The organism is Hydrogenophaga sp. FW305-3-2-15-A-LB1 (genome assembly GCF_058787875.1).
In genome coordinates this window covers 1-51887 of sequence record NZ_JBYTAE010000038.1, presented here as the reverse complement: position 1 = coordinate 51887, position 51887 = coordinate 1, and the positions used below count along the sequence as shown (strand labels likewise).

The 51887-nt window shown below is 68.5% G+C and carries 49 protein-coding genes; 35 read left to right on the top strand and 14 right to left on the bottom strand.

Annotated elements, in window-relative coordinates:
• Both AC3WPZ_RS13500 and AC3WPZ_RS13495 read left to right on the top strand, forming a co-directional pair.
• Positions 1–1089: alkene reductase (locus AC3WPZ_RS13500; protein WP_492440041.1), on the top strand; the 1089-nt coding region annotated here is incomplete at its 5' end.
• Between the two features lie 41 nt (positions 1090–1130).
• Entirely contained in the window at positions 1131–2150 is a 1020-nt protein-coding gene (locus AC3WPZ_RS13495; protein WP_492440039.1) for a zinc-binding alcohol dehydrogenase family protein, read from the top strand.
• Between the two features lie 13 nt (positions 2151–2163).
• Here the strand turns inward: AC3WPZ_RS13495 and AC3WPZ_RS13490 are convergent, their stop codons facing one another.
• A complete protein-coding gene (locus AC3WPZ_RS13490; RefSeq protein ID WP_382322616.1) occupies positions 2164–3543 on the bottom strand; it encodes a sigma-54 interaction domain-containing protein in 1380 nt (459 codons plus the stop codon).
• Positions 3544–3756: 213 nt separating this feature from the next.
• On the opposite strand from AC3WPZ_RS13490, the gene AC3WPZ_RS13485 reads away from it, so the two are divergent.
• Positions 3757–4539 carry an alpha/beta fold hydrolase gene (locus AC3WPZ_RS13485; RefSeq protein WP_492434507.1) on the top strand — a complete coding sequence of 261 codons (783 nt, stop codon included), beginning with the start codon at positions 3757–3759 and terminating at the stop codon, positions 4537–4539.
• A 22-nt stretch (positions 4540–4561) separates the two neighbouring features.
• On the top strand, positions 4562–6229 hold the full coding sequence (locus AC3WPZ_RS13480; protein WP_444687764.1) for an MFS transporter: 1668 nt from the start codon (positions 4562–4564) through the stop codon (positions 6227–6229).
• Positions 6230–6245: 16 nt separating this feature from the next.
• On the opposite strand, the gene AC3WPZ_RS13475 is transcribed toward AC3WPZ_RS13480, so the two are convergent.
• Positions 6246–7151 (bottom strand): LysR substrate-binding domain-containing protein, encoded by a 906-nt coding sequence (locus tag AC3WPZ_RS13475; protein WP_382322614.1) that lies wholly within the window; start codon positions 7149–7151, stop codon positions 6246–6248.
• A gap of 230 nt (positions 7152–7381) precedes the next feature.
• On the opposite strand from AC3WPZ_RS13475, the gene phnD reads away from it, so the two are divergent.
• The 6 genes from phnD to phnY are packed head-to-tail and all read left to right on the top strand — an operon-like array spanning position 7382 to position 13695.
• Positions 7382–8245, top strand: a complete 864-nt coding sequence (gene phnD, locus AC3WPZ_RS13470) for a phosphonate ABC transporter substrate-binding protein (RefSeq protein WP_382325808.1) — start codon at positions 7382–7384, stop codon at positions 8243–8245.
• Complete coding sequence (gene phnC / locus AC3WPZ_RS13465) at positions 8242–9072, top strand: phosphonate ABC transporter ATP-binding protein (RefSeq protein ID WP_444687763.1); 831 nt, start codon at positions 8242–8244, stop codon at positions 9070–9072. The genes phnD and phnC overlap by 4 nt, the downstream gene beginning before the upstream one ends.
• Positions 9069–9887, top strand: a complete 819-nt coding sequence (phnE, locus tag AC3WPZ_RS13460; RefSeq protein ID WP_382322612.1) for a phosphonate ABC transporter, permease protein PhnE — start codon at positions 9069–9071, stop codon at positions 9885–9887. Before phnC ends, phnE begins: the two co-directional genes overlap by 4 nt.
• Entirely contained in the window at positions 9887–11134 is a 1248-nt protein-coding gene (gene phnA / locus AC3WPZ_RS13455) for a phosphonoacetate hydrolase (RefSeq protein ID WP_492440036.1), read from the top strand. The genes phnE and phnA overlap by 1 nt, the downstream gene beginning before the upstream one ends.
• 9 nt (positions 11135–11143) lie before the next feature.
• On the top strand, positions 11144–12244 hold the full coding sequence (psrA, locus tag AC3WPZ_RS13450) for an iron-containing alcohol dehydrogenase PsrA (RefSeq protein ID WP_492434504.1): 1101 nt from the start codon (positions 11144–11146) through the stop codon (positions 12242–12244).
• Complete coding sequence (gene phnY / locus AC3WPZ_RS13445; RefSeq protein ID WP_444687760.1) at positions 12241–13695, top strand: phosphonoacetaldehyde dehydrogenase; 1455 nt, start codon at positions 12241–12243, stop codon at positions 13693–13695. The genes psrA and phnY overlap by 4 nt, the downstream gene beginning before the upstream one ends.
• A gap of 7 nt (positions 13696–13702) precedes the next feature.
• Here phnY and AC3WPZ_RS13440 read toward each other — a convergent pair whose 3' ends face one another.
• Positions 13703–14635, bottom strand: a complete 933-nt coding sequence (locus AC3WPZ_RS13440) for a LysR family transcriptional regulator (RefSeq protein ID WP_382322609.1) — start codon at positions 14633–14635, stop codon at positions 13703–13705.
• 141 nt (positions 14636–14776) lie between these two features.
• Between AC3WPZ_RS13440 and AC3WPZ_RS13435 the strand changes: the two genes are divergently transcribed.
• Genes AC3WPZ_RS13435 through AC3WPZ_RS13410 form a run of 6 tightly spaced genes read left to right on the top strand, consistent with a single transcriptional unit; the run spans position 14777 to position 21903 of the window.
• Positions 14777–15622: a fumarylacetoacetate hydrolase family protein gene (locus AC3WPZ_RS13435; protein ID WP_382327809.1), complete on the top strand. Its 846-nt coding sequence runs from the start codon at positions 14777–14779 to the stop codon at positions 15620–15622.
• Between the two features lie 28 nt (positions 15623–15650).
• Positions 15651–17747, top strand: coding sequence for a hydantoinase/oxoprolinase family protein (locus AC3WPZ_RS13430; protein WP_492440034.1), 2097 nt, complete (start codon positions 15651–15653; stop codon positions 17745–17747).
• Positions 17744–19498 (top strand): hydantoinase B/oxoprolinase family protein, encoded by a 1755-nt coding sequence (locus tag AC3WPZ_RS13425; protein ID WP_382322608.1) that lies wholly within the window; start codon positions 17744–17746, stop codon positions 19496–19498. Before AC3WPZ_RS13430 ends, AC3WPZ_RS13425 begins: the two co-directional genes overlap by 4 nt.
• A gap of 1 nt (position 19499) precedes the next feature.
• Positions 19500–19883, top strand: a complete 384-nt coding sequence (locus AC3WPZ_RS13420; RefSeq protein ID WP_382322607.1) for a hypothetical protein — start codon at positions 19500–19502, stop codon at positions 19881–19883.
• Positions 19880–20908: a CobW family GTP-binding protein gene (locus tag AC3WPZ_RS13415; protein WP_382327811.1), complete on the top strand. Its 1029-nt coding sequence runs from the start codon at positions 19880–19882 to the stop codon at positions 20906–20908. Before AC3WPZ_RS13420 ends, AC3WPZ_RS13415 begins: the two co-directional genes overlap by 4 nt.
• A 32-nt stretch (positions 20909–20940) precedes the next feature.
• On the top strand, positions 20941–21903 hold the full coding sequence (locus tag AC3WPZ_RS13410; protein ID WP_492434737.1) for a Bug family tripartite tricarboxylate transporter substrate binding protein: 963 nt from the start codon (positions 20941–20943) through the stop codon (positions 21901–21903).
• 7 nt (positions 21904–21910) lie between these two features.
• On the opposite strand, the gene AC3WPZ_RS13405 is transcribed toward AC3WPZ_RS13410, so the two are convergent.
• From AC3WPZ_RS13405 to AC3WPZ_RS13390, 4 genes are all read right to left on the bottom strand, one after another.
• A complete protein-coding gene (locus AC3WPZ_RS13405; RefSeq protein WP_492434501.1) occupies positions 21911–23527 on the bottom strand; it encodes a gamma-glutamyltransferase family protein in 1617 nt (538 codons plus the stop codon).
• Positions 23524–24714 carry a metal-dependent hydrolase family protein gene (locus AC3WPZ_RS13400; protein ID WP_492440031.1) on the bottom strand — a complete coding sequence of 397 codons (1191 nt, stop codon included), beginning with the start codon at positions 24712–24714 and terminating at the stop codon, positions 23524–23526. The genes AC3WPZ_RS13405 and AC3WPZ_RS13400 overlap by 4 nt, the downstream gene beginning before the upstream one ends.
• Before the next feature lie 3 nt (positions 24715–24717).
• Positions 24718–25692, bottom strand: coding sequence for a Bug family tripartite tricarboxylate transporter substrate binding protein (locus AC3WPZ_RS13395; RefSeq protein ID WP_492440029.1), 975 nt, complete (start codon positions 25690–25692; stop codon positions 24718–24720).
• A 138-nt stretch (positions 25693–25830) separates the two neighbouring features.
• The gene (locus AC3WPZ_RS13390) at positions 25831–26763 is read right to left on the bottom strand and encodes an MBL fold metallo-hydrolase (RefSeq protein ID WP_492440027.1); all 933 of its coding nucleotides are present in this window, start codon (positions 26761–26763) and stop codon (positions 25831–25833) included.
• 98 nt (positions 26764–26861) lie between these two features.
• Between AC3WPZ_RS13390 and AC3WPZ_RS13385 the strand changes: the two genes are divergently transcribed.
• The gene (locus tag AC3WPZ_RS13385) at positions 26862–27761 is read left to right on the top strand and encodes a LysR substrate-binding domain-containing protein (protein ID WP_492434498.1); all 900 of its coding nucleotides are present in this window, start codon (positions 26862–26864) and stop codon (positions 27759–27761) included.
• 14 nt (positions 27762–27775) lie between these two features.
• Here the strand turns inward: AC3WPZ_RS13385 and AC3WPZ_RS13380 are convergent, their stop codons facing one another.
• Positions 27776–28687, bottom strand: a complete 912-nt coding sequence (locus AC3WPZ_RS13380; protein ID WP_382322600.1) for a glutaminase — start codon at positions 28685–28687, stop codon at positions 27776–27778.
• Between the two features lie 14 nt (positions 28688–28701).
• Positions 28702–31305, bottom strand: coding sequence for an excinuclease ABC subunit UvrA (locus tag AC3WPZ_RS13375; RefSeq protein ID WP_492434497.1), 2604 nt, complete (start codon positions 31303–31305; stop codon positions 28702–28704).
• Between the two features lie 251 nt (positions 31306–31556).
• On the opposite strand from AC3WPZ_RS13375, the gene AC3WPZ_RS13370 reads away from it, so the two are divergent.
• The 4 genes from AC3WPZ_RS13370 to AC3WPZ_RS13355 all read left to right on the top strand — a co-directional run bounded on the left by AC3WPZ_RS13370 (position 31557) and on the right by AC3WPZ_RS13355 (position 34962).
• Positions 31557–32117, top strand: a complete 561-nt coding sequence (locus tag AC3WPZ_RS13370; RefSeq protein WP_382322599.1) for a DUF6622 family protein — start codon at positions 31557–31559, stop codon at positions 32115–32117.
• Positions 32118–32193: 76 nt separating this feature from the next.
• Positions 32194–32838, top strand: coding sequence for a TetR/AcrR family transcriptional regulator (locus tag AC3WPZ_RS13365; protein WP_382152382.1), 645 nt, complete (start codon positions 32194–32196; stop codon positions 32836–32838).
• A gap of 106 nt (positions 32839–32944) precedes the next feature.
• Entirely contained in the window at positions 32945–33961 is a 1017-nt protein-coding gene (locus AC3WPZ_RS13360; protein ID WP_382322598.1) for an amidohydrolase family protein, read from the top strand.
• Between the two features lie 32 nt (positions 33962–33993).
• Positions 33994–34962, top strand: coding sequence for a Bug family tripartite tricarboxylate transporter substrate binding protein (locus AC3WPZ_RS13355; protein WP_382322597.1), 969 nt, complete (start codon positions 33994–33996; stop codon positions 34960–34962).
• A 21-nt stretch (positions 34963–34983) separates the two neighbouring features.
• On the opposite strand, the gene AC3WPZ_RS13350 is transcribed toward AC3WPZ_RS13355, so the two are convergent.
• Positions 34984–36597, bottom strand: coding sequence for a hypothetical protein (locus AC3WPZ_RS13350; protein ID WP_492440025.1), 1614 nt, complete (start codon positions 36595–36597; stop codon positions 34984–34986).
• 150 nt (positions 36598–36747) lie between these two features.
• On the opposite strand from AC3WPZ_RS13350, the gene AC3WPZ_RS13345 reads away from it, so the two are divergent.
• From AC3WPZ_RS13345 to AC3WPZ_RS13335, 3 genes are all read left to right on the top strand, one after another.
• Positions 36748–36990, top strand: coding sequence for a glutaredoxin domain-containing protein (locus tag AC3WPZ_RS13345; RefSeq protein ID WP_382322595.1), 243 nt, complete (start codon positions 36748–36750; stop codon positions 36988–36990).
• An 81-nt stretch (positions 36991–37071) separates the two neighbouring features.
• Positions 37072–37563, top strand: coding sequence for a GFA family protein (locus AC3WPZ_RS13340; RefSeq protein ID WP_382322594.1), 492 nt, complete (start codon positions 37072–37074; stop codon positions 37561–37563).
• 11 nt (positions 37564–37574) lie between these two features.
• The gene (locus tag AC3WPZ_RS13335) at positions 37575–38435 is read left to right on the top strand and encodes an alpha/beta fold hydrolase (protein WP_492440023.1); all 861 of its coding nucleotides are present in this window, start codon (positions 37575–37577) and stop codon (positions 38433–38435) included.
• Between the two features lie 21 nt (positions 38436–38456).
• Here AC3WPZ_RS13335 and AC3WPZ_RS13330 read toward each other — a convergent pair whose 3' ends face one another.
• Positions 38457–38654 carry a hypothetical protein gene (locus AC3WPZ_RS13330; RefSeq protein WP_382152400.1) on the bottom strand — a complete coding sequence of 66 codons (198 nt, stop codon included), beginning with the start codon at positions 38652–38654 and terminating at the stop codon, positions 38457–38459.
• Between the two features lie 157 nt (positions 38655–38811).
• Positions 38812–39045, bottom strand: coding sequence for a hypothetical protein (locus tag AC3WPZ_RS13325; protein ID WP_382152402.1), 234 nt, complete (start codon positions 39043–39045; stop codon positions 38812–38814).
• A gap of 251 nt (positions 39046–39296) precedes the next feature.
• Here AC3WPZ_RS13325 and AC3WPZ_RS13320 point away from each other — a divergent pair, with 251 nt between their 5' ends.
• Positions 39297–40415, top strand: coding sequence for a DUF2325 domain-containing protein (locus tag AC3WPZ_RS13320; RefSeq protein ID WP_492440021.1), 1119 nt, complete (start codon positions 39297–39299; stop codon positions 40413–40415).
• 28 nt (positions 40416–40443) lie between these two features.
• Here the strand turns inward: AC3WPZ_RS13320 and AC3WPZ_RS13315 are convergent, their stop codons facing one another.
• A complete protein-coding gene (locus AC3WPZ_RS13315; RefSeq protein ID WP_382152407.1) occupies positions 40444–40893 on the bottom strand; it encodes a MarR family winged helix-turn-helix transcriptional regulator in 450 nt (149 codons plus the stop codon).
• 115 nt (positions 40894–41008) lie between these two features.
• Between AC3WPZ_RS13315 and AC3WPZ_RS13310 the strand changes: the two genes are divergently transcribed.
• The 6 genes from AC3WPZ_RS13310 to AC3WPZ_RS13285 all read left to right on the top strand — a co-directional run bounded on the left by AC3WPZ_RS13310 (position 41009) and on the right by AC3WPZ_RS13285 (position 46999).
• Positions 41009–42508, top strand: a complete 1500-nt coding sequence (locus tag AC3WPZ_RS13310) for a carotenoid oxygenase family protein (RefSeq protein ID WP_492440019.1) — start codon at positions 41009–41011, stop codon at positions 42506–42508.
• 5 nt (positions 42509–42513) lie between these two features.
• Positions 42514–43221: an alpha/beta fold hydrolase gene (locus AC3WPZ_RS13305; RefSeq protein ID WP_492440017.1), complete on the top strand. Its 708-nt coding sequence runs from the start codon at positions 42514–42516 to the stop codon at positions 43219–43221.
• 15 nt (positions 43222–43236) lie between these two features.
• Positions 43237–44031, top strand: a complete 795-nt coding sequence (locus AC3WPZ_RS13300) for an alpha/beta fold hydrolase (protein WP_382322586.1) — start codon at positions 43237–43239, stop codon at positions 44029–44031.
• 43 nt (positions 44032–44074) lie between these two features.
• Positions 44075–45052, top strand: a complete 978-nt coding sequence (locus AC3WPZ_RS13295; RefSeq protein ID WP_492440014.1) for a Bug family tripartite tricarboxylate transporter substrate binding protein — start codon at positions 44075–44077, stop codon at positions 45050–45052.
• Positions 45053–45110: 58 nt separating this feature from the next.
• A complete protein-coding gene (locus tag AC3WPZ_RS13290; RefSeq protein WP_492440012.1) occupies positions 45111–46178 on the top strand; it encodes a porin in 1068 nt (355 codons plus the stop codon).
• Between the two features lie 173 nt (positions 46179–46351).
• Positions 46352–46999 carry a hypothetical protein gene (locus AC3WPZ_RS13285; RefSeq protein ID WP_492440010.1) on the top strand — a complete coding sequence of 216 codons (648 nt, stop codon included), beginning with the start codon at positions 46352–46354 and terminating at the stop codon, positions 46997–46999.
• A gap of 25 nt (positions 47000–47024) precedes the next feature.
• On the opposite strand, the gene AC3WPZ_RS13280 is transcribed toward AC3WPZ_RS13285, so the two are convergent.
• Positions 47025–47960, bottom strand: a complete 936-nt coding sequence (locus tag AC3WPZ_RS13280) for a LysR family transcriptional regulator (RefSeq protein WP_492440008.1) — start codon at positions 47958–47960, stop codon at positions 47025–47027.
• A gap of 105 nt (positions 47961–48065) precedes the next feature.
• Here AC3WPZ_RS13280 and AC3WPZ_RS13275 point away from each other — a divergent pair, with 105 nt between their 5' ends.
• The 4 genes from AC3WPZ_RS13275 (at position 48066) to AC3WPZ_RS13260 (ending at position 51844) form a co-directional block, all read left to right on the top strand.
• Positions 48066–49535 carry a form I ribulose bisphosphate carboxylase large subunit gene (locus AC3WPZ_RS13275; protein ID WP_444687748.1) on the top strand — a complete coding sequence of 490 codons (1470 nt, stop codon included), beginning with the start codon at positions 48066–48068 and terminating at the stop codon, positions 49533–49535.
• A gap of 27 nt (positions 49536–49562) precedes the next feature.
• Positions 49563–50000, top strand: a complete 438-nt coding sequence (locus AC3WPZ_RS13270; RefSeq protein ID WP_444687747.1) for a ribulose bisphosphate carboxylase small subunit — start codon at positions 49563–49565, stop codon at positions 49998–50000.
• A 100-nt stretch (positions 50001–50100) separates the two neighbouring features.
• The gene (gene cbbX / locus AC3WPZ_RS13265) at positions 50101–51081 is read left to right on the top strand and encodes a CbbX protein (protein ID WP_444687746.1); all 981 of its coding nucleotides are present in this window, start codon (positions 50101–50103) and stop codon (positions 51079–51081) included.
• The gene (locus AC3WPZ_RS13260; protein WP_492440006.1) at positions 51074–51844 is read left to right on the top strand and encodes an HAD-IA family hydrolase; all 771 of its coding nucleotides are present in this window, start codon (positions 51074–51076) and stop codon (positions 51842–51844) included. The genes cbbX and AC3WPZ_RS13260 overlap by 8 nt, the downstream gene beginning before the upstream one ends.
• Positions 51845–51887: the final 43 nt, after the last annotated feature.

Genomic DNA, 51887 nt, shown 5'->3' with positions numbered 1-51887 from the left:
CCCCTGTTCCGCCCCCTCGAACTCGGCCCGCTGCACCTGCCCAACCGCCTGGTGATGGCGCCGCTCACGCGCAGCCGCAGCAGCCAGCCCGGCAACGTGCCCAACGAACTCATGGCCCGCTACTACGCGCAGCGCGCCAGCGCCGGCCTGATCGTGTCCGAAGCCACCCAGATCTCGCCGCAGGGCCAGGGCTACAGCTTCACGCCCGGCATCCACAGCGAGGCCCAGGTGGACGGCTGGCGCCGCGTGACCGACGCGGTGCACGCGGCCGGCGGGCGCATGGTGCTGCAGCTGTGGCACGTGGGCCGCATGTCGCACGCCAGCTTCCACGCCGACGGCCTGCCGGTGGCGCCCTCGGCCCTCTCGCCCGACGCCAAGGTCTGGGTGATGGGCGAGGACGGCGTGGGCCGCATGCTGGATGCCCCGGTCCCGCGCGAGATGACCGCGCAGGACATCCAGACCGTGATCGGCGACTACCGCCGCGCCGCCGCCAACGCCATGCGCGCCGGTTTCGACGGCGTGGAGATCCACGGCGCCAACGGCTACCTGATCGACCAGTTCCTGCGCACCACCTCGAACCACCGCACCGACGCCTACGGCGGCGGCATGGCGCAGCGCACGCGCTTCGCCGCCGAGGTGGCCGCCGCCGTGGCCAGCGAAGCCGGCGCGGAGCGCACCGGCATGCGGCTGGCGCCCTTCATCACCCAGCGCAACATGGACTGCCCCGAGATCGTGCCCACCATCCTGCACCTGGCCAAACAGCTCGACGAGATCGGCCTGGCCTACATCCACCTGGCCGAGGCCGACTGGGACGACGCGCGCCAGGTGCCCGAGGCGTTCCGCCGCGAGCTGCGCCGCGCCTACCAGGGCCGCGTGATCGTCGCGGGCAAGTACGACGCCCAGCGCGCCGATGCCATCCTGAAGGAAGGCCTGGCCGACCTGGTGGCCTTCGGCCGGCCCTTCATCGCCAACCCCGACCTGCCGGCGCGACTCGCCGCCAAGCTGCCGCTGGCCGAGCTCGATCCGACGACGCTGTTCGGCGGCGGCGCGCGCGGCTACACGGACTACGCCGCCCTGGCCGCCGCGTGATGCCCTCCTTTCCCCTTTTCTCCATCTTTGAAAGCAAGACCATGAAAGCCGTTGGATACCAGAAGCCCCAGGCCATCAGCGAACCCGACTCGTTGATCGACATCACCCTGCCCGAACCCGTGGCCACGGGCCGCGACCTGCTGGTCGAGGTGAAAGCCGTGTCGGTCAACCCGGTGGACACCAAGGTGCGCAAGAGCGGCGCGCCGGCCGAGGGCGAGGCGTACAAGGTGCTGGGCTGGGACGCCAGCGGCATCGTCAAGGCCGTGGGCCCGGAGGTCACGCTGTTCCAGCCGGGCGACCGCGTCTGGTACGCCGGCTCCATCGCCCGCCCGGGCACCAACAGCGAACTGCACCGGGTGGACGAGCGCATCGTCGGCCACATGCCGACGTCGCTCGACTTCGCGCAGGCCGCCGCGCTGCCGCTGACCGCCATCACCGCCTGGGAGATGCTGTTCGACCGCCTGGGCATCGCCCCGGGCAAGGCGCCCAGTTCGAAGACGCTGCTCATCATCGGCGCCTCGGGCGGCGTGGGCTCCATCCTCACGCAGCTGGCCACGCGCCTGACCAGCCTCACCGTCATCGGCACCGCCTCGCGGCCCGAGACCCAGGCCTGGGTCAAGGAGCTGGGCGCGCACCACGTGATCGACCACGGCCAGCCCATTGCGCAAGAGCTCAAGCGCATCGGCTTTCCCCAGGTGGACCACATCGTGAGCCTCACGCAGACCGACGCGCACTTCGACCAGATCGTCGAGGCCATCGCGCCGCAGGGCCAATTCGGCCTGATCGACGACCCGGCCTCGCTGGACGTGACCAAGTTCAAGCGCAAGTCGGTCTCGGTGCACTGGGAGCTGATGTTCACGCGCGCGCTGTTCGGCACGGCCGACATGGTCGGCCAGCACCGCCTGCTCAACGAGGTGGCCGCGCTGGTCGATGCCGGCCTGATCCGCACCACGCTGGCCGAGCACTTCGGCCCCATCAACGCCGCCAACCTGAAGCGCGCCCACGCCCTGATCGAATCGGGCAAGGCGCGCGGCAAGGTGGTGCTCGAAGGCTGGGCCTGAGCGGCGCCGCGGTTCAGCCCGCGCCCAGGCGGCGCAGCTCGCGGTAGAGCGAGGCCCGGCTGATGCCCAGCAGCCGCGCGGCCTCGTCTTTCCGGCCCTCGGCCGCGCGCAGGGCCTGGCGGATGCGCGCGTCCCGCTCGCGGTCCAGCCCGGCCTGCAGCGAGTAGCCGCCGTCCGCCGCATTCGCTGCATCCGCCACGGGGCGTCCGGTGTCGGCGCCCAGGCCGGCGTCCTCGTCCAGCGCCACCTCGCCCGAGAGCAGGAAGCGCAGCAGCGCGTTCTCCAGCTGGCGCGCATTGCCCGGCCAGGGGCACTGCACGAAGCGCGCGAGCACCGCCGCCGGCATGCGGCGCGGCTCCAGGCCCTCGCGCTGCGCCACGCGCTGCAGCAGCAGGCCGATGAAGTCCGCCAGGTCGTCGCGCTCGCGCAGCGCCGGCATGCGCAGGCCGGCCACGTTCAGGCGGTAGTACAGGTCGAGCCGGAAGGCGCCGCGCCGCACCAGGGCGGGCAGGTCGCGGTGGGTCGCGCAGACGATGCGCGTGTCGATCGCGATCGGCGCGGTGCCGCCCAGGCGCACGATCTCCTGGTTCTGCACCGCGCGCAGCAGGCTGGCCTGCAGGTGCAGCGGCATGTCGCCGATCTCGTCGAGGAACAGCGTACCGCCGTTGGCGATCTCGAACTTGCCGGGCTTGCCCCGGGCGCGCGCGCCGGTGAAGGCGCCACTCTCGTAGCCGAACAGCTCCGCGTCGATCAGGCCCTCGGGGATGGAGGCGCAGTTCACCCACACGAAGGGGCGCCGCGCCCGCGCCGAGTGCGCGTGGATGGCGTGCGCGGCCAGTTCCTTGCCGCTGCCGCTCTCGCCCTGGATCAGCACCGGCAGCGCGTGCTGCGCGGCCTGCACGATGCGCGCGCGCAGGGCGTCCATGCGCGCGCCCGTGCCGATCAGGTCCTGCACGCCGTGGCGCGCCACCCAGCCGCTGCCCGCGCTGCGGATCGACAGGTCCTGCTGCGCCGCCAGCGCCACCGCCTTCTTCAGCGCGTTCAGGTTGGAGAACAGCGCCAGCCCGACCGCGCCGATGATGCGGTCGTCCTGGTACACCGGCACCTGGCGCGCGAACAGCTGCTGCCCTCGCACCTCCAGCGGCACGCCCGTCACCACCGCCTCGCCCTGCGCCACGAGGTGCAGGCGCGTCTTCTCCGACACCACCTCGGTGATGTGGCGGCCGATGAAATCCTCCTGCCGGCCGCCGAGCAGGCGGCAGTAGGGCTCGTTGATCAGGACCACGCGCCCTTCGGTGTCGACGGCGACCAGGCAGTCCGACACGTGGTCCAGCAGGCGGCGCAGAAAGACCGCCTCGTTCTGGCCGGAGCCGAACCAGTCGGGAAAGGGCATGGTGGGTTCCTCTCGATTCTCAGATTTGAGACGCGAATTTGAGACTAGCCGCCGGCCGCGAAACCGTCAATCGGGCCCAACGCGCGGTTTTTCCCTTGAGAAACAACGGTCTTGCCTCGCGGGGCGGCCGAGGCGCGCACTGGCACATGTCGTGCGAAGACGGGCAGGCCGCCTGGCGGCGGCTTTTCTCAGCCCAACCCTGGAGACCCCAAGATGAGTTCCACATTGATCGGCGACACGCGCGTCACGGTGCACGGCAGCGGCCCCACCCTGTTCCTGTGCCACGGCTTCACGACCACCGGCGCGTTCTGGCGCGAACAGATCGAGGCCTTCTCGACCACCCACCGGCTGGTCATCATCGACCTGCCCGGGCACGGCAGCTCGCCGCGCCCGGCCCACCGCGACTACACCATGGAGGCCTTCGTGAGCGACCTCGAACGGGTCTTCGACACGCTGCGCATCACCGAGGCCGTGCTCATCGGCCTCTCGATGGGGGGCACGATCGCCCAGGCCTTCGCGCTCAAGAACCCCCACCTTCTGCGCGCGCTGGTGCTCGTGGGCGCCACGCCCCACGGCCTGGGGCCGGACGTGCGCGTGGACAACGTGCTCAAGGCGATCGACGAACTGGGCGTGGAGCCGGCCAGCCAGGCGGTCATCGAGCGCTCGTTCGGCTCGGTGGCGCCGCGCGCGCTGATCGACTTCGCGCGCCAGGAGGTGACGCAGACGCCCGCCTTCGTCGCCCGCCAGGCGATCGCCTCGCTCAACGCGGCCGACTCGCGCGCGCAGCTGGCCCGGCTGCAGCTGCCGGCGCTGGTGGTCTGCGGCGAAGAGGACCGCATCACGCCGCCCGCCGAATCGCGCGCGCTGGCCCAGGGCCTGCCGCACGCCGAGCTGCTGCTGATCCCGCAGGCCGCGCACTTCCCCATGCTGGAGCAGCCGGCCGCGTTCAACGACGGCCTGCGCCACTTCATCGGCCGGCTTCCTGCGGTTCAATAAACACCATCACGGAGACAAGATCATGAGCACAACAACACCTTCCCCCGCCGAGACGCGCCGCGTCGTCTTCGCCGCCGCCCTCGGCACCGTGTTCGAGTGGTACGACTTCTTCATCTACGGCAGCCTGGCCGTGTTCTTCGGCGCCCTGTTCTTTCCGCAGGGCAACGAATCCGCCGCCATCCTCGCCTCGCTCGCCACCTTCGGCGCGGGCTTCGTGCTGCGGCCTTTCGGCGCCGTGTTCTTCGGCCGCCTGGGCGACACGGTGGGGCGCAAGAAAACCTTCCTCATCACCATGATGATCATGGGCGTGGCCACCGCGGCCATCGGTTTCCTGCCGACCTTCGAGACCATCGGCTGGGCCGCGCCGGCCATCCTGGTCTCGCTGCGCCTGCTGCAGGGCCTGGCCATCGGGGGCGAGTTCGGCGGTGCCGTGACCTACATCGCCGAACACTCGCCGGTGCGCCGACGTGGCTTCATGACCAGCTGGCTGCAGATCACCGGCACCATCGGGCTGCTGCTGTCGCTGGCGGTGATCCTCGCGCTGCGCTCGGTGCTCAGCCCCGAGCAGTTCCTCGCCTGGGGCTGGCGCGTGCCCTTCATGCTCTCCATCCTGCTGCTGGCGTACTCCATGTACGTGCGCGCGCGCCTCGAAGAGTCGCCCGTGTTCCAGCAGATGAAGGCCGAAGGCCGGGGCTCGCGCAACCCGATCAAGGACACCTTCGCGCACGGCCCCACGCTGCGCATCGTGCTCGTCACCATCTTCGGCGCGGTCGCCGGCCAGGCCGTGATCTGGTACACCGCCCACTTCTACAGCCTGCAGTTCCTCACCGCCACGCTCAAGCTGCCGCCCCAGTCGGCCTACGCCTACCTCACCATCGCGCTCATCCTCGCCACGCCCTTCTTCGTGTTCTTCGGCTGGCTCTCCGACCTCATCGGGCGCAAGTGGATCATGCTCACGGGCTGCCTGCTCTCCGCGCTGCTCTTCATTCCCATCTTCGAAGGCATGGCGAAGTACGGCAATCCGGGCCTGCAGGAATTCCGCGAGCGCACGGTGGTGGTCATCGAAGGCGGCGACTGCCGCGAAGACCAGACCTTCATCGGCCAGCTGTTCCAGCCCAAGGCCACCAAGCCCTGCACGCGCGCGCGCTCCTTCCTCGCGGCCAACAGCGTGCCCTACACCATCCAGCCCGCCAGCGGCGAGCTGCGCGTGGTGCTGGGCGAGCAGCGCTGGGACGGCTTCGACCAGGCCGCGCTGCGCGAGGCGCTGATCGAGCGCGGCATGCCGGTGAGCGCCGACCCGGCGCGCATCAACGCGCCCATGGTGGTGCTGATGCTGTTCTGCCTGGTGTTCCTGGCCACCATGGTCTACGGCCCCATGGGCGCCTTCCTGGTCGAGCAGTTCCCCACGCGCGTGCGCTACAGCGGCGTCTCGGTGGCCCTGCAGTTCGGCAACGGCTGGATCGGCGGCTTCGCCCCCTTCATCGCCACGGCCATGGTGGTCGCCTCGGGCAACATCTTCCAGGGGCTGGTCTACACCGTGGCGGTGTCGGCCCTCGCGGTGCTCATCGGCGCGCTCTTCGTGCGCGACCGACACCGCACGGGCATGGACGACGCCACGGGGATCGTCGAGGCGCCGGCCGTGGTCTCGCCGCCGGGCGCGCTGCAGGTGAAGAGCCCGCCCCTTCGGTAAAACCGTCCCTTCGCGCCTACCGTCCGTTGCCTTTCTTGCGGGCCGGCCGGTGGACGCCTTCGGTGGGCGGCGACACGGTCTCGAAGAACGCGTGCACCATGCGCGCGCTGCGCCGCTCGGCCAGGCACAGCACGTGCGCGTAGGTGTAGATGTCCGCGTCGCTGATGCTCACCAGGTGCAGGCCCGGGCCGGGCACGAACTCCACCGTGGACACCGCGGCGATGCCGATGTCCTGCGACACGGCCTCGCGGATCACCTCGCGGCTGCTGATCTCCATCACCACCTCGGGCTCCACACCGGCCTTGTGCAAGGCCAGCTCCAGCGCCTTGCGCGTGGTCGAGCCCTGCTCGCGCAGGATCATGCGCTCGCCCTGCAGCTCGGCCAGCCGGATGCTGCGGCGCCGCGCGAAGCGGTGCTCGCTGGAGGTGAAGATGCCCACCGGGTGGCGGCTGAACGGCACCGAGAGGAAACGGTCGTCCTTCACCAGCTGCGCGAGCACGCCCACGTCGGCGCGGTAGTCCAGCAGGCGGTCCAGCACGTCCTGCGAGTTGCCGGTGCTCACGCTGACCTTGATGGCCGGGTAGTGCTGGCTGAAGTCCGCCAGCATCCGGGTCACGTGGTACGGCCCCACGGCCGCCACGCGCAGCTGGCCGGTGCGCAGCTCGCCCGCGTCGCGCAGCAGGCTCACCGCGTCGCCCTCCAGGCTGAAGATGTTCTGCGCCAGCTGCATCAGCTGTTCGCCCAGCTGCGTGAGCTGCACGCGGCGGCCGCTGCGGTGGAACAGCTCCACCTTGTAGCTCTCCTCGAGAAAGCGCACCTGCGTGGTGATGGTGGGCTGGCTCACGTGCAGGTGCTCCGCGGCCTTGGTGAAACTGCCCATGCGGGCCACGGCGTAGAAGGATCGGAGCTGGGTCAGTCGCATAGAAAAATTGTATAGAACTCCGCCAATCTTTGAATTGGTCTCGGCTGAACGGCGGTGGTTTACTGCGTCCAGAGCGGTGCAGGAGTCGACAGAACCACCGGACGCTCGTGATTTTTCATCGTTGTCACAGGCGCGTCACACCCGGCTGAAAAACTCCAAGCCGGGCAAGTCCGCTCAGTCGAAGATGGAGAATTTTCATGCCCCTACAAACCCCCGGAGACAAGCTCATGATGAATCGCAGAAAGGTGCTGATCGGCACCGCCGCCACCGTGGCCGGCACGATCGCCTTCCCCGCCCGCTCGCAACAGGTGCTCACCGTCGGCCTGATCCCGTCGGAAGACTCCCGCGCCATGATCGCCAACAGCCAGAAGATGATGGACATGCTGTCCGCCGCGCTGGGCATGCCGGTCAAGCCCTTCGTGGCGGCCGACTACAACGGCGTGATCGAGGCGCTGCGCTCCAAGCGCCTGGACGTGGCCTACCTCGGCCCGTTCTCGTACGTGCTCGGCGCCACCATCGCGCCCATCGAGGCCTTCGCCGTGGCCGAAACCAAGAAGGCCGGGCGCACGTTCTATTACAGCCAGGTGATCGCGCACAAGGACAGCGGCATCAGGACCGTGGCCGACTTGAAGGGCAAGACCTTCGCCTTCGTCGATCCCAGCTCCACCTCGGGCCACCTGTTCCCCAAGGCCGGTCTCATGAAGGCCGGCTTCGACACCGACAAGGACTTCGGCCGCGTGATCTTCTCGGGCTCGCACGACTCCAGCGCGATCGCCGTGCAGAACAAGAAGGTGGACGCCGCCGCCATCGCCGACCGCATCCTGGACGCGGCCATCGCCAAGGGCCTGGCCAAGCGCGAGGACCTGGTCGAGGTGTGGAAGTCCGACCCCATCCCCGAGTCGCCCACCGTGTGGCGCACCGACCTGCCGGCCGATCTCAAGAAGCGCGTGCAGGCCGCCTTCCTGCAGGTCAAGGACATCCCCTGGTCCGACCAGGGCCAGCTCAACGGCTTCCACCCCACCAACGACGCGGCCTACAACGTGATCCGCGACACCGCCAAGCTGCTCAACCTCGATCTGAGGAAGATGAAATGATCGAGATCCGCAACCTCACCAAGCGCTACGGCGACTTCGTGGCCTTGCACGATGTCAGCCTGAGCGTGGCCAAGGGCGAGTTCGTGGTGATCCTGGGCGCCTCGGGTGCGGGCAAGTCCACGCTGCTGCGCTGCATCAACCACCTCGCCGAGCCCTCGGGCGGCGAGATCCGGGTGGACGGCGAGCTCTCGCGCGGCGACCGCGCCGGCCTGCGCAAGGTGCGCCGCGACGTGGCCATGATCTTCCAGCACTACAACGTGGTGCCGCGCCTCTCGGTGCTGAAGAACGTGCTCACCGGCCGCCTGGGCTCCATGCCCGCGCTGATGTCGTGGTTCCAGCTGTTCCCGCGCGAGGACATCGACGCCGCGCGCGAATGCCTGCGCCGCGTCGAGCTCGAGCACAAGGCCGACGTGCGCACCGACACCCTCTCGGGCGGGCAGAAGCAGCGCGTGGGCATCGCCCGCGCCCTGGCGCAGCACCCCAAGGTGATCCTGGCCGACGAACCCGTGGCCAGCCTGGACCCCAAGACCTCGCGCAAGGTGCTGCGTTACCTGCAGCAGGCCAGCCGCGACTCCGGCATCACCGTGATCTGCAACCTGCACCAGGTGGACTACGCGCGCGAGTTCGGCCAGCGCGTGATCGGTGTGGCCGGCGGCCGCATCGTGTTCGAGGGCCGGCCCGACGAACTCACCGACGAGGTGCTGCAGCGCATCTACCCCGGCGGCCTCGAAGGCCCCACCCCACCCGACGCACCGGCGGCCTCGGTGGCCGCGCCGTCCCCTGTCGCGGCGCACGCCGCTCCCCAACTGGCTTTGGAGCAACCATGATCGGCATCGGACGCTACAACCTGCTCGTCGCCAAGAGCGGCGGCAACGACGGCTGGTGGAAATACGCCGTCACCGGCCTGGCCCTGCTCGCCGTCATCTGGTGGGCCGCCATCGGCAGCCAGGTCAGCTTCAGCGAACTGGTCAAGGGCGCGCCCTGGATCGGCGACTTCCTCTCGCGCATGTTCCCGCCCAACTGGGAATTCGCGTCCAAGCTGGTCACGCCCGCCATCGAGACCGTGCAGATCGCGATCTGGGGCACGCTGCTGGCTTTCGTGCTCGCGGTGCCGGTGTGTTTCCTGGCCGCGCGCAACCTCTCGCCGCACCCCGTGGTGTTCCACTTCATGCGCCAGGTGCTCAACATCATGCGCGGCATCAACGAGATCATCCTCGCGCTGATCTTCGTCGCCGCCGTCGGCCTGGGCCCGTTCCCCGGTGTGCTGGCCCTCGCCTTGCACGGCGCCGGCATGCTGGGCAAGTTCTTCGCCGAGTCCATCGAAGACATCGACCAGGGCCCGATCGAAGCCCTGCGCTCCACCGGCGCGGGCCCGATCCAGATCATCATCTTCGGCGTGCTGCCGCAGGTGGTCACGACCTGGATCGCCGTCATCCTCTACCGCTTCGAGACCAACCTGCGCCAGGCCACCGTGCTGGGCATGGTGGGCGCGGGCGGCATCGGCTTCGAACTGGTGGGCAGCATGAAGCTGTTCCAGTACCAGGACACGGCCACCTGCATTCTCGTGATCGTGGCCATGGTCATGACCGCCGATTACGTTTCCAGCAAGCTTCGCGCTTGGATCCAACAAGGAGCACGTTGATGGCCCCGGACCAATTCAAACTCAAGGTCAATGACCGCGAGTACAACAAGCCGGCGCAGCCGGTGGTGGTGGTGTGTGTCGATGGCTGCGAGCCCGACTACATCACGCAGGCCATCCAGGCCGGCGTGGCACCCTTCCTGAAAAAGATGCTGGCCAAGGGCACCTCGCTGGTCGGCGACTGCGTGGTCCCCAGCTTCACCAACCCGAACAACCTGTCCATCGTCACCGGCGCGCCACCCTCGGTGCACGGCATCTGCGGCAACTACTTCCTCGACACCGCGCTGGGCGAGGAAGTGATGATGAACGACCCGGCCTACCTGCGCGCCGAGACGCTGCTGGCCGCGTTCTCCCGGGCCGGTGCGAGCGTGGCCGTGGTCACCGCCAAGGACAAGCTGCGCACCCTGCTGGGCCACCAGCTCCAGGGCGGCATCTGCTTCTCGGCCGAGAAGGCCGACAAGGCCACCGTGGCCGACAGCGGCATCGACCGCGTGCTCGAGCTCGTGGGCAAGCCCGTGCCCTCGGTCTACAGCGCCGACCTGAGCGAGTTCGTGTTCGCCGCCGGCGTGAAGCTGCTGGAGGCGCGCCGCCCCGACCTGATGTACCTCTCCACCACCGACTACGTGCAGCACAAGTGCGCGCCGGGCACGCAGGGCGCGAACGACTTCTACGCCATGATGGACGGTTACCTCGCCCAGCTCGACGCGCTCGGTGCCGTGATCGCGCTCACCGCCGACCATGGCATGAGCCCCAAGACCGACGCCGCCGGCCAGCCGCGCATCGTCTTCCTGCAGGAGGTGCTGGACGAAACCGCCGGGGCCGATGGCAGCCGCGTGATCCTGCCCATCACCGACCCCTACGTGGTGCACCACGGCGCGCTCGGCTCCTTCGCCACCGTCTACCTGCCGCGCGGCGCGAACGCCCGCACCATCGCCAGCGCCCTCATGAGCCACGACGGCATCGAAGCCGTGCTCACGCGCGACGAGGCCGCCGAACGCTTCGAGCTGCCGCCCGACCGCATCGGCGACCTGGTGGTGATCTCCGACCACCTCACCGTGCTGGGCACGCGCGCCGCCGAACACGACCTCAGCGGCCTGACCGTGCCGCTGCGCTCGCACGGCGGCCTGTCCGAACAGAAGGTGCCGCTGCTGTTCAACCGGAAGCTGCAAGGCCTGCTCCCCGGGCGCCGGCTGCGCAACTTCGACATCTTCGACCTGGCGCTCAACCACGCCGTGCTCACGACCGCCTGAAGGCTTTCCATGACCGCGAACTACTTCAATCCCGTGCACAGCGTGTACGGGCCAGGGGCCCTGTTGTCTCTGCCGAAGCTGCTGGGGGGCCGCAGGGCCGCCCTGGTGACCTTCCCCGAGGCGCGCCAGCTCGGCCTGCTGGCCCGGCTGGAGGGCGTGCTCGGCGCGCAGCTGGCCTGCGTGATCGACCAGGTGCTGCCCAACCCCGACGTGGCCGAGCTCGCCGCGACGCACGAGGCCTTCTGGCGCGAACACGCCGACGTGGAGGTCATCGTGGCCGTCGGTGGCGGCAGCGCCATCGACACCGCCAAGGCGCTCATGGTCGGCACCGCCAGCGGCCGCTTCCAGGAGCTGGTGGACCTGCTGGCCACCGGCGCGGCCTTCACGCCGCACGCGGTCAAGACCCTGATCGCCGTGCCCACCACCGCCGGCACCGGCAGCGAGGTCACGCCCTGGGCCACCATCTGGGACCGGGAAAGCCAGAAGAAGTACTCGCTGCACCTGCCGCAGACCTGGCCCACGGCGGCCCTCATCGACCCCGAGTTGATGCTCTCGCTGCCGCCCGCGGTGACGCTGCAGAGCGGGCTCGATGCCTTGTCGCACGCGCTCGAATCGATCTGGAACGTCAACGCCAACCCGGTCTCGGACGCGTTCGCGATCTCGGCGGTGAAGGACATCCTGGACGTGCTGCCGCGCCTGATGCGCGAGCTCGGCAACCTGGAGCTGCGCGGGCGCATGGCGCTGGCCGCGCTCAAGGCCGGCATGGCGTTCTCCAACACCAAGACGGCGCTGGCGCACTCCATCTCGTACGAGATGACGCTGCGCTACGGCCTGCCGCACGGCATCGCCTGCTCCTTCCCGCTGCCCATGGTGCTGGCGCGCGCCATCGGCCGCCGGGACGACCGCGACGCGGTGCTCGAGCAGGCGCTGGGCGGGCCGCTGTCCAGCGCCCCCGTGCGCCTGGCGCGCTTCATCGAACAGTTCGGCGTCGGCACGCGCTTCTGCGACTACGGCGTGAGCGACGAAGAAGCCGAACAGATGGTGCTGCACGCCCAGGGTGGCGCGCGCGGCAAGAATTTCATTGGCAGCGCCGAGGAGACCCTGGCATGAACGCACGCAACCCCTTGCGCGACAGCGAACACTTCCGCGCCGAGGCGCTGCGCATCGGCGGCGAGCGCATCGCGCGCGAACGCACGCTCGACGTGATCAACCCCTACAACCGCGAGCGCGTGGGCACGGTGCCCCTGGCCACGCTGGACGATGTGCGCCGCGCGTACCACATCGCCCACGCCTACCGGGCCCAGCTCACGCGCTACGAGCGCTCCAGCATCCTGCAGAAGGCCTCGGCCCTGCTGCGCGCGCGCGCCGACGAGGCCTCCACGCTGATCACGCTGGAGTCGGGCCTGTGCAAGAAGGACTCGATGTACGAAATCGGCCGCGTGGCCGACGTGCTGGTGTTCGGCGCCAACGAGGCGCTGCGCGACGACGGCCAGGTGTTCTCGTGCGACCTCACGCCGCACGGCAAGAAGCGCAAGGTCATCACCATGCGCGAGCCGCTGCAGGGCGTGATCACCGCCATCACCCCGTTCAACCACCCCATGAACCAGGTGGCGCACAAGGTGGTGCCCAGCATCGCGACCAACAACCGCATGGTGCTCAAGCCCTCCGAGAAGGTGCCGCTCTCGGCCTACTTCCTGGCCGACATCCTGTACGAGGCCGGCCTGCCGCCCGAGATGTTCCAGGTCATCACCGGCGACCCGCGCGAGATCGCCGACGAGATGCTGGTCAACGAGCACGTGGACCTGATCACCTTCACCGGCGGGGTGCCCATCGGCAAGTACATCGCGCAGAAGGCCGGTTACCGCCGCATCGTGCTCGAACTCGGCGGCAACGACCCGCTGATCGTGATGGAGGACGCCGACCTCGACAAGGCCTCCGACCTCGCGGTGCAGGGCTCGTACAAGAACTCGGGCCAGCGCTGCACCGCGGTCAAGCGCATGCTGGTGCAGGCCTCGGTGGCGGCCGAGTTCACCGAGCTCGTGGTCGAGAAGACCCGCCGCTGGCAACACGGGGACCCCATGGACGGCGCGATGGACATGGGCACGGTGATCGACGCCCAGGCCGCCGAGCGCTTCCAGGCCCTGGTGAACGAAGCCGTGTCGCAAGGCGCGCGCCTGCTCACCGGCAACCAGCGCGAGGGTGCGCTCTACGCGCCCACGGTGCTGGACAACGTGCGGCCCGAGATGACCGTGGTGCGCGAGGAAACCTTCGGCCCAGTCTCGCCCATCATCACCTTCCGCGACATCGACGAAGCCATCCGCATCTCCAACGGCACGGCCTACGGTCTCTCGTCCGGCATTTGCACCAACCGCATGGACCACGCGACGCGCTTCGCGAAAGAGCTGGTGGTGGGCACGGTGAATGTGTGGGAAGTGCCGGGCTACCGCATCGAACTCACGCCCTTCGGTGGCATCAAGGACTCGGGCCTGGGCTACAAGGAAGGCGTGCAGGAGGCCATGAAGTCCTTCTGCAACGGCAAGACCTTCACCCTGCCCTGGTGAGCCGGGGCTAGAGGGCCGGTGAACCGCCGGGCTCGCTGAGCCGGTTGCCCCAGCCCTCCACCGTCTCGCGCAGCATGCGCGCGACGATCTTGCTCGCCGGCGTGAGCTGGCCCTGTTTCGGCAGGGCCAGGGTCACGTGGCGCCGCAGGTCGGGGTTGACCACGCGCGAGGCGCGCAGCCGGCCCGCGCGCAGCTCGGCGTCGATGGAGAACGGCCCGAGCAGCGAGTACAGCCCGCGCGTGTGCGCCACCAGCTCGCGCTGCACGCGCAGCGAATCGGCCTCCACCTCGGCCTGCAGCACGAAGCCCTTGCTGCGCGCCGTCTCGTCCAGCACCGCGCGCCAGTGCGCGGGCCGCCGCGGCAGCACCAGGCGCAGCCCGGCCAGGCGCGCGAATTCGAAGGTGTCGTTCTGCGTCAATGGGTCGTCCGGCCGCGACACCAGGTAGGTGCCCGCCACGGCCAGCAGCTGCTCGTCCGCGCTGGTGGGCTTCTGGTAGCGGAACAGGATGGCCATGTCCACGCTGCCCATGTCCAGCAGCGTGTCCAGCTCGCCGCCCTGGCCCTCGCGCACGTTGAGCTTGATCTTCGGAAACTCCGCCTGCAGGCGCAGGAACACGTGGGTGATGAGCGGGTGCGCCGCCGAGGGCAGGATGCCCAGCCGCACCTCGCCCATGGGCTCGCCGGCGTCGATGCGGATGTCGGCCAGCAGCTGGTCCGTGTCGCGCACCCAGCCGCGCACGCGCGCCTCCACGTGGCGGCCCAGGTCGGTCAGCGTCACGCCGCGCCCGGTGCGCCGGAACAGCGCGCCGCCGCACTGTTTCTCCAGCTCGCCGATCTGCCGGCTGATGTGCGACTGCACCGTCTGGCGCAGCGCCGCTGCCTTGGTGAAGCTGCCGAGTTCGGCCACCTCGAGGAACAGCCGGAAGTCGTTGGGGTTCATGGGGTCTCCGGTTCTGATATGCCAATCAAGGCATGTCTGAAATCTCCGTTTGCATTCTAGGCAGATGGCGGGCGCTTTCCTAGACTGCGTCCCCATCACCCCCGCGCTGCCCGCAGCGCCCCACCCGGAGACAAGCCCACCATGCGTTTCGCCAGCTTTGAGACCGACGGCCGCGCCACCTACGGGGTGGTCGGCAGCGACGGCCGCCACACCCCGGTGCCCGCCGCCTTCCAGGCGCGCCACGCCGACCTGAAAGCCGCCATCGCCGCCAACGCGCTCGGTGAACTGAACGGCCTGGCCGGCCCCTCGCTCGCGCCCGAGCAGGTGCGCCTGCTGCCCGTGATCCCCAACCCCGGCAAGCTGATCTGCGTGGGCCTGAACTACAAGAGCCACGTGGCCGAGACCAAGCGCGCCGACAGCGAACACCCCTCGCTGTTCCTGCGCTTCAACGACAGCCTGGCCGCGCACGGCGACACCGTGCTGCGCCCCGCGTTTTCCGACCGCTTCGACTGGGAGGGCGAACTCGCCTTCGTGATCGGCCAGGGCGGCCGCCACATCGCGAAGGAAGACGCCTTCGAGCACATCGCCGGTTATGCCTGCTTCAACGACGTGAGCGTGCGCGACTGGCAGAAACACACCCACCAGTTCACGCCCGGCAAGAACTTCCCCGGCACCGGCCCCTTCGGCCCCTGGCTGGCCACGCGCGACGAGGTGCCCGACGTGACGAAGCTGCAGCTCGAAACCCGCGTCAACGGCCAGGTGATGCAGCACGCCAGCGTGGGCGACCTGATCTTCGACATCCCGACCATCGTGGCCTACATCTCGCGCTTCACGCCGCTCTCGCCCGGCGACGTGATCGCCACCGGCACGCCCGGCGGCGTGGGCGACCGCCGCGAGCCGCCGCTCTACATGAAAGAAGGCGACGTGGTCGAGGTCGAGATCACCGGCCTCGGAATTCTCCGCAACCCGATCGGCGTCACGGCATGACTGGCCGCACGCACCCGAGGAACACACCATGAGCAACACCAACCTCACCCCCCATGACGCGCGGCTGCGCGTCGCCGTCGACATCGGCGGCACCTTCACCGACATGGCCGCCTTCGACGAAGTCACCGGCCAGCTGCTGTTCGGCAAGGCCCTGTCCACCCATGGCCAGCTGGTCAACGGCATCCAGGCCACGCTGGACAGCGCGGACATCGACCTGCGCGACGGCCACCTGTTCCTGCACGGCTCCACCATCGCCATCAACACCCTGCTGGAGCGCAACGGCGCCAAGACCGCGCTGCTGATCACCGAGGGCTTTCGCGACATCTACGAGATCGGCCGCGTCAACCGGCCCGACGCCTACAACCTGTTCTTCAACAAGCACGAGCCGCTGGTCAAGCGCTCGCTGCGCTACGAAGTGGCCGAGCGCCTGCGCGCCGACGGCAGCACGCACAAGGCGCTGGACGAGGCCGCCGTGCGCGAGCTGGCGCGCGAACTCGGCGGAAAAAACATCGAGGCCGTGGCCGTGCTGCTGCTGCACTCCTACCGCAACCCGGCGCACGAACAGCGCGTGAAACAGATCCTGCAGGAGGAACTGCCCGGCGCCTTCGTCTGCGCCTCGCACGAGCTGAGCCAGGAATACCGCGAGTTCGAGCGCGTCTCCACCGCCGTGGCCAACGCCTACGTGGGCCCGCGCGTCTCGGCCTACCTCGGCCAGCTCGAAGAGCATTTGAGCAACAAGGGCTTCGAGGGCGACTTCTACGTGGTGCAGTCCACCGGCGGCCTGTTCCCCAGCGAGCACGCGCGGCGCGACTGCGTGCGCATGCTGGAGTCCGGCCCGGCGGCCGGCGTGATCGGCGCCCAGGCCATCTGCGCCCAGCTCGGCATGGGCGACGCCATCGCCTTCGACATGGGCGGCACCACCGCCAAGGCCGGCGTGATCAGCGAAGGCCGGCCGCTGACCACCGGCAGCGCGCTCATCGGCGGCTACGAGCGCGCCCTGCCGATCCAGATCCCGATGATGGACATCCATGAGGTCGGCACCGGCGGCGGCTCCATCGCCCGCGTGGAAACCGGCAACGCGCTGCGCGTGGGCCCGCAGAGCGCGGGCTCCATCCCCGGCCCCGTGGCCTACGGCCGCGGCGGCACCGAACCCACCGTGACCGACGCCAACCTGGTGCTCGGCCGCCTCGACGCCGACCACTTCCTCGGCGGCGAACTCAAGCTCGACCTGGCCGGCACGCAGCGCCAGATGGAAGAGCGCGTGGCCAAGCCCCTGGGGCTGGACACCACCGCCGCCGCCGACGGCATCCTGCGCATCGCCGTCACCCAGATGTCGCACGCGGTCAAGGCCGTGACCACCGAGCGCGGTCTGGACGCCGGCAGCTTCACCATGGTGGTCTACGGCGGCGCCGGCCCGCTGCACGCCTCGGCCATCGCGCGCGAGATCGGCATCCGCAAGGTGCTCATCCCGTACGCGCCGGGTTATTTCTCGGCCTACGGCATGCTGTTCTCCGACCTGCGCTACGACTACGTGCGCTCGGTGTTCCGCAAGCTCAACGACGTGTCCTTCGACGAGATCGAAGCGCTCTACAAGGGCATGGAAGACGAAGGCCGCGCCGCGCTCGCCGCCTCCGGCATCACGCCCGACGGCATCGTGATCGAGCGCGCCGCCGACATGCGCTACGTGGGCCAGGAGCATGCCGTCACGGTGGACCTGCCCGGCGCTTTCTTCGTGGACAAGGACCGCTCGGCCATCAAGAACCACTTCGACCAGGTGCACAAGGTGCGCTACGGCACCTCCGCGCCTCAGGAAGCGGCCGACCTCGTGAGCCTGCGCGTGACCGTGCTCGGCACCATGAAGAAACCGCCGCGCCACCATGTGGACGAAGGCGCGGCACAGCCCGAAGCCGCCGCCCTGCGCGGCACCAAGCCGGTGTACTTCCGCGCCGGCGGCTGGGCCGACACGCCCATCTACAAACGCGACCTGCTGCGCGCCGGCAACCTCATCAGCGGCCCGGCCCTCATCGAAGAACACGCCTCCACCACCGTGGTCCAGCCCGGCGACGAACTGCGCGTCGACGGCCTGGGCAACCTGCAAATCGCCATCGGGAGTGACCGCTCATGAACACACGAGACCTGCCCAGCACGACGGTTGACCCCGTCACCGTCGAGATCATCCGCAACGGCCTGTTCGCCGTGACGGAGGAGATGAAGACCAACCTCACGCGCACCGCCTACAACCTCATCATCTACGAAGCGCTGGACTTCACGGTGGGCCTGTTCACCAAGGAAGGCGACACCGTCTCCATCGGCCTGGGCCTGCCCATGTTCATCCGCGGCATGGCCGAGACGGTGAAGGCGAAGATCAAGCACTTCGGCGTCGAGAACATCAAGCCCGGCGACATCCTCGTCACCAACGACGCCTACACCACCGGCAGCCACCTGAACCACTTCACCTTCACCATGCCGGTGTTCCACGAAGGGCAGCTCGAAGGCTTCACCTGCTGCATGGCGCACTGGCTCGACGTGGGCGGCACCCTGGGCAACGTGACCACCGACATCTTCAGCGAAGGCATCCAGATCCCGATCGTGAAGTACCAGCGCGAAGGCGTGGTCAACCAGGACCTGATCGACATCATCGCCATGAACGTGCGCATGCCCGAGCGCGCGCTGGGCGACCTGCGCGCGCAGATCACCGCCATCACCACCGGCGAGCGCCGCTACGTGGAGCTGCTGCAGCGCTACGGTGCCGACGCGGTCAACGGCTCGATCCGCCAGATCATGGACTCCAGCGAGGCCGTGGCGCGCAAGAACACGCTGTCGATCCCCGACGGCGTGTACGAAGCCGAGTCCTACATGGACGACGACGGCCTGGAGATCGGCAAGCGCATCCCCATCCGCGTCAAGGTCACCGTGAAGGGCGACGAGATGACGGTGGACCTCTCCGACGTGAGCAAGCAGGTGCGCGGTTTCTACAACTCGGGCTTCACCACCGGCATCGCCTGCGCGCAGGTGGCCTACAAGTGCCTCACCACGCCCACCGACTACCCGGTCAACGACGGCAGCTTCCGCTCGCTCAAGGTCATCATGCCTATGGGCACCGTCATCAGCGCCGAGCGCCCCTACCCGATGCGCGTGTGGATGACCTTCCCCATGACGGTGATCGACACCATCTTCAAGGCGCTCGCGCCCGCGATTCCCGACCGCGCCATCGCCGGCCACCACGCCGACCTGGTGTTCCCCAACATCCACGGCATCTCGCCCGAAGACGGCCGTTTGTTCATCGTGGGCATCGGCCCGCTGGGCGGCGGCTGGGGCGCCAAGAGCACCGAAGACGGCGTGTCCGTCACCGTCTGCATCAACGACGGCGACACCCACAACAGCCCGACCGAACAGCTCGAAGCCAAGTACCCGGTGCTGGTCGAGAAGTACGAGATCCGCCAGGACAGCGCGGGCGCCGGCAAGTACCGCGGCGGCCTGGGTGCCGAGATGGTGGTGCAGGCGCTCTCGCCCTTCACCGTCACCACCCGCATCGACCGCGTGCACTGCAAGCCCTGGGGCCTGGAAGGCGGCGGCGACGCCATGGGCAACGGCCTGGCCGTGCGCCACAAGGGCGAGTGGAAGAGCGACCACCTCAACGCCAAGATCTTCAACGTGCGCCTGGAGCGCGGCGACGCCTACAAGATGCTCTCGGGCGGCGGCGGTGGCTTCGGCAGCCCGCTGGAGCGCGAGGCCGAGAAGGTGGCCGAGGACGTGCGCGAAGGCTATGTGAGCGCCGAGGTGGCGCGCGAGGTCTACCGCGTGGCGCTCGACGGGCAACAGCAGCTCGACGCCGCCGCCACGGCCCGGCTGCGCGCCGCCGCCGCGCAGGCCTGAGATGGACGCCGCCACCGTGGCCGCCGCCGACCCCCGCGCCGCCCGCCTGCTGGGCCTGTGGAGCCGCCTGAGCGCCCAGCACGTCACGCTGGGCTCGGGTTGCGGCTGCGGCGTGGGCGGGGTCAGCGTCTCGCTGCAGGACTTCGAGCTCGACATCGCCGACTACCTCTGGGCCGAGAGCGAGCGCCTGGGCGTGCCCAGCGTGGAGGCCTTCCTGCTGCAGCCCGGGCCGATCGCCGAACAGCGCCAGCCGGTGATGCAGCTGCTCACCCGCCTGGAAGCGGGCGAGGCCGACGAAGCCGATGCCGACTGGCTGCTCACGCGGCTGGCGCGCACGCTCGAATCGTTTGCCAAGCTGCATGGCCCCATGGGCGAGATGTCATGACGAAGGCTGTGCCTGTCACCGTGCTCACCGGCTTCCTCGGCAGCGGCAAGACCACGCTGCTCAACCGCCTGCTGCGCGAGCCCGGCATGCAGGGCACGGCCGTGGTCATCAACGAGTTCGGGTCCGTCGGGCTCGACCACGACCTGGTCGACCACACCGAAGAGAACATGGTGCTGCTGGCCAACGGCTGCATCTGCTGCACCATCCGGGGCGACCTGGTGGAAGCTTTCGAGCGGCTGGCCGCCACGCCGGCCGCGCAGCGTGGCGAGCTGCGCCACGTGGTGCTGGAGACCACCGGCTTGGCCGACCCCGCGCCCATCCTGCACACGCTCATGGGCGACCCGCGCCTGCAGGGTGCGTGGCGCCTGGCGGGCGTGGCCTGCACCGTGGACGCCTGCCACGCCATGGCCACGCTGGACCAGCACCCCGAGGCCGTGAAACAGGCCGCGGTGGCCGACCGCCTGCTGCTCACCAAGACCGATCTCGCGGCGGCGCCCGAGCTCGAACCGCTGGTGCAGCGGCTGCGCGACATCAACCCGCTGGCCGAGATCCGCACCGACGCCGACGGTGCCCTGAACGCCCTGCAGGCCTTGCTGGCGCGCCCGGCCGCCGCCTTCACCGCCGTGCCCGACACCGGCCGATCGAGTTTCTTTCCCGCGTCCGGCGGGCACGGTGCCAGCCGGCACGACGACCGCATCCGCTCGCACGTCATCGTGCGCGATCGGCCGCTTTCGCGCGAAGGCTTCTTCGCCTGGCTGGACATGATCGCGAAGATGCGCGGCGACGACCTGCTGCGCGTCAAGGGCATCGTGCACCTGGACGACGACCCGGAGCACCCGCTCGTCATCCACGGCGTGCAGCACCTGTTCCACCCGCCCGAGACGCTGCCGCGCTGGCCCAGCGACGACCGGCGCACGCGCATCGTCTTCATCACGCGCGGCATCGATGCCGAAGACATCGACGCCACGCTGAGCGTTTTCGAACGGCGCCGCGCGCGCCGCACCCCCGCCCCTCAACCCGATTGACCACAAACCCGAAGGAGACAGACATGAAGTGGATGAAGCATTGGATGACCGGCCTCGCCCTCGCCGCCGTGGGCGTGGCACCCGCCCTGGCCCAGGGGAAATTCCCCGACAACATGATCAAGCTCATCGTGCCCTTCGCGGCCGGTGGCGGCGTGGACGGCGCGGCGCGCCTGCTCGCCAAACAGCTGCAGACCGACCTGGGCGTGACCGTGGTGGTGGACAACCGCGCCGGCGGCAGCGGCACCATCGGTGGCAAGGCGGTGCAGACCGCGCACCCCGATGGCTACACCCTGCTGTTCTCGGCCGCCACGCACGTGCTCGCCAGCCACGTGCTGGCCACGCCGCCCTACGACCCCGTGACCGACTTCGCGCCCGTGGCCCGCACCGGCGAGGCGCCGCTGCTCATCGTGATCCCGCCCACCGCGCCGCAGAAGAACCTGCGCGAGGTGATCGACGCGGCCGGCAAATCCGGCAACCACTGGAACGCCGCCATCCCCGCGCTCGGCGCGCCCAGCCACCTCGCCACGCTGCTGCTGGCCAAGCAGGGCAAGGTCAACTTCACCATGACGCCCTACCGCGGCACGGCGCCCGCCGCCACCGACGTGGCCGGCGGCCACGTGCAGGTGCTGGTGGATTCCATCATCTCGCTGCAGCCCATGGCCAAGGGCGGCCGCGTCAAACCCATCGCCCAGACCGGCGCCAAGCGCAGCAGCATCGCCCCTGATGTGCCCACGGCCGCCGAGAGCGGCTACCCCGGCCTGGTGTACGTGTCCTGGTACGGCGTGTGGGCGCCCAAGGGCACGCCGGACGACCGCGTGCAGTTCCTCAACAAGGCCATCAACAAAGCCACGGAAGAACTGGCCAAGGCCGGCTCGCTCGCCTCGCTGGGCGTGGAGCCGGTGGTGGAATCGGTGGACACCTTCCGCAAGTACATCGCCAGCGATGTGGCGCAGAGCGCGGGCCTGTTGAAGGAGGCCGGGTTCAAGCCGGAGTGAGCACCCGTCAACAGCCCACGGCCTGCCCGTCGCGCCGGGGGTCGCTGGCGGCCACGTAGCCCGCCCCTTCGCCGTCCAGGCGCCAGATGAACTGCCCGGCGCCGAAGTCCTGGTAGGCGTCGTCGATGGTCTTCACGCGGTGGCCGCGCCGCTCCAGCTCGGCGACGGTCTGGCGGTTCATCGCGCTTTCGACGTTGATGTCCAGGCCCTGGTCGAAGCGCCAGCGCGGCGCGTCGCAGGCGGCCTGCGGGCTCTGGCCGTAGTCCAGCATGCGCGCCAGCGTCTGCATGTGGCCCTGCGGCTGCATGTTGCCGCCCATCACGCCGAAGCTCATCACCGGCTGGCCGCTATGGGTGAGGAAGGCCGGGATGATGGTGTGGAACGGCCGCTTGCCCGGCTGCACGGCGTTGGGGCTGTTGGGGTCCAGGCTGAAACCATGGCCCCGGTTCTGCAGGCTGACGCCGAAGCCCGGCTCCACGCAGCCCGAGCCGAAGCCCATGTAGTTGCTCTGGATGAAGCTCACCATCATGCCGTTCTCGTCGGCCGCCGTGAGGTACACCGTGCCGCCGCGCACCAGGTTGCCGGCGCCGAAGGTCTGGGCGCGGCCCATGTCGATCAGCCGCGCGCGGGACGCGAGGTAGCCGTTGTCCAGCATCTGCTCGGGCGTGACCTGCAGGTGGCGGCTGTCCGCGACGTGTCGGTACACGTCGGCGAAGGCCAGCTTCATGGCCTCGATCTGCAGGTGCTGCGAGTCGGCCGAATCCACCGGCAACGACGCCAGGTCGAACTGCGCCAGGATGCCCAGCGCCATGAGCGCGGCGATGCCCTGGCCGTTGGGCGGTATCTCGTGCAGCGTGTAGCCCCGGTAGTCGCGCGAGATCGGGGTGACCCATTCGGGCTGGAAGCTGGCCAGGTCCTGTTCGCTCAGCACGCCGCCGGCGTCCCTCACGAAACGCACGAGGGCCGCCGCCACCTCGCCGCGGTAGAAGGCTTCGCCCCGGGTCTCGGCGATGGCGCGCAGGGCGCGGGCCGCCGCGGGAAAGCGGAAGCGCTCGCCGATGTCCGGCGCGCGGCCGAAGGGCAGGAAGCTTTGCGCGAAGCCGGGCTGCGCCGCCAGCTCGGGCGCGCCGGCCTTCCATTTCTGGTGCACCACGGGGGACACGCCGTAGCCGCCCTCGGCCGCCTCGATGGCGGGCTCCATCAGGTCGGCGAACGGCAGCTTGCCGAAGCGCGCATGCAGCGTGGTCCACGCGGCCACGGCGCCGGGCACGGTCACCGCGTCGACGCCGCGCTTGGGCGGTGTCTTCGGGTCTTCGCCGTACTTGCGGCGGAAATAGTCCGTTGACCAGCCGGCCGGCGCCGGCCCCGAGGCATTGAGGCCATGCAGCCCCTGGCCGTCCCACAGGATGCAGAAAGCATCGCTGCCCAGCCCGTTGCTCACGGGCTCCGTGATGGTCAGCGCGGCGGCGGCGGCGATGGCCGCGTCCACCGCGTTGCCGCCCTTGAGCAGCATGCGAAGACCGGCCTGCGCCCCCAGCGGGGTGGAGGTCGACACCACGTTCCTGAAAAAGCCCGGCAGACGGACGCTCGCATAGGGGTTCTGAAAATCGAAAGGCAGGTTCATGTCAGTCCCGATTCGGGGCCGGCGACCACTTGCCCGGCCTTGATGACCAGGCGGTGGTGGCGCCGATCCGCCACTTGTTCGATCTGGGTGAAGGGATCGCCGCGCACGATCAGCATGTCGGCGATGTGGCCGGCCACCAGCGCGCCCCGGTCGGGCAGGTTCAACAGGTCGGCCGCCAGCGAGGTAGCGCCGACCAGCGCGGCCAGCGGCGACATGCCGCAGGCCACCATGTAGCGCAGCTCCTGCGCGTTGTTGCCGTGCGGGTTGCACAGCGTGCCGGTGTCGGCCCCCATCACGATGCGGCCGCCGGCGCGGTAATACAGGCCCACCGATTCGCGGTGCCGTGCGGCCACGCGCTGCGCCTTGGCCAGCGACGCGGCGGACACGGCCTGCGGGTTCAGCAGCACCTGCTCCACCGCGGCCAGCGTGGGCACCAGGAAGATCTGCCGCTCCAGCATCAGGCGCACGGTCTCGTCGGTCATGAACATGCCGTGCTCCACCGAGGTCACGCCCGCGCGCGCGGCGTTCAGGATGCCCTGGGTGCCGATCGCATGGGCGGCGGTGGGCTTGCGAAACCGGCGGGCCTCGGCCACGCCCGCGGCCAGCTCTTCCTCGGTGTACTGCGCGTCCTCGATGTCGGTGCCGGCGTGCAGCACGGCGCCGGTGGCCATCAGCTTGACGCAGTCGCAGCCCGCCAGCAGCTGCTCGCGCACCGCCTTGACCACCTCCTGCGGGCCGTCGGCCACGCGCGCGATCTTCCACTTGGTGCCGCCCGTCATGCAGATCACCTTGCCCGACACCCGGATGTACGGCCCGAGGAAACGCCCGGCGTTGCAGGCGTCGCGCACGGCGAACTCCACGTGGTCGACGCCGCCGCAGTCCCGCAGGGCCGTGATGCCGCCGCGCAGGGAGGCCTGCGCGTTCTCCAGCGCCTGCAGCGTCAGCGCCGCGTGGTCGTTGCCCTGCCCGGTGACGGTCTTGCCGTCGCCCGACATCGTGAGGTGCACATGGCAGTCGATCAGCCCGGGCAGCAGGGTGTCGCCGCCGAGGTCGAAGCGCGGCCCCTGGTAACCGGTGAAGCGGTCGGCCGGCCCCACCGCGTGGATGCGGCCGGCTTCCACCAGCACCGCGTGGCCCGTGGGCAGGACATCGCGCCCGTCGAAGACGGTTCCGTTTTCATACAGCATGCGTCAGTCGGCCTTGATGTTGGCGGCCTTGACCACCTTGGCCCACTTGGCGTACTCGCTCATGACGTAGGCCTGGGCTTCCTGCGGCGTGCCGCGCATCACTTCCACGCCCAGGCTCTGCCACTTCTCCTGGGCCTCCGGCGTGTTGACGGCGTCGTCGATGAGCTTGTTGAGCTTGAGCACGACATCGGGCGGCGTGGCGGCGGGCGCCATGATGGCGTACCAGGCCTCGAAGTCAAAGCCCGGCACGCCCGCCTCGGCGATGGTCGGCAGATCCCAGCCCTTGCTGCGCTGGGCGCCGGTCACCCCCAGGCCGATGAGCTGGCCCGATGCGATGGACGGCTTGATCACCAGCGGGCTCACGAAAGCCACCGGCACGCGCCCGGCCAGCAGGTCGGGCATGAAGGCGCCCGTGCCCTTGTACGGGATGTGCTGCATGTTGACGCCGGCGGCCAGCTTGAACAGCTCGGCCGCCAGGTGCGGCGAGGTGCCCGGACCGCCCGAGGCGTAGTCCACGCCGGTCGGCTTGCTCTTGAGGTAGGCGATGAGCTCCTTGACGCTCTTCACGCCCAGGGACGGGTGCGCCACCAATACCAGCGGGCCTTTGGCCACGATGGAGACGGCGGTGTAGTCGCCGACCTTGTAGGACGACGCGGCGCCGAAGATCGACGGGTTGACCGCGTAGGTCATGCCGTGCAGCACCAGGTTGTGGCCGTCGTGCGGCTGTCGCAGCACCGAAGCGGTGGCCAGGTTGCCCCCGGCGCCCGGGATGTTTTCGATCACCACCTGCTGCCCGAGGCCGGCGCCCAGCTTGGGGGCCAGCGTGCGCGCGAAGGTGTCGTTCGGACCACCCGGCGCCACCGGGACCACGAGGCGCACCTGGCGCACCGGGAAGTCCGTGGCCGCCGCGCTGGACACCAACCCGGCAAGGACCGCACCGAGGGTCGCCTGGACCCATGTCTTGACCATCTGATTCATGAAAGTACTCCATTTGCCCGCAGAGAACCCGCGCGCCCGGGGGCAAACCAGGGCGCAGCACATCGCGCTTTTTCTTGTCTTCCTCTACCGACCGCCGAGACGTTTCCAGGGTGGAGCGACTTGAGCCTCAAGCACAAGTCAGGCCTGCCCGTGGTCCACCTTCCAGGCATGGCCGCTGGCGTCCACATGCACCGTGTCGAAGTGCAGCGGCACGATCACCTGCGAGTCGGGCGAGGTGGTGTTCACCTCCTGCACAAAGGTCTCCGCCTGGGCCAGCGCCTCGGCCTGCGAGGCGCCATACGGCGCGGTCTGCACATCCCAGTGCGTGGCGATCACCAGCTTGGGCATGCCCACGCGGCGCAGCAGGCGGTCGGTGTAGTCGCGCACATGCAGCCGGGGGCGCGCGGCGGGCACCAGCGCGATCGTGGCGTCGATGTCCAGCAGGTCGCGCTCGATGTAGTTCATGGAGCCGAACACGACGATGCGGTGCCCGCCCCAGCGGATGTAATAACCCATCGTGCCGCCTTCGCAGTAGTCGATCATGCGCAGCGGCCGATCCACATCGCGCGGCACCTCGCCCCATTCGAAGTAGCGCTTGGCCGCCAGCGGCGAGTGCAGGCTGTTCACCACGCGGATGGCAATGTCGTCGAACTGGTAGTCCTCGCCGCCCTTCACCGTGATGAGCTGCTGCTCGTCCACGCCGTTGGCGCGCGCGATGTTGGTGGTGCTGTACGTCCCGATCACCAGCGCGCCGGTCTTGCGCGCGATGTGCGGCATGTCCATGCAATGGTTGAAATGCGAGTGCGAGATGACGATGTAGTCGGCGCTGTCAATGTGCCGGTCGACCAGCCCGGTGTCGGACGACAACACGTCCTGCGGACGAAAGATCGGCCGCGTGTCGCCGGGGGAGATCGGGGCGTCGGGGTCGCCGAAGGTCTTGCCCGCGTAACGCACGCGGGAGAAGTAGGGATCGACCAGGAGCACCGTTTTTCCGTCGGTGATCCGCCAGCCCGCGGCGCCGAAATGGGTGAGCTGCAAGGCGCACGCTTCAACGGATTTTTTGTCGCTCATGACCGCTTCTTTTTGATGGACGAGCGCCCATTCTGCGGACGGTTCAGTGATACTTCTAATACCGTTTTGCTATTTATTGATAGCTCAAAGATATCAACATGATCGAGTTGCGCCAGCTGCACCAGTTCGTCGCCGTCGCTGAAGAGTTGAACTTCCGCCGGGCGGCCCTGCGCCTTCACATGTCGCAGCCGCCGCTGTCCCATGCCATCAAGCGCATTGAAGAAGCGGTCGGCAAGCCCCTGTTCGACCGGGGCCGGCGCCACGTGCGGCTCACCCCGGTCGGCGAGATCTTCCTGCGCGAAGCGCGCCGCACCTTGGCGCAGGCGGCCCACGGCATGAGCCTGGCGCAGCGGGCCTCCGACGGCACCGCTGGCAGCATCCGGCTTTCTTTTGTGGCCAGCGCCGCGCTCGGGCCGCTGCCCGATCTCGTGCTGCTCTTTCGCAAGGAGTACCCGGGCGTCGAAGTCCTGCTGGACAGCGATACCACCGGCGGGCAGCTGGAGGCGCTGCGGCGAGGGGCCACGGACATCGCCCTGATCGTCGCGCCGCTGCAGGACTCCAAGGGCCTGGTCGTGGACCACTTCAAGGAAGAGAAGATCGTCATCGCCCTGCCGTCCTGGCACCCGCTGGCGTCGCGCAAGTCGATCCAGCTGAGCCAGGTGGCCACCGAGTCGTTCATCTCGTTCCCGTTCTCGGCGGGGCCCGGCTTCGAGAGCATCTTTCTCGCCGCCTGCCAGCGGGCCGGCTTCTTTCCGAAGGTGGTGCAGGAGGTCTCCCAGATGGTGACCAAGATCATGCTCGTGGCCAGCGGTGTCGGCGTCGCGCTGGTGCCGAGCTCCTTCGCCGCGATGCAGATGCCCCACGTGACCTACGTGCCGGTGCTGGAAGGCCGGCGTCCGCTGCGCTACAGCCTGGCGTTCGCGACGCAGGCGCGGCGCGACAACCCCCTGGTCGAATCGTTCCTGGCGCTGGCTTGCGGCAGCCAGCCTCGCGGGTGACGCCGCGCGCTCCGTCAGAACACGGACAGCCCGGTGCGCGAGGCGAAGAGTTCCAGCGCCTGCATGCCCAGCAGGGAGTTGCCCGTGGCATCCAGCGCGGGTGACCACACGCACAGGCTCAGGCGGTCGGGCACCACCGCCACGATGCCCCCGCCCACGCCGCTCTTGCAGGGCAGGCCGATCCGGAAGGCGAACTCACCTGCCGCGTCGTAGGTGCCGCAGGTCAACATCAGCGCGTTGATCCGGCGCGTCTGGCGCTCGCTCAGCAGGGGCTCGCCGCTGAAAGGGTGGCGGCCGTCGCGGCACAGGAAGCCGGTGGCGCGCGCCAGCTGTTGGCAGCTCATGCGCACCGCGCAGTGGTGGAAATAGGCGTCCAGCACGGCCGCGACGTCGTTGTCGATCTTGCCGAAGCTCTTCATGAAGTTGCCCAGCGCGATGTTGCGAAAGCCCGTCGCGGCCTCCGATGCCGCCACCTCCTCGTCGAAGTGCACCGGCTCGTTGCACAGGCTGGACACCAGCTCCAGCATGGCCGCCTTGGGATCGCCCTGGCTGACCAGCCGGTCCGTGACGGCGATCGCGCCGGCGTTGATGAAGGGGTTGCGCGGCGTGCCCTGTTCGGCCTCCAGCTGCACCAAGGAGTTGAAGGGGTTGCCGGAGGGTTCCCGTCCGATGCGTTCCCACAGGCGCTCGCCCATGGCTCGCATGCCCAGGGTCAGGGCGAAGAGTTTGGAAATGCTCTGGATCGAGAAGGGGGTGGCGCTGTCGCCGGCCTGTGCCTCCTCGCCGTCGCAGGTGCGCAAGGCGATGCCGAACTGCGCCGCGGGCACGCGCGCCAGCGCGGGAATGTAGTCGGCCACCCGGCCCTGCGCCCCCAGGGTCGGGCGCAGGGTGGCGACGATGTCCTCGAGGATGGGCTGGAATTGCATGGGGCGATTGTCGGTCAGCGTGCACCGAGCGCCGCCGCCAGATGGGGTGCCGTCGGGCCGCCGGGGCAGGCCGCCACCGCGTCGGGCGTGCCCGCCACGACGATGCGGCCGCCTTCATGGCCGGCGCCCGGCCCCACGTCGATCACCCAGTCGCTGGCGGCCACGACACGCATGTCGTGCTCCACCATCACCACCGTGTTGCCGGCGTCCACCAGTGCATTCAGCTGCGCCATCAGGCGATCCACATCGGCGGGATGCAGGCCGGTGGTGGGCTCGTCGAGCACGTAGAGCGTGTCCCCGCGGTTGGGCCGCTGCAGCTCCGTGGCCAGCTTGATGCGCTGTGCCTCGCCGCCGGAGAGTTCGGTGGCGGGCTGCCCCAGCCGCAGGTAGCCCAGGCCAATGTCCTGCAGCAGCTTCAAGGGCCGGTGGATCGCCGGGTCTTCCTGGAAGAAGGCCACGCCTTCCTCCACCGTCATGGCCAGCACCTCGGCGATGTTCTTGCCGGCATGGGTGATCTGCAAGGTTTTCTCGTTGTAGCGCTGCCCGCCGCAGGTGGCGCAGGGTGCGTACACGCTGGGCATGAAAAGCAGTTCCACGTGGACGAAACCTTCGCCTTCGCAGGTGTCGCAACGACCGCCCGGCACGTTGAACGAAAAGCGCCCTGCGCCCCATCGCCGCGACCGCGCCGCAGGCTCGGCGGCGAAGCGTTTTCGCACCGCATCGAACAGGCCCGTGTAAGTGGCGAGGTTGGAGCGCGGCGTGCGGCCGATCGGTTTCTGATCGACCCGCACCAGGCGGCGAAAGGCATCGGCACCGGCCTCGATCCGGCCGCCGCTCACCACCGCGCCGCCGACCTCGGCGTCCTCCGCCGTGTCGCCCGTGTCGCGCTGGGGCGGTTCATGGCCGAGGTGGTCCGCCATGAGGTCCACCAGGGCATGGCCCACCAGGCTCGACTTGCCCGAGCCGGAGACACCGGTCACCGCGGTCAACACGCCGATGGGGAAAGCCGCGTCGAGGCGGTGCAGGTTGTTGCAGCTGACGCCGGTCAGCTTCAGCCAGCCCCGCGGTGGGCGAACGGCCCGCCTGCGCGGTGGCGGCGCGGCGAAGAGGTGCCGCGCGGTGTGGGAGTCCGGCACGCGGCGCAGGCCCGCCGGCGGGCCGCTGTACAGCACGCGCCCGCCGTTCTCGCCCGCTTCAGGGCCCACGTCCACGATCCAGTCGGCGTGTTTCATCACCGCGAGATCGTGTTCGACCACGAAGAGCGAATTGCCGGCGCGCTTGAGGCGGTCCAGTGCCGCCAGCAGCGCCACGCCGTCGGCGGGGTGAAGGCCTGCCGAGGGTTCGTCCAGCACGTAGAGCACGCCAAAGAGGTTCGCGTGGATCTGCGTGGCCAGCCGCACGCGCTGCAGTTCGCCCGACGACAGGGTGGGTGTCTGCCGGTCGAGCGACAGATAGCCCAGACCGATGTCCTCCAAGGTCTTGACGCGCTCCAGCACGTTCTGGGCGATCCGTTGTGCGGCGATGCGTTTCTCTTCCGAGAGGTGGGGCGTTCGCCGCACGTCGGGAGCGCCTTCATGACCCGGGCGCGGGGCCATGGCCCGGCGGGCGCGGCCCCTGGGCGTGGCCGCTGGCGCCGAAGTGGATGCGAGCCGGCCGGCGGCCGCCGGTTCAAGCACCTGCGCGAGCCGGGTCAATGGCAAGCGGGAGAGCTCGCCGATGTCCAGGCCGGCGAAGGTCACCGAGAGTGCCTCGGCCTTCAGGCGTTTGCCCTGGCACGAAGGACACACCGTGCCGGACATGAAGCGCGCCACGCGGCGCTTCATCAGTTCGCTGGAGGTCGTGGCGAAGGTCTGCAACACGTACTTGCGCGCGCCCGTGAAGGTGCCCTGGTAGCTCGGCTCCATCTTGCGGCGCAACGCGGCCCGCGTCTCGGCCGGGGTGAAGCCGGCGTACACCGGCACGGTGGGCTGCTCTTCGGTGAACAGGATCCAGTCCCGGTCCTTCCTGGGCAGATCGCGCCACGGCGTGTCGACGTCGTAACCCAGCGTGACCAGGATGTCGCGCAGGTTCTGCCCATGCCAGGCCGGCGGCCACGCGGCGATGGCGCGCTCGCGGATGCTCAGCGTGTCGTCGGGCACCATGGCCTTCTCGGTCACGTCGTAGACAAACCCCAGTCCCTGGCAGACCGGGCAGGCGCCCTGGGGCGTGTGGGGCGAAAAGTCCTCGGCGAACAGCATGGGCTGATCGCGCGGGTACCAACCGGCGCGCGAGTACAGCATGCGCAGCATGTTGGAGATCATCGAGACCGAACCGAGCGTGGAGCGCGAGCCCGCCGAGCCCCTGGGCTGCTGCAGCGCCACGGCGGGCGGCAGCCCTTCGATGCTGTCCACATCGGGCGTGCCGACCTGGTCGATCAGCCGGCGGGCGTAGGGCGACACCGAGTCGAAGTAGCGCCGCTGTGCCTCGGCATAGATGGTGCCAAACGCCAGCGAGGATTTGCCGGAGCCGGAGATGCCGGTGAAGACGACCAGTGCATTGCGGGGCGCGTCGACATCGACGTTCTTCAGGTTGTGTTCGCGTGCGCCGCGCACGCTGACGAACTCGAAGGTTTTGTTCACAGGCGCACTCTTGAAGTTGCCGGATCAAGCGAAGATCCGATGCCCTACAGCTTGGCACAGTGGGAGGCGCGGCAACAGGGGGTGCTTGGCGGGGTCGTGTGTCGGAGGCGTCCGACGCGGCCGCCGCCGTTCGCCCTCGTCAGACGGCTCTTCGCGCCGCACCCACGCAGTTTCGTCGCAACGGGATCGCCAGGCGCCCTCGCCCCCGGCACAGTGCGTCCTCCCTCAACCCCTTCCTCGCGGAGCCCACCATGCTGCTGCAACTGCTCGCCAACCACCCCGAAGCCGTCGTCCCCGTCCTGCGCCAGACACCGTTGTGGGTGTGGGGCCTGCTCGTGGCGCTGCTCGCGCTGGGCGCCAGCCAGCTGCGCGAGCGCAGCGCCAGCCTGGCCCGCGTGTCGCTGATGCCCCTGGCGATGACGCTCTTCTCGGTCTCGGGCACGTATTCGGCCTTCGGTGCGACGCCCCACCGGGGCCTTGCCGTTTCGGCCTGGCTCATCGCCGCGGTGCTGGCCTTCGCCCTGGTCGCGCGCGGCCGCGCCGATGGCGCCCAGTACGACCCGGCGCGGCGCCTGTACCGCCTGCCGGGCAGCACCGTCCCGCTGGGCTTGATCGTGGGCATCTTTCTGGTGAAGTACGTGGTCGGGGTCGATCTCACCATGGCGCCGCAGCTGGTCCGGGACACGCAGTACGTGCTGTGCGTCGCGGCCCTGTACGGCGCGTTCACGGGTTTCTTCATCGGCCGCGCCGCGCGCCTGTGGCGCCTGGCGGTGCGCCCTGGCAAAGCCCTTTATTCACTTAATGGTGAATAAAGGGCTGCGCGGGGGAGTTCGGGTACGCTGTGGCGGCATTGCCCGCCCCACTTTCCCCCGCACAAGGACCTCCGCCGTGACCGCCAGAAAGGCCCCTTCCGAGCCCAAGATCCGCGACGCCGAGCGCTCCAAGGCCGCCATCCTGGTCGCCGCGCGCGAAGAATTCGCCCGCACCGGTCTGGGTGGCGCGCGCGTGGAGCGCATCGCCGAGAAGGCGGCGGTGGACAAGAAGCTCGTCTACTACTACTTCAAGGACAAGGACGGCCTGTTCGCCGCCGCGCTGGAGAGCGTCTACGCCGAGATCCGCAACGCCCAGCTCTACCTGGACCTGCAGGGCATGCCGCCGCTGATCGCGCTGCGCCGGCTGGTGGAATTCACCTGGGACTACTACATCGCCCACCCCGAGTTCATCACCCTGCTCAACAGCGAGAACCTGCACCTGGCGCGCCACCTGCACGGCTCGCAGCGCATCCGCGAGCTGAACTCGCCGCTGGTGCAGTCGCTGGGCGACATCCTGGAGCGCGGCCAGAAGGCGGGCCTGTTCCGCGCCGGCATCGACCCGGTGCAGCTCTACATCACCATCGCCGGCTGCTCGTACTTCTACCTCTCCAACATCCACACCCTCTCGGCCGGCTTCAACCGCGACTTCAAGGCGCCCAAGCAGCTCACGCAGCGGCTGGCCCACATCACCGAGGTGATCTCGGCGTTCGTGCTCGCGTAGCGGCTTTCTTCACTGCTCAGGGAAAACCAGGGGAAATCGGGGGCCCCACGCCCCTTTGCTTTTCCCTATAATTCTCCAATTGGTGAATAAAGAGCGAGAAAAGCCCATGCGAAAGATCGACAGTTACGCCCACATCCTGCCGCGCAAGTACTTCGAGCGCATGGCCGAGCTGGCCAAGGACAAGGGCGCCATCAAGCGCTGGCTGACGATTCCGGTGCTGTACGACCTGGACGCGCGCCTGAAGATGATGGAAGGCTTTCCCGAGTACCAGCAGATCCTCACGCTGTCGAACCCGCCCATCGAGCTGATCGCCGGCCCCGAGGACTCGCCCGCGCTGGCCCGCCTGGCCAACGAGGAGATGGCCAAGATCCGCGACGCGCACCCGGACAAGTTCCCCGCCTTCGTGGCTTCGCTGCCCATGAACAACCCGGCCGCCTGCCTGGAAGAAATGGAATACGCCATCAACGTGCTGGGCGCGCGCGGCATCCAGGTGTTCACCAACGTGAACGGCCGCCCGCTCGACGAGCCCGAGTTCTGGCCCATCTTCGAAGCCGCCGTGAAGACCCACGACGTGCCGGTGTGGATGCACCCGGCGCGCGGCGCCAACATGCCCGACTACGCCTCGGAGAAGAAGTCCAAGTTCGAGATCTGGTGGACCTTCGGCTGGCCCTACGAAACCAGCGCGGCCATGACGCGCATGGTGTTCTCCGGCTTCTTCGACCGGCTGCCCGAACTCAAGGTGATCACCCACCACATGGGCGCCATGATCCCGTTCTTCGACGGCCGCGTCGGCCCGGGGCTGGACCAGTTCGGCAGCCGCACCTCGGACGAAGACTACGAAGGCCTGCTCAAAAGCATGGCCAAGCGCCCGATCGACTACTTCCGCCTGTTCTACGCGGACACCGCGCTGGCCGGTGGGCGCGCGGGGCTGCAATGCGGGCTCGAGTTCTTCGGCGCGAAGCAGGTGGTGTTCGCGTCCGACTGCCCCTTCGATCCCGAAGGCGGCCCCATGTTCATCCGCACGATTCCCGAAGCCATCGACTCGCTCAAGCTGTCCGAAGAAGAGCGCGAGGGCATCTACTTCGGCAACGCGCTGCGCCTGCTGAAGATGCCCTGCTGCTAGTCGCCACACCCACCTTTCAAGGAGACACGACGATGAAGAACCCATGGATCCGCGCGCTGCTGGCCGGCCTGCTCGCCGCCACCGGCCTCGCGGCGCACGCCCAGACCTACCCGAACCGCCCGGTGCGCATCATCGTGCCCTACGTGCCCGGCGGCACGGTCGATCTGGTGGCGCGCGTGCTCGCGCAGCGCCTCACCGAGCAGATGGGACAACCCTTCGTGGTGGAGAACCGCGCGGGCGCCAGCGGCGTCATCGGCAGCGACCTCGTGGCCAAGGCCCCGGCCGACGGCTACACGCTGCTGGTGCAGTCGCCCACGCTGATCGCCAACCCGCTGATGGTGCGCAAGGTGCCCTACGACGTGGTCACGGACTTCACGCCGGTCTCGTTCCTGGGCTCCGTGCCCATGGTGGTGGCGGCGCACCCCAGCGTGCCGGCCGACGACCTGAAGCACTTCCTCGAAGCCGCGCGCGCCAAACCGCAGGGCTTCAGCCTGGGCACCTCGGCCATCGGTTCGCCCATGCACGTCTCGCTCGAAGCCATCAAGTTCGGCGGCAAGCTGGAGATGCCCATCGTCGCGTACCGCGGCACGGCGGCGGCCCTGAACGACCTGCTCGGCGGCCAGATCAGCGTGATCATCGACGCCCTGCCGTCCACCGCGCCGCACATTGCCAGCGGCAAGCTCAAGGCCCTGGCCGTCACCACCAAGGCGCGCCTTCCGAGCATGCCGAACGTGCCCACCGTGGCCGAGTCCGGCATTCCCGGTTTCGAGATGGTGACCTGGTACGGCCTGTGGGCGCCGGGCAAGCTGCCCGAGGCGATCAGCAAGCGGCTCACGGAAGAAAGCGCCAAGGCCATGCGCTCGTCGCTGGTGACCGAGCGCCTGGGTGCGCAAGGCTTCATCGCCGCGCCCATGGGCCCGGCGCAGTTCGCACCCTACATCACCAAGGAGATCGCGACCTACGCGCGCATCGTGCGCGACGCGAAGATCCAGATCGACTGAGGACGCGGGGCGGCCCGGGGTTCACCAGAACTTCAGCTTCGCCATGAGCTGCTCGAACGCGGTGCGAAAGCCGGCGTCGCGACTCAGGAGTTGGTGGCCCCAAGAGAGCCTCTCGTAGCAGCAGGGCGAGCCGTTCTGAAAGGCATGCAGGATCTTGTACAGCTCCCGCTTCGAGGCCTTGTTCATGTGCCGTGAAGCGCCTGCGAGCAGATTCAGGTAGGCCAGCGCGGTTGCGGTGCGCAAAGGAACCTCTTCTTCGCGGGTGAGCAGATCGAGCATGGTCTCGTTGTTCAACGCCAAGCTCCACAGCTTCGCCGCCTGCTCGGGATCCTCATCGATCGCTTCCTGGAAGCTCTCATGCACCTCTGTGGTGTGCAGCCATTGTGCAAGCCATCCGATGGCCTGCACGTGGCCCCATTGCACCGCCATGGTCAGGGCGCGCCGCACCTCCGCGTGCATGTGAGCGAAGGCGTTCCAGTTCCTGATCGTTTTCAGTGCCGCCGCCATTTCATGCACGGTGCCGTTGGCCAGGGCTTCCACGAAGCTTTCCAGAAGCGTTATGTCGTCCGACTCGATGAAGTGACCTGCCCAAGCTTTGGCCAGTGTCCGGTTGCCGATGTCCATGGACAGTACGTTCGCCGATTTGACGATGTAGCCCAGCGCGTCATAGAGCGCGATGCTGTGGCTTGAAAGTCCGTCGGGCGAGGTCTTGATGTGCAGGGCATTGCCGGAAACATTGGGGTCGTACAGCCAGACCTTGTCAATCCCATCGTCCCCCTTCTCGAGCAACACGGCCATCTCGTGGCCGTGAGCATGGAGGTCGTTCGGGATGTTCCAGCAGATCAAGTGTCCTTGGCGCTCACCCGGTTTCATGCACGAGAGCAGGCGCACGAGGAGGCGGCCGAAGTGTTGTGGCGTGAACTGGACACGGCTGTCGCTGCTGTCGCACACGTGCTCGTAATGCAGATGCTCCAGTGTGTCGACGTCGAAGGGGTAGGTGCCTTCGGCCACGTTGCACAAGAACTGCTTGAAGCATTCGCAACCTTGCATGAAGGCCATGGTCGCTTCCCACGCCATGTGGCGGCACAACGCGTCCCGGATCTTGCCGTTTTGATTCAACAGCGAGTTCACGTGCAGACCTCGGTAGGGAGCGGGCTTCCCGACCTCGTACACCTTGGACACCCTCCCCGGAACCTGCCAGGTGTGGTTCTTGTGCTTCGCGCTCTTTTCGGCGACGTGGGTGTGGAACGATTTTCTGCGTTGGTCACTTCGGGCGCCGCTGAACCACTCGGGCGGCAGCCCCGTGTCGAGCGCCAGGATCGTGGCGCGTTCCCAGCGGTCCTGGCCACGATGCCTGTGCATCGGTTTGCCCAGCAGGGTGGCGAAGGCATCCCGCACCTCGCGGTTCCACAGCAGGACGGCCACGGACTCCGGGTGGTCCATGACCAACTCAAGGCAGAGGTCGGCGGTTTGCTTGGGGTCTTGGATGGGAAAGCGGGAGAGGGTGGCGATCTCGCCCTTTTGCATCAGCAGACGCAGTGCCACGCGCTCGTCTGATGAATCATCATCTTCTTCTTGATGTCGCAGGTCTTGGTATTCGGTGTCGAATGCGTATCGGGTATCCAGTGAGTACATCTCGTCATGAACGGTCGCGAACCAGGCGCTTTGCGCTGAAGGCCTGTCAAAAAAACTCCCATGGCGGCCTGAGTACCGCGTTGTCGATCGAAAGTTCTATGCCGATTTTTTGCCCTGTCGCGCATACCCTCCCCCCGTAAACTCTCAGCCATGTCACTCAAAATCGTCGTCTACTCCAAGTCCGCCTGCCCGCAATGCGAGTCGGCCAAGATGCTGCTGAAATCCCGTTCGCTCGGTTTCGAGGAAATCAAGATCGACGACGAAGCCGAACGCATGGCCTTCTACGAAAAGTGCGGGCCCTCCGTGCGGCAGATGCCGCAGATCTTCATCAACGACCAGCGCGTGGGTGGCCTGCAGGGGCTGCAAGCGGCGCTGGCGCAACTGAGCCGGTAGGGCCGCCCGTCGTTGCAGGGCGTTGTCCGACAGCCTTCGAGGCATCGGGCGGGCCCAATGGGGGTTTGCAAGGAGATCGCCATGAAGCTCGAAGGCTCTTGCCATTGCGGCCGCGTGACCTTCTCGGTCGACTCGGCCGAGCCCGTGCCCTTCATGCGGTGTTACTGCTCCATCTGCCGCAAGACCGCGGGCACCGGTGGTTACGCGATCAACCTGGGCGCCGACCACCGCACGCTGAAGGTGAAAGGCAAGCGGCACCTGCGCGTCTACCAGGCCAGCATCACCGAGGGCGACGAGGTGCGGCACAGCACCGGCCAGCGCCATTTCTGCGGCGTGTGCGGCACCGCGCTCTGGCTGTACGACCCGAGCTGGCCCGAGCTGGTGCACCCGCACGCGGGCGCCATCGACACGCCCTTGCCCGAGCCGCCCGCGAACGTGCACATCCTGCTGGACTCCAAAGCCCCGTGGGTGCGCGTGGAAGGCCGCAAGGGCGACCAGCGCTTTGACGGGTACCCCGACTTCTCGCTCAAGGACTGGCACAAGCAGCACGCCAGGAAGCCCAAGGCATCCTGAGCCGGCGCCGCATGGACACCCTGTCAATCGATGGCATCCGCGTGGCATTGCGCCTTGCGGGCGACCCCCACCGGCCGGCCTTGTTGCTGCTGCACGGCTTCCCCAGTTCGTCGGCGTCCTTCCGCAACGTCATCGACGGGCTGGCGCAGGACTGTTTCGTCATCGCGCCCGACCTGCCCGGCTTCGGGCAGTCCGAGCCCATCGATCCCCCGTCCTTCGCGGGCTTCGCGGACCTCATCGAGCGGCTACTGCAGCGACTCGATGTCACCCGCTTCCACCTCTACCTGCACGACTTCGGCGCGGCCGTGGGGCTGCACCTCGCGACCCGCTCGCCGGGCCGCATCCGCAGCCTCATCGTCCAGAACGCCAACGCGCATGAAAGCGGCATGGGCCCGGCCTGGGCGGACACGAAGGCCTACTGGCAGGACCCCACGCCCGAGCGGGCCGCCGCGGCCACGGCGCACCTGACCCGGGCGGGCACGCGCGACCAGTACGTGGGGGGTGTGCCCGAAGACATCGCGCGGCGCATCGATTCGAGTGTGTGGGAAGAGGACTGGCGCGTCATGTCGTTGCCCGGGCGCATCGAGATGCACCGCCAGCTCGTGCTCGACTACGGCCAGCACCACGCGCGCTTTGGCGAGATCGCCGACTGCCTGGCCCGCTGGCAACCTCCGGCGCTGATGCTCTGGGGCCGGCACGACGTCTTTTTCGATCTGGCCGAAACGCTTTCGTGGATGAAGGCCCTGCCGCGCATGGAAGCCCACATTCTGGATGGGCCGCATTTTCTGCTGGAGACGCACGCCGCCGAATGCGCCGCGCTGATGCGCGATTTCTTCCGCCGCTGCGAGCGGGCCGCTGGAACGGCCGCCTGAACGGGCCAACCGCCCGGGCCGTCAGGCGGTCATCTGGTCGATGCGCTTCTCCATGTCCAGCAGGCCCATCAGACCCAGTGCGCCGCTGGAAATGCCCAGGTAGATCAGCGCGTTCCAGGGAGACTGGTCCTGGCCCAGGGCCACGGCCAAGTGAAGGAGAGAGGCGATGGCCGCCATGCCGGCCACCGTGATCACGCACAGCTTGAAAAATTCTTTCATCGCCATCTCCTTGAATCAACGGTAACGGTCCGTGACAGCAGGAGACGAGTGTGGATTTGAACCTCGGGCGACTCTGTAGGAAGACCAAAAATGCGGATGTAGGAGATGTCCCACACGACAAAAACCCCTCCAAGAGAGGGGCGGGCGGCCCGAGGGCTCAGGCGGCCAGCATCCAGCGCGGGGGGCTGGGTTGTTGAGGCGCGTGCTCTTCGGCCGTGCCGAGCTGCACCACGCGCAAGCCTTCGGGCAGCCGGGAGGACGAACGCGGGTAGAGGTACGGACACTCGTCGAGCCACAGGTCGGGCTGGTTCTGCAGGTTCTTCACGCAGCTGTTGAAGATCAGCCCTTCGGCAAAGCCGGGTTGTTCACCAAAAATCTTGTAGATAAACACGAAAGCACTCCCAGAAGCAATTGGACAAGGGATGGGTCGCATGCACTTGAAACTTCTTTCGCACATGCTGCCACCGTTGCGCGGCAAGAATATGACGCAGGACGCGATCGCCGTGTAGGAGTTGTGGCAATTTTCACGAGGGAGAACGGGAAACGGCGAACGGCAGGGGGGCCGGTTCGACCCCGCGGCACCAGGGGGGCTCGGTTACAGTATCGCTATATTCGGTTGTATATATCGAAAGCGCCCACCGCATGCCATCCCCCACTGCCCATCCCGGTCACCGTCTGCACTGGGTCTGTCTCGCCCCCCATCTGCAGGGCATGGTGCTGCGCACCTGCCTGCCCGCGCACGGTCTGCGGCAGCTCATGGCGCCCTTCACCGACGTGCTGAACCCGTCGGACATCGCGCTGCGGTGCGAGGCCGCGCGGCTCGCCTCGCAGCACGCCGGCGTGGCCCGCGCCTTGCAGGGCCTGCTGGACCAGCGGCATCGGGAGGCCATCGAGCAGTGCTCCCGGGCCCGCACCGAGGCCGATCTGCTGGGCCTGTGGGAAGCGGCCACCCGCTCGGGGGAGGTGCGCGGTGCCTGCTGGGCCTTGCTCACCGACCGCCGCAGCACGCCCCGGCTGAGCGGGCTGATCTCGCGCGACATCGAGGCGCTCACCAGCGCCGCGAGCGCGCAGCGCGAACGCGACGCGGCCGAGATCGGCGCCCTGCGCACGCAGGTGGCGGCCATCGACGAATCGTGGCGGCTGAGCGCCACCTTGCTCGAAGCGGCCAGGGACGCGCGGGAGCGGGCCGAGTCGCTGTCGTCGGCGCTGATGTTCCAGGTCGGTCGCCGGGAGCAGGCCGAAGTCGCCGCGCTCGCCGCCGAGGCCCACGCCTTGCGCCTGGAGCAGGAAACGATCCAGCTCCAGGTCCAGCTCGGCGAACTCGGGCGCGAGCTGACGGTGGTGGAGGAACAGCTGCGCGGCTGGATGAACGGCGAAGGCGCCGAACCCACGTCGCTCGGGCCGCTCATCCGTGGCCGCAAGCTGCTCTACGTGGGCGGGCGCCCCAGCGCCAACCCGTCCATCCGCGCGCTGGTGGAGCGGCACGGCGGCGAGTACCGGCGGCATGAAGGCAGCGTGATCGACCCGCGCAACGAACTGCTGCTGGCCGCGCTGACCTGGGCCGACCTCGTTGTCGCGCCGCTGGACTGCGTGGACCGCGAATCCGCCGTGGCGCTGCAGCGCGCCTGCCAGCACAACGGCCTGGACTATGTGCCGTTGCGCACCGCCAGCGTCGCCAGTTTTGCCGCCGGCCTGTGCACCACCATGGCCCTGCCTCGCGTGTCGGCGCCGGTCAACAGGCTCTGCCTGCGGCACGGCTGAGCCGGCGTCACGCCACGCGGCCGCCGCCTCAGGGGATCGGGCGGTCGTCGCCGACGTTCATGCTGATGCGCTCCAGCACGTGGATGCAGGCGTCCACCTCCTCGGGCGGGATGCCCTGCAGCATGGTCTCCAGGAAGCGCTTGCGCTTCTCCAGAATGCCCTGCACCAGCTTGTCGCCCAGCGGGGACAGCGAGACGCGCGTCAGCCGGTTGTCGGCCGGATCGTCTTCGCGAACGATCAGCTTCTCCGCCTCCAGTGCCTTGAGCTGACGGGTGATCGACCCGGGGTCGACGCGGATCTCCGAGATCAGCGCCTTCTGCGTGCAGCCCCGCTGCCGGTGGATCAGAAAGAGCAGCCGCCAGCGCGCGGCCGTGACGCCCGTGCTCTCCTCGAAGGCGTTGGTGGCGGCGTGGTAGGCCTTGCCCAGCCACAGGAAGATGGTGCTCTGGACGGGCGGTGACTTGGCTTTCTTGGTCATGTCGTCGGTGCGTGCTAGGTACTTTCCATTATCGATCGAAAATTGCTTGCCACAAGCAATTGATTGCCGGATACTCTCTTCATTACTTGGCATAGGCAACCATTGGAGTGGGCAAATGATTGAGGTGGTGGGCAGGATCGCCCTGACGATCCGGGCGGACAACGACAACCCTTTTCTTCAAGGCCCGTTCACGCCCAACGCGAACGAGTACACGGCCGACACCGACAGCCTGCAGGTGATCGGCGAGATCCCGAAGGACCTGCACGGCATCTACGTGCGCAACACGCACAACCAGGTGCACGAACCGCTGGGCATCTACCACCCGTTCGATGGCGACGGCATGCTGCACGCGGTGCATTTCGAGAACGGCCGCGCCACCTACCGCAACCGCCTGGTGCGCACCACCGGCTACCTGGCGGAGAAGGGCGCGGGCCATTCCCTGTGGCCGGGCCTGCTGCAGCCGCACCTGGCCTCGCGGCGCGGCTGGGGTGCCATCGGCGCCATGAAGGACAACGCGGGCACCGACGTGATCTGCCACGCGGGCAAGCTGATCGCCAGCATGTCGCAAGGCAGCGAACCCTGGCGCCTGGACCCGCGCACGCTGGAGACGCTCGGGCCCGATGCCAACTGGGCGCGCAAGGTGCCCGAGGGCGTGAGCTCGCACTACAAGGTCGACCCGGAAACCGGGGAGATGATGTTCTTCAACTACCCCGAGAAATGGCCGTACATGCACTACGGCGTGGTCGATCGCCACAACCAGCTGGTGCACTACGTGCCGATCGAGCTGCCGGGCGCGCGCTGGCCGCACGACCTGGGCATCACGAAGCACTACACCATCCTGCACGACCTGCCGCTGTACTTCGACCCGGTCAAGCTCAAGACCGGCGAGCACGATCTGGTGTTCAACCGCGACCAGGCGGCGCGCTTCGGCGTCATCCCGCGCCATGGGGACAGCAGCCAGGTGCGCTGGTTCGAGGCCAAGCCCTGCTTCATCCTCCACCTCTCGAACTGCTACGAAGACGGCGACGAGGTGGTGATGGACGGCTGCATCATGCCGGACTTCAAGAAGATCCCGGTGAGCGCCGACATGAACGTGTACGACCGCATCCTGGCCAACCTCGACAAGCACCACAACAAGACCTTGATGCACCGCTGGCGCTTCAACCTGAAGACCGGCCAGACCACCGAGCAGTACCTCGACGACGAGGTCACCGAGTTCCCGGTCTGCAGCAACGATTACGTGGGCCGCCCTTACCGCTACAGCTACAACGTGCTGTACAAGCCCGGCGACTGGCTGTTCGCCGGCCTCAAGCGCTTCGACCTGCTCACCGGCGCGGCGCAGCGCTACGAATACGGCGAGGGCCGCTACGGCAGCGAGCCGCAGGTGGCGCGCCGCCTGGGCGCGAAGGCCGAGGACGACGGCTACGTCGTCGTGATGGTGGCCGACATGCGCCAGAACCGCTCCGAGGTGCTGGTGCTCGACGCGGCCGACGTCGCGCGCGGCCCGCTGGCCACCATCGTGCTGCCCGAGCGCATGTGCGTCGGCACCCACGCCTGCTGGGTCGAGGGCGACCGCATCGACGGCGAACACCGCGACCCGGCCGCGCTGGCGTGAGCACCATGCCCTCGCATCCCCTCGTGCTCCTGCACGGCCTGAACACCACCGCCGCGGTCTTCGATGGCGTGCGAAGCGCCCTGCCTTCCACCCTCGCGGTCCACACGCCCGAACTGCCGGCCCTGGCCGACGTCGACGCGATCGCCTCCGCGCTCTTCAAGACGCTGCCCGCGCGTTTTCACCTCGTCGGCTTCTCCTTCGGGGGTTACGTCGCGCTGGCCATGCGGGCGCTGGCCCCCGAGCGCCTGAGCGGCCTGGGCCTGGTCTGCAGTGGGCCCCAGGCCGACACGGCGGCACAGGCCGCCGCGCGCCGCCAGGCCATCGGCACGGCGGCGAACGGTGGCCACGCCCAGCTGGTCGCGGCGCAGACCGCGGCCGCCTTCCACCCCGACAGCCTGGGCGATGCGTTGCTGATGCAGCGGCGCACGGCCATGGTGGCCGCCTACGGCGCCGAGCGCTTCATGGCGCACCAGGAAGCCAGCCTCGCGCGGCCCGAGCGCGGGGCCCTGCTCGACGGCCGCGTGCCCACGCTGATCGTCGCCGGCTCGCACGACAAGCTGTTCGCGCCCGAGCACCAGCGCGCGCTCGCGCAGGGCATCCCGGGGGCCGAATTCCACACCGTGCCCGGCGCCGGCCACCTGCTTCCCCTGGAGCAGCCCGAGGCGCTGGCGGCCCATCTGGCGCGCTGGGTCGCCGCCACGTCCTCTCTTTGAACCAAGGATCCCGACATGCGAACCTATGAGCTGCCCGACTACCTGGTGTCGGGCGAAGGGCCGACCACGGTCTACCTGCTGCACGGTGCCTACGGCGCCAAGGAATACTGGCGCTGCACCACGCAGGCGCTCAACCAGGCCGGCTACCGCGTCGTGGCCTGGGACGCGCCCGGCTACGGCACCAGCCCGGTGCCCGACACCCTCAGCATGACCGACATGGCGCGCGTGGCCGGCCGCCTGATCGGCGCGACCAGCACGGGGCGCAACGTGGTGCTCGGCCACAGCATGGGCGGCATGGTGGCGCAGAAGACGGCGGACCTCTTTCCCGACCGTGTGCAGGCGCTGGTGCTCTCGGCCACCGCGCACACCTTCAACCACTCGGGCCCTGAATGGCAGGCCAACTTCCTGGCCACGCGCGTGGCGCCCCTGACACAGGGCCGCGCCATCGCGGACTACGCGCCCGAAATGCTGCGCTCGATGATGGGACCGGGCGCGCAGGGCCCCGCCATCGACCACGTGCTGCACAACGTCCGCCTCATGAACGCTGCCGGTTTCCAGAAAGCCATCCAGGCCACGGCCGCCTACCTCGAAGAAGACGTGTTGTCGCGCATCGCCGCGCCCACGCTGTGCATCGCCGGTGAACTCGACGAGACCTGCCCCGCCGCGGTGATGCGCCGCATGGCCGGCCTGCTCAAGCGGGGCGAGTACCACGAGATGAAAGGCGTGGCCCACTTCGGCTGGGCCGAGCGGCCCGACGAGTACCACCAGGTGCTGCTGTCCTTCCTCGGCCGCACGGCCCCCGCGCACTGACCGACGCCCATCATCGCCCCCCACAAGAACGGAGACCGTTTCCATGAGCCCCCTTCACAAGACCCTGGGCCGCCTGGCGGCCATGGCCGCGCTCGCGGTGCTGCCCCACCTGGCGATGGCCGACACCTGGCCGAGCAAGCCCATCACCCTCATCGTGCCGTACCCGCCCGGGGGCTTCGCCGACAACGTCACCCGCTCCCTGGCCGCCGAAGTCAGCAAGACCCTGGGCCAGACGGTGGTGGTGGACAACCGCACCGGCGCCAGCGGCCGCATCGGCACCGACGCCATCGTGCGCGCGCCGAAAGACGGCTACACCATCGGCCTGGGCGTGCCCGCCACCCTGTCCCTGCTGCCCGTCACCGACCCGCGCTACGCCGACCTGAACCGGCAGATCACGCCCATCACCATCGCCGTGCGCACCGAGGTCGGGCTGGCCATCAACCCGCACCGCATCCCCGCGCGCAACTTCAAGGACTTCGTGGCCTACGCGCGCTCGCTCAAGGGTGAGATGGCCTACGGCTCGGCGGGCAACGCCACCAGCTCCCACCTCTGGTCGGAGACCATCCTGGAGGCGGCCGGCATCAAGGCGGTCCATGTGCCTTACAAGGGCGAAGCGCCGGCCGTGACCGACCTGCTCGGCGGGCAGGTCCAGTTCGTGCTCATCAGCGGCAGCGTCAAGCCCTACGTGGACAGCGGCAAGCTGCTCGTCATCGCCACCTCGGGCGAAGAGCGCTGGCGCCTGTTCCCCGACGTGCCCACGCTCAAGGAGCTGGGTGTGGACGGCGTGGCCGCCTCCGGCTGGCTCGCCTACTTCGGCCCGGCCGGTCTGCCCGCCGGTGTCACGGAAAAACTGAACAGCGCCTTCGCCTCGGCCCTGAAACAACCCTCGGTGCAGAAGCTGCTCGAGGGGCAGGGCTACAGCGCGATCGGCAGCACGCCGCAGGAACTCAGCGCCGTCACGGCGCGCGAGATCGTGCAGTTCGACAGGATCATCAAGTCGGGCCGCGTGAAGCTCGACTGATGCCAGGGCGCAGCCGCGCCCGCTTTTCTTCCCCTTCCTTTCCCCCGGAGACAAACCCATGACATGCAACCAGCTGCTGGCTGGCGCGGTGCTGTGCGCGCTCGGCGCCGGCGCGAGCGCCCAATCCAACGTCACGCTCACCGGCGTGGTGGACGCCGCGGTGCGCCACAGCACCAACTCACAAGGCTCGCTGACCTCCCTGGCCAGTGGCAGCAACTCCACCTCGCGCCTCATCATCCGCGGCGTGGAAGACCTGGGCAGCGGCCTGAAAGCCAGCTTCTGGCTGGAAGGCGCCTTCAACGCCGACACCGGCACCTCCGCCGTGAGCAACCAGTTCTTCGACCGCCGCTCCACCGTCGGCCTGGCGGGCCCCTGGGGTGAAGTGCGGCTCGGCCGCGACTGGAACCCGGCCTTCCTGTCCTGGGCCGGCACCGACCCCTTCGTGGTGGTCGGCGTGGGTGGCGCGATCAACATGTGGGCCTCTGCCCCCTCCGTCGCGCTGCGCCGGGCCTTCGGCGCGGGCGCCACCACCTTGTCGCGCTCCAACAATGCGCTGCAATACATCCTGCCCGCCAACCTGGGCGGGGTGTACGGGCAGCTCATGGTCGCGCCGGGCGAGGAGGGCAACGCGCAGGGCAGCTACGACTACCACGGCGCGCGCCTGGGCTACGCGGCGGGCCCGTTCGACGTCGGCGGTTTCTACGGCAACACCCGCATCGACGCGACCAACGCGCAGTTCAAACAATCGGGCGCGCGCGCCTCGTACCACTTCGGCGGGGCCATCCTCTCGGGCAGCTTCACGCAATCGGCCTACCTGGGCTCCAAACACAAGGCACTCTTGGTCGGCCTCAGCGTGCCGGTGGGCGTGGGGGTGATCAAGGCCTCGTACGTCAAGGTGGACCAGAGCGGCCGGGACGCGGCGGGCGCCAGCATCGCCGCCGACGACGCCCAGCGCTTCGCGGTGGGTTATGTGCACAACCTGTCCAAGCGCACGGCCGTGTACGTGAACGCCGGCCACGTCTCCAACAAAGGGCGGGCCACCTTCGCCATCTCGGGTGGCCCGGCCGGCAACGCGCCCGGCACCAGCTCCAGTGGCTACGAAGTGGGCCTGCGCCACCACTTCTGAGATCGACGGTCGAAGCCCAGGGGAGACGACGGGGCATGGCGGTCCGCGGGATGAAATGTCCTGAATGAACCAATTCACGCCGCGCCGCACTTTTGCCGTGGTTCCCTCGGCCGTGCGCCTGCACGGTCGAGGGAATCGACGTTTCCCGTTTGCTTACCGACTTTTTTTTCAGAATGAACCCGATCTCCCATCCGACTCCGAGCTTCAACCTGGAGGCTGCCCGCGACTACTACAACTACAGCCCCGACACCGTCCAGTTCCTGGAAGAGGACCGTTCCGAGACCCCCTTGAGCTTCGACCACGCTCGCCAGTACTTCGCCCAGGACGCGATGCAGCGCGGGATGATGCTGGAGAAAGCGCGGAACGTGCAGGCGAAATGGGGCAACCATGAGCCTGGCCTGGAATGGTTCGCCTATCTGAACAAGCATCCCCAGCTTCGGCAGACGATGTCCATCGAAGAGGCCGTGCAAGCCTCGAAGTTGCTGTGCAAGACGATCGAGGCACTCCGCGATCCCCGTCAGTGCGCGACGAACGCCCAAGCCCTTCACCAGGTGCTGTTGTGGGGGACGGCCGAGCAGTTCCATCTCCATGGCTTCGCGCTGGAGTGGTTGAAAGACAGCCTGAAGCCCCGGGAACTCCAGGCGCTGCTGCTGGCCAAAAACTGCGAAGGTGTGCCAGTCCGTGCCGCGGCTTTGCGGCGTGGTGATGCGGAGGCGGTCGACCGGTACGACCGGCTGCTGGACACCTTCGAAACCCACCTGGGCGAAGAAGGCATCCGGTGGGTGATCGAGGTGGGCTCCCACGACCGGCGGGTGTCCTGATCGGCCTGGGCCGCTTCAAACCCCATCAGCGCGCGGGCGGCGGTGGGGCGGGAAAACTCTCCGCCAGATACGCCTCCCCGCGCTCCAGCACGAAGTAGCGGAACGCCTCCGCCGCCGGTGACAGCAGCTTGGACTGCGTGTGCACCACGTTCCAGGCGCGCACCACCGGCGCGCCCTCCACGTCCAGCACGGCCATGAGCTGGTTGCTCAGCTCCAGGCCGATGGTGTGCAGCGACAGAAAACTCAGGCCCATGCCGGCCATCACGGCCTGCTTGATGGTCTCGTTGCTGGCCATCTCCATGATCACGCGCAGCTCCACGTGCTCGTCGGCCAGGAATTTCTCCAGCGCCGCGCGCGTGCCCGAGCCCTGCTCGCGCACGATGAAGTCGTACTCCCGCAGCAGCGCCGCCGGCACATGGCCCGCGTGCGCGAGCCGGTGGTCCACCGGCGCCACGAACACGTGCGGGTGCGCCGCGAAGGGCTCGGCGCGCGTGGCCAGTTCCTTGGGCGGGCGGCCCATGATGGCGATGTCCACCTCGTTGGCGTGCAGCATCTTCACCAGCTGCTCGCGGTTGCTCACCGCCAGGCGGATGTCGATGCGGCCATGCTCGCGCCGGAACTCGGCCAGCAGGTGCGGCAAAAAGTACTTGGCCGTGCTCACCATGCCGATCACCAGCGTGCCGGTCTCCAGCTTCTGCAGCCGTGCGGCCGCGTCTTCCGCGTCCTTCAGCGTCGCCAGCACCTTCCTCGCGTAGACCAGCATGTACTCACCCACGGTGGTCAGCGCCACCTTGCGGCCGTTGCGCTCGAAGAGCGGCATGCCCACGTGCCCTTCCAGTTCCTTCACCTGCATCGTCACCGCCGGCGGCGTGAGGTGCAGCACCTGCGCCGCGCGCGCGAAGCTGAGGTGGCGCGCCACCTCGCTGAAGACCCGCAGCTGCCGAAAGGTGGCGTTCTTCATTCAGCAATTCCTTAATCGAACTTCTAAAAATCGTGAATTTACTTTATTCAAGCCGAAATCTACAGTCCGCTCCACCCCAGACAAACCCCACTTTTGGAGCCACCGATGAGCAACGCCCCCACTGGTTCAACCGAGATCACCGACGCCAAGAAGCGCTACAGCGCGGGCGTGCTCAAGTACAAGCAGATGGGCTACTGGATGCCCGACTACGTGCCCAAGGACACGGACACGCTGTGCCTGTTCCGCATTACCCCGCAGGATGGCGTGGACCCCGAGGAGGCCGCCGCCGCCGTGGCCGGCGAGTCGAGCACGGCCACCTGGACGGTGGTGTGGACCGACCGCCTCACCGCCTGCGACAGCTACCGCGCCAAGGCCTACAAGGTGCAGCCCGTGCCCAACCGCCCGGGCGAGTACTTCGCCTGGGTGGCGTATGACCTGATCCTGTTCGAGGAAGGCTCCATCGCCAACATGACGGCGAGCCTGATCGGCAACGTCTTCAGCTTCAAGCCGCTGAAGGCCGCGCGGCTGGAAGACATCCGCATTCCCGTGGCCTACGTGAAGACCTTCAAGGGCCCGCCGACCGGCCTGGTGGTCGAGCGCGAGCGCCTGGACAAGTTCGGCCGCCCGCTGCTGGGCGCCACCACCAAGCCCAAGCTGGGCCTCTCGGGCCGCAACTACGGCCGCGTGGTCTACGAAGGCCTCAAGGGCGGGCTGGACTTCATGAAGGACGACGAGAACATCAACTCGCAACCCTTCATGCACTGGCGCGACCGTTTCCTGTTCGTGATGGACGCGGTCAACAAGGCCAGCGCCGAGACCGGTGAAGTCAAGGGCAGCTACCTGAACGTGACCGCCGCCACCATGGAAGACATGTACGAGCGCGCCGAGTTCGCGAAAGAGCTGGGCTCGGTGATCGTGATGGTGGACCTGGTGATCGGCTACACCGCGATCCAGAGCATGGCCAATTGGTGCCGCAAGAACGACATGATCATGCACATGCACCGTGCGGGCCACGGCACCTACACGCGGCAGAAGAACCACGGCGTGAGCTTCCGCGTGATCGCCAAGTGGCTGCGCCTGGCGGGCTGCGACCACCTGCACACCGGTACCGCCGTCGGCAAGCTCGAAGGCGACCCGCTCACCGTGCAGGGCTACTACAACGTCTGCCGCGACAGCTACACCAAGACCGATCTGCCGCGCGGCCTCTACTTCGACCAGGACTGGGCCGACCTCAAGAAGGTCATGCCCGTGGCCTCGGGCGGCATCCACGCCGGCCAGATGCACCAGCTGATCGAGCTCTTCGGCGACGACGTGGTGCTGCAGTTCGGCGGCGGCACCATCGGCCACCCCATGGGCATCCAGGCCGGTGCGGTGGCCAACCGCGTGGCGCTCGAAGCCATGGTGAAGGCGCGCAACGAAGGGCGCGACCTGCTGCAGGAAGGCCCTTCCATCCTCAAGCAGGCCGCGCAGCACTGCAGCCCGCTCAAGGCCGCGCTCGATACCTGGGGCGAGATCAGCTTCAACTACCAGAGCACGGACAGCAGCGACTACGTCGCGACGCCCGCGATGGCCTGAACCCATTCACTTCGAGGACCGCACACCATGATGACCAACGCCACCGGCCGCATCACGCAAGGCCAGTTCAGCTTCCTGCCCGACCTCACGGACCCGGAAATCACCGCGCAGATCGAATACGGCCTCAAGCGCGGCTACGCCTGGAGCGTGGAATACACCGACGACCCGCACCCGCGCAATACCTACTGGTCGATGTACGGCAACCCCATGTTCGACCTGCACGACGCCGCCGGCGTGCTGCAGGAGCTGCAGGCCTGCCGCAAGGCCTTCCCGCGCCACTACATCCGCCTGATGGCCTTCGATTCGACGCGCAACGTCGAGACCATCGCCATGAGCTTCATCGTCAACCGCCCGGCCAGCGAGCCCGGCTTCATGCTGGAGCGCCAGGAAGTCAACGGCCGCAGCCTGCGCTACACCACGCGCGGCTACGGCGCCGACCGCCCGGAAGGTGAGCGGTATCAATGACTCCCCCTGCGCCGCTTCGCGTCTTCCCCCTTCGGGGGACCGCACCCACGGCCCGGCAAAGCCGGTTCCGTGGTGCGACTTGACCCAGGTGCCCACACCCGTGAACTCAACCCTCTACGCCATCCCCGGCAGCACGCCGCCGCCGCTGTCCACCGATGCCACCGTGACCACCGCAGCGGCACCGGTGGCCGCACCGCCCGCGCGCTCGGTTGGCGCGGTGCTGGCCGAGACGCAGGTCGAGGCCGTGCTGCAGGAGCTGGACGACGAGCTCGTGGGCCTGGCGCCCATCAAGGCGCGCGTGCGCGACATCGCCGCGCTGCTCGTCATCGACAAGCTGCGCACCGGCCTGGGCCTGCCCTCGCAGCCGCCCAGCCTGCACATGTGTTTCTCGGGCAACCCCGGCACCGGCAAGACCACGGTGGCCCTGCGCATGGCGCAGATCCTTCACCGCCTGGGCTATGTGCGCAAAGGCCATCTGGTGGCCGTCACGCGCGACGACCTGGTGGGCCAGTACATCGGCCATACCGCGCCCAAGACGCGCGAGGTGCTCAAGAAGGCCATGGGCGGCGTGCTGTTCATCGACGAGGCGTATTACCTCTACCGCCCCGAGAACGAGCGCGACTACGGCCAGGAGGCGATCGAGATCCTGCTGCAGGTGATGGAGAACCACCGCGACGACCTGGTGGTGATCCTCGCCGGCTACGAGGACCGCATGAACACCTTCTTCCAGTCCAACCCCGGCATGCGCTCGCGCATCGCGCACCACCTGGCGTTCCCGGACTACTCGGCCGACGAACTGATGCGGATCTCGCGCCAGATGCTGGCCGAGCAGAACTACCGCTTCAGCCCCGAGGCCGCCGAGGCCTTCGAGCGCTACCTGGGCCTGCGCCTGCAGCAACCCCATTTCGCCAACGCGCGCAGCGTGCGCAACGCGCTGGACCGCGCGCGCCTGCGCCAGGCCAGCCGCCTGTTCGCGCAGCCGCAGCGCGAGCTCACGGCCGAAGAACTCACCACGCTGCAGGCGCCCGACATCCTGGCCAGCCGCCTGTTCAGCGACACCGAAGGGGCCGGCCATGCTTGAGGCCCTCATCTTCGACGTGGACGGCACCCTGGCCGACACCGAGGCCGCGCACCGCGCCGCCTTCAACGCCGCCTTCGCCGAGGTGCGCCTGGGCTGGCACTGGGACGACGCCACCTACATCCGCCTGCTGCAGGTCTCGGGTGGCAAGGAGCGCATCGCCCACCACTGGCGCATGGTCGAGCCCGACGTGGCCGGCGGCCAGGCCGCGCAAGCCACCATCGAGCGCGTGCACGCCATCAAGACGCGCCTCTACGAAAACCGCGTGAGCGGCGGCCAGCTCGCGCTGCGCCCCGGCGTGCTGCGGCTCATGCGCGAAGCCCTGGCCAGCGGCCTGCGCCTGGCCATCGCCACCACCACCACGCCGGCCAATATCGACGCCCTGCTGCGCACCCCGCTGGGCCCGGACTGGAAACGCCACTTCGCCGCCATCGGCGACGCGTCCACCGCGCCGCGCAAGAAGCCCGACCCGCAGGTGTACCAGCAGGTGCTCGCCACGCTGGGGCTGCCGGCCAGCGCCTGCCTCGCTTTCGAGGACTCGGCCAACGGCCTGCGCGCGGCCACCGACGCCGGCCTGCAGACCCTGGTCACGCCCACCGTGCACACCGCCGACCACCGCTTCGACGACGCCCTGCTCGTGCTGCCCCACCTGGGCGACGTGGACCAGCTGCTGCCCAGCGGCGTGGCCGGCATGGAGCAGCGCTGGGTCACGGTGGACGCGCTGCGGCGCTGGCACGCCGGCACCACGCTGTTCGAGTCGGCCTGAGCTTCTTTTTTTCAAACACAGAGTCGCCCCACGATGTCCCGCC

Excerpts from the sequence above, each read along its gene's own strand:
- AC3WPZ_RS13295 (WP_492440014.1), top strand. The coding sequence starts at position 44,075 with ATGAGCCCCCTTCACAAGACCCTGGGCCGCCTGGCGGCCATGGCCGCG.
- AC3WPZ_RS13290 (WP_492440012.1), top strand. The coding sequence starts at position 45,111 with ATGACATGCAACCAGCTGCTGGCTGGCGCGGTGCTGTGCGCGCTCGGC.
- AC3WPZ_RS13350 (WP_492440025.1), bottom strand. The coding sequence starts at position 36,597 with ATGTACTCACTGGATACCCGATACGCATTCGACACCGAATACCAAGAC.
- AC3WPZ_RS13495 (WP_492440039.1), top strand. The coding sequence starts at position 1,131 with ATGAAAGCCGTTGGATACCAGAAGCCCCAGGCCATCAGCGAACCCGAC.
- AC3WPZ_RS13340 (WP_382322594.1), top strand. The coding sequence starts at position 37,072 with ATGAAGCTCGAAGGCTCTTGCCATTGCGGCCGCGTGACCTTCTCGGTC.
- AC3WPZ_RS13305 (WP_492440017.1), top strand. The coding sequence starts at position 42,514 with ATGCCCTCGCATCCCCTCGTGCTCCTGCACGGCCTGAACACCACCGCC.
- AC3WPZ_RS13440 (WP_382322609.1), bottom strand. The coding sequence starts at position 14,635 with ATGAACCCCAACGACTTCCGGCTGTTCCTCGAGGTGGCCGAACTCGGC.
- phnC (WP_444687763.1), top strand. The coding sequence starts at position 8,242 with ATGATCGAGATCCGCAACCTCACCAAGCGCTACGGCGACTTCGTGGCC.
- AC3WPZ_RS13360 (WP_382322598.1), top strand. The coding sequence starts at position 32,945 with ATGCGAAAGATCGACAGTTACGCCCACATCCTGCCGCGCAAGTACTTC.
- AC3WPZ_RS13380 (WP_382322600.1), bottom strand. The coding sequence starts at position 28,687 with ATGCAATTCCAGCCCATCCTCGAGGACATCGTCGCCACCCTGCGCCCG.
- AC3WPZ_RS13435 (WP_382327809.1), top strand. The coding sequence starts at position 14,777 with ATGCGTTTCGCCAGCTTTGAGACCGACGGCCGCGCCACCTACGGGGTG.
- AC3WPZ_RS13490 (WP_382322616.1), bottom strand. The coding sequence starts at position 3,543 with ATGCCCTTTCCCGACTGGTTCGGCTCCGGCCAGAACGAGGCGGTCTTT.
- AC3WPZ_RS13385 (WP_492434498.1), top strand. The coding sequence starts at position 26,862 with ATGATCGAGTTGCGCCAGCTGCACCAGTTCGTCGCCGTCGCTGAAGAG.
- AC3WPZ_RS13415 (WP_382327811.1), top strand. The coding sequence starts at position 19,880 with ATGACGAAGGCTGTGCCTGTCACCGTGCTCACCGGCTTCCTCGGCAGC.
- AC3WPZ_RS13425 (WP_382322608.1), top strand. The coding sequence starts at position 17,744 with ATGAACACACGAGACCTGCCCAGCACGACGGTTGACCCCGTCACCGTC.
- AC3WPZ_RS13395 (WP_492440029.1), bottom strand. The coding sequence starts at position 25,692 with ATGAATCAGATGGTCAAGACATGGGTCCAGGCGACCCTCGGTGCGGTC.
- AC3WPZ_RS13420 (WP_382322607.1), top strand. The coding sequence starts at position 19,500 with ATGGACGCCGCCACCGTGGCCGCCGCCGACCCCCGCGCCGCCCGCCTG.
- AC3WPZ_RS13320 (WP_492440021.1), top strand. The coding sequence starts at position 39,297 with ATGCCATCCCCCACTGCCCATCCCGGTCACCGTCTGCACTGGGTCTGT.
- AC3WPZ_RS13475 (WP_382322614.1), bottom strand. The coding sequence starts at position 7,151 with ATGCGACTGACCCAGCTCCGATCCTTCTACGCCGTGGCCCGCATGGGC.
- AC3WPZ_RS13280 (WP_492440008.1), bottom strand. The coding sequence starts at position 47,960 with ATGAAGAACGCCACCTTTCGGCAGCTGCGGGTCTTCAGCGAGGTGGCG.
- AC3WPZ_RS13310 (WP_492440019.1), top strand. The coding sequence starts at position 41,009 with ATGATTGAGGTGGTGGGCAGGATCGCCCTGACGATCCGGGCGGACAAC.
- AC3WPZ_RS13335 (WP_492440023.1), top strand. The coding sequence starts at position 37,575 with ATGGACACCCTGTCAATCGATGGCATCCGCGTGGCATTGCGCCTTGCG.
- AC3WPZ_RS13285 (WP_492440010.1), top strand. The coding sequence starts at position 46,352 with ATGAACCCGATCTCCCATCCGACTCCGAGCTTCAACCTGGAGGCTGCC.
- AC3WPZ_RS13315 (WP_382152407.1), bottom strand. The coding sequence starts at position 40,893 with ATGACCAAGAAAGCCAAGTCACCGCCCGTCCAGAGCACCATCTTCCTG.
- AC3WPZ_RS13300 (WP_382322586.1), top strand. The coding sequence starts at position 43,237 with ATGCGAACCTATGAGCTGCCCGACTACCTGGTGTCGGGCGAAGGGCCG.
- AC3WPZ_RS13275 (WP_444687748.1), top strand. The coding sequence starts at position 48,066 with ATGAGCAACGCCCCCACTGGTTCAACCGAGATCACCGACGCCAAGAAG.
- AC3WPZ_RS13400 (WP_492440031.1), bottom strand. The coding sequence starts at position 24,714 with ATGCTGTATGAAAACGGAACCGTCTTCGACGGGCGCGATGTCCTGCCC.
- phnY (WP_444687760.1), top strand. The coding sequence starts at position 12,241 with ATGAACGCACGCAACCCCTTGCGCGACAGCGAACACTTCCGCGCCGAG.
- phnE (WP_382322612.1), top strand. The coding sequence starts at position 9,069 with ATGATCGGCATCGGACGCTACAACCTGCTCGTCGCCAAGAGCGGCGGC.
- AC3WPZ_RS13270 (WP_444687747.1), top strand. The coding sequence starts at position 49,563 with ATGATGACCAACGCCACCGGCCGCATCACGCAAGGCCAGTTCAGCTTC.
- AC3WPZ_RS13370 (WP_382322599.1), top strand. The coding sequence starts at position 31,557 with ATGCTGCTGCAACTGCTCGCCAACCACCCCGAAGCCGTCGTCCCCGTC.
- AC3WPZ_RS13480 (WP_444687764.1), top strand. The coding sequence starts at position 4,562 with ATGAGCACAACAACACCTTCCCCCGCCGAGACGCGCCGCGTCGTCTTC.
- AC3WPZ_RS13430 (WP_492440034.1), top strand. The coding sequence starts at position 15,651 with ATGAGCAACACCAACCTCACCCCCCATGACGCGCGGCTGCGCGTCGCC.
- AC3WPZ_RS13355 (WP_382322597.1), top strand. The coding sequence starts at position 33,994 with ATGAAGAACCCATGGATCCGCGCGCTGCTGGCCGGCCTGCTCGCCGCC.
- psrA (WP_492434504.1), top strand. The coding sequence starts at position 11,144 with ATGACCGCGAACTACTTCAATCCCGTGCACAGCGTGTACGGGCCAGGG.
- AC3WPZ_RS13405 (WP_492434501.1), bottom strand. The coding sequence starts at position 23,527 with ATGAACCTGCCTTTCGATTTTCAGAACCCCTATGCGAGCGTCCGTCTG.
- AC3WPZ_RS13410 (WP_492434737.1), top strand. The coding sequence starts at position 20,941 with ATGAAGCATTGGATGACCGGCCTCGCCCTCGCCGCCGTGGGCGTGGCA.
- AC3WPZ_RS13345 (WP_382322595.1), top strand. The coding sequence starts at position 36,748 with ATGTCACTCAAAATCGTCGTCTACTCCAAGTCCGCCTGCCCGCAATGC.
- AC3WPZ_RS13260 (WP_492440006.1), top strand. The coding sequence starts at position 51,074 with ATGCTTGAGGCCCTCATCTTCGACGTGGACGGCACCCTGGCCGACACC.
- AC3WPZ_RS13390 (WP_492440027.1), bottom strand. The coding sequence starts at position 26,763 with ATGAGCGACAAAAAATCCGTTGAAGCGTGCGCCTTGCAGCTCACCCAT.
- phnA (WP_492440036.1), top strand. The coding sequence starts at position 9,887 with ATGGCCCCGGACCAATTCAAACTCAAGGTCAATGACCGCGAGTACAAC.
- phnD (WP_382325808.1), top strand. The coding sequence starts at position 7,382 with ATGAATCGCAGAAAGGTGCTGATCGGCACCGCCGCCACCGTGGCCGGC.
- AC3WPZ_RS13330 (WP_382152400.1), bottom strand. The coding sequence starts at position 38,654 with ATGAAAGAATTTTTCAAGCTGTGCGTGATCACGGTGGCCGGCATGGCG.
- AC3WPZ_RS13485 (WP_492434507.1), top strand. The coding sequence starts at position 3,757 with ATGAGTTCCACATTGATCGGCGACACGCGCGTCACGGTGCACGGCAGC.